Below are 56,545 nucleotides of genomic sequence, written 5' to 3' on the forward strand. Positions count from 1 at the left end.
CCAAAACGACCTCGACACCGTCGCGATCCAACTCAACGGCCGCCCCCGACAGACCCTCGGATGGGACACTCCCGCCGAAGCCCTTGATCGACTACTACTTGCACCGACCCCATGAAACCGCCGGCTCATTGGTGACGCAAAGCTCTTGATCACCCGGGACAGGGCAGGGCCGCGGCGGGGGCGACGGGTGAGCGGGAGCGGAGCGGGTCAGTCGTCGGTGGCGAGGCGGGCGTGGAGGTGTTCGTCGTGGCGGTGGCCGTCGCCGTAGCGGTGTGACTCGCGCAGCGTCCCCTCCCAGCGGTAGCCGGCGCGGGTGGCGACCCGGCAGGAGGCGGGGTTGTCGACCGCGTGGCACAGCTCGATCCGGTGCAGGTCGAGGTGGGTGAAGGCCCAGCCGGTGAGCGCCCGCAACGCGCGGGCGGCGACCCCCCGTCCGCGCGCCGGCGCGGCGGTCCAGTAGCCGACAGCGGCGTTGCCGTGCCGGATCTGGTGCACGGAGACCGCGCCGAGCAGTGTCCCGTCGGTGGCGTCGGTCACCGCGACGGAGACGTGGCTGCCGTCGCTGTGGTCGGCCCGTCGGGTGATCCACGCGGCGGCCTGCGCCAGGTCGGTCACCCCCTGCCCGTTCCACCTGACGATGTCGGGGTCGACCAGGGCGGCCAGCACGGCCGGCGCGTCCGCCGCCCGCCAGGGACGCAGCACCAGGCCGGGTGCGCTGATCTGTACGGGTTCCACCGGAGCAGTCTGCCAGCTCGCCACCCACCGGGTCCTTTCAAATCCTGAACTTCCTCCCATCAAGGAGGACTGTTTCGCTGCTCACACGGGCATCAGGGAGCTTGTTTAAATTTGAAAGAGTGCTACTGTTCGGGGCATGACGGAGAGCCTGGACAGCGAGCGGATGGCCTGCTGGCGTGCCTACATCGAGGCCAGCCAGCGGCTGTTCACCCAGCTGGAGGACGATCTGCGCGCCGACGGTGAGCTGAGCTTCGCCGACTACCACGTGCTGGTCCTGCTCTCCGAGGCACCGGGCCAGCGGCTACGGATGGGCGAGCTGGCCGCCCGGCTGGTCTTCTCGCCCAGCCGGCTCACCTACCAGATCTCCACCATGCAGCGGCGGGGTCTGGTCGCCCGGCAGTCCTGCCCCGGGGACCGTCGGGGCAGCGAGGCGGTGCTCACCGCCGCCGGGCTGCTGGCCCTGCGTGAGGCCGCGCCGGGGCACCTCGCCTCGGTCCGGCGGCACCTGATGGACGACCTCGACGACGCCGAGGTCGCCACCCTGACCCGGGTCTTCGACCGGCTCGGCCGGCGGCTGCGCGCCGACCGGGACGCGTCGTCCACCCACCGCGACACCTGAGGAGCCCGTGATGCCCGCGATCACCGTCGACGACGTCCTCGTCCTGCCCCGTCTGCCCCGGCTCGACGAGACCACCAGCTACCGGCCGGTCCGCCGGCTGACCACCGCCCCCAGCGGCTACGAGGGTGAGGGCTTCCCGGTCCGCCGCGCCTTCGCCGGGGTGCCGATGTCGGATCTCGACCCGTTCATCCACCTCGACCAGATGGGCGAGGTGGACTACGCGCCGGGCGAGCCGAAGGGCACCCCGTGGCACCCGCACCGGGGCTTCGAGACGGTCACGTACATGATCGACGGAATCATGGACCACCAGGACTCGCAGGGCGGCGGCGGCACCATCACCGACGGCGACACCCAGTGGATGACGGCCGGCAGTGGCCTGTTGCACATCGAGGCCCCGCCGGAGCACCTGGTCGCCAGCGGCGGCCTCTTCCACGGCCTCCAGCTCTGGGTCAACCTGCCCCGGGTGGCCAAGATGATGCCGCCGCGCTACCAGGACATCCGTGGTCGGGAGTCGGCGCTGCTGACCACGCCGGACGGTGGCGCGCTGATCCGGATCATCGCCGGTGAGATCGCCGGGCACCGGGGGCCGGGGTCGACCCACACCCCGATCACCATCGCGCACGTCACGCTGGAGCCCGGCGCGGAGCTGGACCTGCCCTGGCGGGCCGACTTCAACGCGCTGGTCTACGCGCTCTCCGGTCGCGGCACGGTCGGCACCGACCGGCGGCCGTTCCAGGGCGGCCAGTTGGCCGTGCACGGTCCGGGCGACGCGCTGCGGGTGACCGCCGCCGGCAGACAGGACGGCAACACCCCGGCCCTGGACCTCTACATCATGGGCGGAAAGCCCATCCGGGAGCCGGTGGCGCACTACGGGCCGTTCGTGATGAACACCCGCGCCGAGCTGATGCAGGCCTTCGAGGACTTCCAGGCCGGCAAGCTGGGTGTGGTTCCCGCCCGGCGGCTGCCGCACACCGGCGGCCAGGGCGACCGCCCCTGAGACCGACCTGCGACGGGCGTCCCGGTGTCACCCCGGGACGCCCGGGGGCGGCACCGCGTCGGTCAGGAGACCGCGAAGATCCCGGCCACCCCGAGGATCACCATCAGCAGCACCGCCAGGATCGCGCCGCGTTCGCTCTCGACCGCATCCGTACGGTCCTCGGTCGCGGGGTTCGTCGTCTCGGCGGGCATGGCCTGGCCTCCTCGGCGTTCACGGCTTCGCGGGGTGCGGTAGGCCACACCGTCCGGGCGGGGTCCGGGAGACCCGGCGTGCGTACCGACGGTGGGGGTCCTACCGTGAGGACGTCGTCGACCTCGGGAGGCTGGAACGTGGCGATCGAGGACTGGTTCCTGACCGCTGAGGAACGCGCCAACCCGGTCTCCGGGATACCCGTCTGGACGTCCGGAAACCTCGCCGAGCCGTTGATTCACGGGTCGGCGTACTTCGACCGGCTGGTCACCGAGGTCGAGGCGCTCGGCGCGGGCGACCAGCTCTTCTTCACCGACTGGCGGGGCGACCCGGACGAGCGGATGCGCCCGGACGGCCCGACGGTGGTCCAGCTCTTCGCCCGGGCCGCCCAGCGGGGCGTGCTGGTCAAGGGGCTGCTCTGGCGCTCCCACCTCGACACGTTGTCCTACAGCGAGGCGGAGAACCGCGACCTGAGCGAGACGGTCAACGCCGCCGGTGGTGAGGTGCTGCTCGACCAGCGCGTCCGGCGGGGCGGATCGCACCACCAGAAGCTGGTGGTGCTGCGCCACCGCGACGCCCCGGAGCGGGACGTCGCCTTCGCCGGCGGGATCGACCTGTGCCACAGCCGCCGCGACGACGCCGACCACCACGGCGACCCGCAGGCTCTCGCGATGTCACCACGGTACGGCCCGCACCCGCCGTGGCACGACGTGCAACTGGCCGTCCGGGGTCCGGTGGTCGCCGCGCTGGACACCACGTTCCGCGAGCGGTGGACCGATCCGATGCCGTTGGACTCGGAGAACCCGCTGGCCTACCTGCGGGACCGGCTGCGCGGCTCCGACCTGAGCCCCGATCCGCTGCCCGACCCGTCGGCCGATCCGCCGCCCTGTGGCCCGCACCACATCCAGGTGCTGCGCACCTACCCGGCGGTGCGCCCCCGCTACGCGTTCGCCCCGGACGGCGAGCGGACGGTGGCCCGGGGCTACACCAAGGCGGTGCGCCGGGCCCGCCGGCTGATCTACCTGGAGGACCAGTACCTGTGGTCGACCGAGGTGGCCGAGCTGTTCGCCGAGGCGCTGCGGGACAACCCCGACCTGCACCTGGTCGCGGTGGTCCCCCGCTATCCGGACGTGGACGGCGCGTTGGCGCTGCCGCCCAACACGGTGGGCCGGGAGCAGGCGCTGTCGCTGTGTGAACGGGCCGCGCCGGACCGGGTGCACGTCTTCGACGTGGAGAACCGGGCGGGCGACCCGGTCTACGTGCACGCGAAGATCTGCGTGGTCGACGACGTGTGGGCGAGCGTGGGCAGCGACAACTTCAACAGGCGTTCCTGGACGCACGACAGCGAGCTGTCCTGCGCGGTGCTCGACGAGACCCGCGACGAGCGGTCCCCCGTCGACCCGGCGGGTCGGGGCGACGGGGCCCGGGTGTTCGCCCGGGACCTGCGGCTGCGGTTGTGGCGCGAGCACCTGGACCGCGACCCGGGCGGTGCCGACGACGCCGACCTGCTGGACCCGGCCAGCGCCGTCGCGGCGATCACCGCCACGGCGGACGCTCTGCAGCGGTGGCACGACTCGGGCCGATCGGGCCCCCGGCCGCCGGGCCGGCTGCGCCCGCACCGGCCTGAGCGGCTGCCCTGGTACACCCGGCTGTGGGCGCTACCGGCGTACCGGCTGGTCTACGACCCCGACGGCAGGCCGCTGCGCGCCCGTCGCCAGGGCACCTGGTAGGTCCCGCCGGTCGGCGGCCGGGGTGGGGTGGCGGGTCAGCCCGCCCGGGTGGGCGAACGAGGTACGCGGGGCGTAGCAGCCGCTGGCGATGAGCAGGGGGTTCTCCGGGCGCAGCGCGTAGCTCGGGTGCCGGGGGTCGAGGAACTCCACCGACTCGATCTCGAACGGGCTGACCGGTTCGGAGACGTAGGGGTAGACCCCGCTGAACAGCTCGCCGTCGCACCGGGTGAAGTACCGGTGGTGGCCGGCGCGCAGCTGGTGGCCGGCGTGGCCGACCCGGGCCCGGGTCCGGATCAGCGGGACGCCGCCGACCTCGGTCTCGGCGACCAGCACGTCGCCCCGTACCCGCAGGGTGGTGTGTCCCAGCACGGCCGGGGCTCCCCGGGCGGCGGCGTAGTCCCGGACCCGGGGGCTGGAGGTGACGTAGTGGGTCCACCAGCCCCCGGGGGTCGCCCCGTCGGGCGCGTCGACCCCGGCGAGGGCCACCCCGATGTAGGTCAGCGAGTACGCGCCGAGGCCGGAGGTCTGACCGGCGTCCTCGACGACGTACTGGTTCATGAAGACCTGCCGGTCGGGGCGGGGGCACAGGCCGGGCGGGACCAGGGCGACGACCGCGTCCGGGTCGGCCGGCAACCAGCTGAAGTGCAGCGTACGGCTGTCGACGACGAGCTGCGGGTCCGCGGGGTCGAGCACGTGGTCCTCCGTACGGCGGTGGTCTCCCGCGACGCTACGGGCGGTCCTTACGGCGGACAAGGACGGATAGCCGACACCGCTGCCGTGGTGTCGGGTTCCGGGTGGCCGGCCGGTCCGAGCGGTGCTCGTGATCACAGTCGACGCGAACCATGTCCAATAGTGCGGCTTTGTGACTAGAAATCACTTAAGTACATCAGCCTTTCGGCTAGATTTCTGTTCACCGATCAGGCTATGGTGACTTCCGAACGGCCCATCTGAAGCTAAACCGAAGCGTCACGTCTTTTTGACCGCGGACGAGGTGCAGGGAGGACCACCAATGACCGCGCCCACCATGAGCAAGCCGGCGGCGACACCGTCCACCACCGAGAAGCTGGACCCGCGCGCGCTCACCGACAGCGCCGCCGACCTGCTGAACGCGATGGCCGCGCTGCCCGCCGGCCACCCGTCCCGGGCCGCGCTGCGGGACCGGGCGATCGAGGCCTGGCTCCCGCTGGCCAACCACCTGGCCCACCGCTACAGCGGCCGGGGCGAGCCCACCGACGACCTGGCCCAGACCGCCGCCGTCGGCCTGATCAAGGCGATCGACAAGTTCGACCCGTCGCGCGGCGTCGACTTCGCCGGCTACGCCATCCCGACCATCATCGGCGAGCTGAAGCGGCACTTCCGCGACCGCACCTGGGACATCCGGGTCCCCCGGCGGCTCCAGGAGCTGCGGCTGGCCATCTCCGACGCCAACAGCTCGCTGTTGCAGACCCTCGGCCGCTCGCCGACGGTCGCCGACATCGCCGCCCACCTCAAGCTCACCGAGGAAGAGGTCCTGGAGGGCCTGGAGGGCGCCCGCGCGTACAACGCGGTGTCGCTGTCCACCCCGACCGGCGACGGCGACCGCGCCACCGAGCTGGGCGACATGCTCGGCGGCGAGGACAACGAGTTCGAGCTGGCCGAGCTGCGGGTCGCCCTCGGCCCGGCGCTGGCCACCCTCGACGAGCGCGAGCAGAAGATCCTCACCCTGCGCTTCTACGGCAACCTGACCCAGTCGCAGATCGCCGATCAGATCGGCGTCTCGCAGATGCACGTGTCCCGGCTGCTCGCCCGGGCCCTGACCAAGCTGCGCGGTCAGCTCGACGGCACCTACTGAGGGGGTGGAGGCGGTCACCGGTCCCCGGTGACGGTCACGACCACGGGGCCCGGCCGGCGGTTCGCCGGCCGGGCCTTCCCGACGTCGAACGACGCACCGGCCCCGACGCACCCGCGTCGGGGCCGGTGCCGCGTCGGTCGGCGTTCACAGAAGTACGCGACGCCGACGTTGCCCGGGACGCCGGTCAGCCGCCCGCCGGCTCCCGCCACATCGGATAGAACGGCGTGCCGTCGGGCAGCCGGAAGACCTCGCGCAGCCGGTAGCCGTGCCGGGCGTAGAGGTCCCGTCCGGCCTCACTGCTGGCCTCCAGGTAACCGGGCACCCCGTGGGCGTCCAGCCAGGCGTGGTGGTGCCGCAGCAGCGCGGTGCCCAACCCCTGCCCCTGCCGCCCCGGCCGGACGGCGAGCAGCGCCAGGTGATGGTGGTCGGGGTGCGGATGGTTGGCGGCGAACAGCTCGTCGAGGTGCTGGAACCGGGGCGTCCACTCCCCGCAGGCGGCGGCCAGCCGGTCGTCGTAGTCCACCGGGGCCGGCGATTCGTCACCGACCTGCGGGAACCAGACCGCCACCGCGTCCCGGTCGGCGGTGCCGAAGACCAGCCCGTGCCGCATCGCGTGGTCGACCAGGATCTCGAAGTTGTCGGCGAAGACGGCCTCCCGCTTGGCCTCGTCGGGCACCAGCCACCGGGTCGCCGGGAGCACCAGGAACGCCTCGGCGATCCGCTCGGCGACCCACCGGGTGTCGGCGGCGGCGAGCCGTCCGATGGTCGGCGCGGTCACCGCCGGGACTCCACCGGCACCGGCTGCTCCACCGGAGGGCCGAACAGCGAGGTGGCCGTGCTCTCCGCGCCCCGCCCGATCCGGGCGTAGACGTCGGGACGGTTGGCGCGCAGCACCAGGCCCCACAGCAGGCCGATCAGCGCGGCCACCGGGTAGACCCCGGGGATGATCCAGCGCAGCGGCGAATCCGGCGCGACACCGAGCAGGGTCGCGAAGTTCGCCACCGCCACCGCCACCACGGCGGCCAGCGCGACGGTGGCCAGTGCCGGGGCGATCGCCCGCTTCCACAGCGACTCCGCGGTGTCGGAACGGGCGAAGTAGACGATCACGGCGACGCTGGTGGTGGCGATCAGCAGCAGCACGCCGAAGCCGCCGCCGGTGCCGGCGTAGTAGAACAACTGCACCACCGGGTCCCAGCCGTTGACCGCGTACAGCACGATCACCAGCAGGCCGAGCAGGCTCTGCGCCAGCGAGGCCATCCGGGGTGCGCCGGTGCGCGGCGAGGTCTGCCCGAAGGCGGCCGGCAGCACCCGCTCCCGGCCCAGCGCGAAGGCGTACCGGGCGGTGGTGTTGTGGAACGAGATCATCGCGGCCAGCACCGAGGTCATGAAGAGCGCCTGGCCGATGGTGACCGCCGTGTCGCCGAGGTGCGCGGCGGCAAGGTTGAAGATCAGTTCGATGCTCTGCTCACCGGCGGCGGCGGAGATGTTCTCCGGGCCGACCGCCACGGTCATCGACCAGGAGGAGAGCGCGTAGAGCCCGGCGATGATCGCCACCGAGAGGTAGGTGGCCAGCGGGACCGTCCGCCGCGGGTCCTTGCTCTCCTCGCTGAACACCACCGAGGACTCGAACCCGACGAACCCGGTCATGGCGAGCACCAGCAGCGCGCCCGCCCCCGGCACCAGGAGGTTGGCCGGGGCGAGGGCGGCGAAGCTGGTCGAGCCGCCCGCCGGGTGGCTGAGCTGGCCCAGGTCGAACACGACGATCACCACGATCTCGGCGATCAGCAGCACCGCCAGGACCAGGCCGTTGACGTCCACCCGCAGCAGGCCGAGGAACGCGACGAGCGCCCAGGCGACCAGGGCCACCACGGACCAGTGCGGCTCGACGCCGAACAGGGTGCCGAGCACCGGGGCGGCGGCGGCGCCGATCGCGCCGTACAGGCCGACCTGGAGTGCGTTGTAGGCGATGAGCGCGACCCAGGCCGCGCCGACGCCGGCCGGGCGGCCGATGCCCCGGGCGACGTAGGCGTAGAACGCGCCCGCGTTCTCGACCCGGCGGGCCATCGCCACGTAGCCGACGGAGAAGAGCGCCAGGACGGCGCCCACGGCGAGGAACGCCAGCGGCATGCCGGTGATGCCGGTGACCGCGTAGCCCGTGGTGACCACGCCGGCCACCACGGTCAGCGGCGCGGCGGCGGAGAGGACGAAGAAGATGACCGACGGCACGCCGAGGCGGCCACGGGCCAGGGCGTCGCTGACGTTGCTGGGGCGGTCGACTGTCGGATGCGGGGGCATGGGGCTGCTCCGAAAGAGGGGAGATGAGGGGGAAGGGGGTGGCGCGGTGAGATCAGGGGATGCCGCGCAGCACCGCCGCGCCGACCGCGGCCTCGGTGTGCACGACGAGTTCCTTCAGGGGGGGCGGCAGCGAACCGACGAGGGTGGACAGTCGGTGGTGGGCGCGGGGGCCGGCGCTCCACAGCACCTCGCGGGTCAGCCCGGCCGCGGCCACCAGGCCGAGCAGCGTCGTGTCCGACACCAGCGGCTGTTCGGGCCGCTCCACCAGGGCCCGCAGCCGGGTCGCCGGCCAGGCGGCGGCGTTGAGGTCGATCGGCAGGTAGCTGACGGTGGTGCGCAGCAGGCGGCGGTTCTCCTGCCGGCGCAGCACCCCGGCCCGGGCCAACCGCTCCCCCACCGAGGTGGTGGACGACTGGGCCAGGAAGGCGAGCCAGGTGCGCACCGCCTGGTGCTGCGACTCACCGATCAGTTGGTCGAGCACGGTGTGGGCCAGCGCGTCGGCCGGGGGACGCCGGTCGATCACGGTGACCAGTCCACCGGAGACGGTGATCTGTCCGAACAGGATCAGTTCGGCCAGCAACCCGGCGGCCAGGCCGAGCCCGGTGGCGCTCGGGTGCAGTTTGGCCTTTCCGCGGCTGTCGTTGTGCGCAATCAGAAAGAACTCGTCGGCGACCAGCAAACGAGCCTCCCACGCATTGTCCACAGGTGATCCACGCCGGGTGACAGGATGCCCCCAGAGCTCCAGCTTTGCAACTCCCGGATTCGATGGTTGCACTCCGTGCTCATGCGACCTGCGGATCTTGTCGTGACAGACTCGGAGGGTGACCGTCAGCCCCACTGTTCGCCGCCGCCGCATCGCCCGTGAACTCCGCCAACTGCGGGAACGCGCGGGCATGACACTGGACGTCGCCGCCCGCCAACTCGACATGTCCAAGAGCAACCTGTCCCGGATCGAGAACGCCCAGATCGGCATCAAACCCCGGGACGTGCGCGCCGCCCTGGCCCTCTACGAGGTGACCGGGGTCGATGCCGAGGCGCTCATCGAGATCGCCCGGGGTGCCCAGCAGCGCGGCTGGTGGCAGAACTACAGCGACGTGCTGCCCGAGTGGTTCGAGTTCTACGTCGGGCTGGAGGCCGAGGCGGAGAGCCTGCGCACGTACGAGGCGGAGTCCGTCCCAGGGCTGTTGCAGACCGAGGCGTACGCCCGGGAGATGTTCCGTCGTACGGCCGGCGAGGAGGGGCTGGAACGCAAGGTGGCCGCCCGGCTGCGCCGGCAGGAGGTGCTGCACCGGGACTCTCCCCCGGTCGAGCTGTCGGTGGTGCTCAACGAGGCGGTGCTGCTGCGTCCGGTGGGCGGGCCGGCCGTGATGGCGGAGCAGTTGACCCACATGGCCACGGTCGCCCGATCACCGAACGTGACATGTCACGTACTTCCTTTCGCATCCGGTGGGCACCCCGCGATGAGCACTCCGTACGTGATCATCACGTTTGCCGACGCGGCCGACAATTCCGTGGTTTACCTGGACAATCTCACGCTGGGTCTGGCGCTGGAGGAAGCGGGACACGTGCGCGGGTATACCCTTGTGCACGAGGAGCTGTGCCGGATGGCACTGGATCCGGCGGCGTCTCTGGCCCGCCTGGAGGAGGCTGCTCGTCACTTTGCGTGATCGCATTGCGGCACGCCCGGGGGGAACGGAAGGTACGGGAATGCAGGCGCTGCCTCTGTCCATGATGGACTGGCGGACCAGCAGCCGCAGCAGCGGCAACGGCAACTGTGTGGAGATCGCCACCACCGACGACCGGATCGCGGTACGCGACAGCAAGGACCGGTGCGGGCCCGCGCTGATCTTCTCCGCCCACGCCTGGACAGCCTTCGTCACCGGCATGGAGGCGGTACGCCGGGGCTGACCCCGGGCGTGCCACAGTGGCAGCCGTGCTCTCCGACGTACCCCTCGACCTGCCGGTCCGGCCGGCGCTGGCACCCCTGCTGCGAGCGCTGACCGACGCCGGCGGCGCGGTCCTGGTCGCCCCGCCCGGCACCGGCAAGACCACCCTGGCCCCGCTCGCCGTGGCCGACGGGGTGGCCGGGCGGGTGCTGGTCGCCCAGCCCCGCCGGGTGGCCGCCCGGGCAGCGGCCCGGCGGATGGCCGACCTGCTCGGCGAGCGGGTCGGCCACCGGGTCGGCTACGCCGTACGCGGCGACCGCCGGGTCGGCCCGGACACCCGGGTCGAGGTGGTCACCACCGGCCTGCTGGTCCGCCGGCTGCTGCGCGACCCGGACCTGCCCGGCATCGACGCGGTGCTGCTCGACGAGGTGCACGAGCGGCAGCTCGACGCCGATCTCGCGCTGGCCTTCACCGTGGAGGCCCGGGCGGCGCTGCGGCCCGAGCTGTGGCTGGTGGCGATGTCGGCGACCCCGGAGGCGGACCGGTTCGCCGCGTTGCTCGGCGGTGACGCGCCGGCCCCGGTGGTCCGCGCCGAGGCGGCCCTGCACCCGGTCACCCGGGTCTTCACGCCGCCGCCGCGCCCGGTCGCGCCGCCGGGCGCGGGACGGGTCGATCCGCTGCTGCTCGACCACGTCGCCGCGACCGTCCGGCGGGCCCTGCACGAGCAGGACGGCGACGTGCTGGTCTTCCTGCCCGGAGCGGGCGAGATCGGGGCGGTGACCCGCCGGCTGGCCGACCTGGCCGACCGGGTGGCCGTCCTGCCGCTGCACGGGCGGCTGCCCGCCGCCGCGCAGGACGCCGCGCTGCGCCCCGCCGACCGGCGTCGGGTGGTGCTCGCCACCTCGGTGGCGGAGAGCAGCCTGACCGTGCCCGGGGTCCGGGTGGTGGTCGACGCCGGCCTGGCCCGGGTGGCCCGCACCGACCTGGCCCGGGGGCTGGGCGCGCTGGTCACCGTGCCGGTGTCCCGGGCCGCCGCCACGCAACGGGCCGGCCGGGCCGGCCGGCAGGCCCCCGGGGTGGTCTATCGCTGCTGGTCGGAGGGGACCCACGGCCGGCTCGCCGCGCAGCCCGAGCCGGAGATCACCACCGCCGACCTGACCGGTTTCGCGCTGGACCTGGCCGCCTGGGGCAGCCCCGACGGAGCCGGACTGGCACTGCCCGACCCGCCGCCGCCCGCCGCGCTGGCCGTGGCCCGGGAGACGTTGACCGCACTCGGCGCGGTCGACGCCGACGGTCGGGTGACCGCCCGCGGGCGGGCCATCGCCGCCACCGGCACCCACCCCCGGCTGGGCCGGGCCCTGCTCGACGGTGCCGACCGGATCGGCCGGGACCGGGCCGCCGAGCTGGTCGCCCTGCTCGCCGAGGACGGTCTGGCCGGGCGGCACGACGATCTCACCGCCGCGTGGCGGCGGCTGCGCGACGACACCGACCCCGGCGCCACCGCCCGGTGGCGGGCCGAGGTCCGGCGGCTGCGGGCCGCGCTGCCCACCGGCGACCCCGACCGGGCCGGCACCCCGGACAGCCCGCCGGCCGGTCCCGCCCGCGCCGCCGACCGGGACCGGCCCGGTGACCGGCCGGCCGCCCAGGGACGGAGCGGCCGGGGACGGGCCGCCGGACCGTGGCTACCCGACGATCTGGCGGCGGGGCTGCTGGTGGGGCTGGCCCATCCGGAGCGGCTGGCCCGGCTGCGCCGGGCCGGTGGGACGTCGTACCTGATGGCGGGTGGGACGGGGGCGGAGCTGGCCGCCGGGTCGGCGTTGACCGGGACGGGCTGGCTGGCCGTCGCGGTGGCCGACCGCTCGCCGGGCGCGCCGACCGCCCGGGTCCGGCTGGCCGCCCCGCTCGACGAGGCGACCGCCAGGGAGGTCGGCGGCGCGTTGCTGACCGAGGTCAGCGAGGTCGGTTGGGTCGACGGCGACGTGCTGGCCCGCCAGGTGACCCGGCTCGGCGCGATCGAGCTGGTCAGCCGGCCGCTGGCCCGACCGACGCCGGAGCTGCTGGCTGCCGCCCTGGCCGACGGGCTCCGCCAGGCGGGCCTGGACCTGTTGACCTGGGCCCCGGCGGCCCGGTCGCTGCGCCAGCGGCTGGCGTTCTGCCGGCAGGCGCTGGGCGGGCCGTGGCCCGAGGTCTCCGACGACGCGCTGCTCGCCGCCGCCGACCGGTGGCTCGGGCCGGAGCTGGCCGCCGCCCGCCGCCGGGCCGACCTGACCCGGATCGACGTGGTCGGGGCGCTGCGCCGGCTGCTGCCCTGGCCGCAGGCGGGCCGGCTGGACGAGCTGGCCCCGGAACGCGTCGAGGTGCCCAGCGGCTCCCGGGTTCGGGTCGACTACACCGATCCGGCCGCGCCGGTGCTGGCGGTGAAGCTCCAGGAGACGTTCGGCTGGCAGCAGACGCCCCGGCTGGCCGACGGCCGGGTGCCGCTGCTGCTGCACCTGCTCTCCCCCGCCGGCCGGCCCGTCGCGGTCACCGCCGACCTGGCGTCGTTCTGGCGTACCGGCTACCCGCAGGTGCGCGGGGAGCTGCGCGGGCGCTACCCGCGCCACCCCTGGCCGGAGGACCCGGTCACGGCCGCGCCGACCCGGCACACCACGCACCGCCGTCGCTGAGCCCACGCACCGCCGGTGGCGGTCACTCGTCGACGACGTCGGCGATCAGCACGGTGATGTTGTCCGGGCCACCGGCCCGCAGGGCGAGGTCGATCAGTCGGCGGGCGCAGTCCTGGCGGTCCGGGGTCTCCCGCAGCACCTCGGTGAGGGTGTCCGGGCGGACGACGTTGGACAGGCCGTCGCTGCACAGCAGCCAGCGGTCGCCGGCCCGGGGCACCATCGTGGCGTACGACGGGGAGACCTGCTCGCCCTGCAACGCCTGGGTGACCACGGCCCGCCGGGGGTGGCTGGACGCCTCCTCGGGGCTGATCACCCCCTGGTCGACGAGCATCTGGACGAAGGTGTCGTCCCGGGTGACCTGTTTGAGGGTGCCCTCGCGGAACAGGTAGGCCCGGGAGTCGCCGACGTGGGCCAGCGCCAGACAGCTACCGGTACGGGAGAACAGCAGGGCGGTCAGTGTGGTGCCCATGCCCTGCCGCTCGGGGTCCTCCCGGACGGCCTGCTGGATCCGCGTGGTGGCCAGCTCGATGCCGGTCTGCAACGCCGCCACCAGGGCGTCCTCGGGGGTCTCCACGTCCAGTGGGGCGACCGCGTCGATGGCGATCCGGCTGGCCAGGTCGCCGGCCGCCATCCCGCCCATGCCGTCGGCGACGGCGACGAGCCAGGCACCGGAGTGCAGGGCGTCCTGGTTTCCGCTGCGGATCAGCCCACGGTCGCTCGTCCCGACGGAACGAAGCTTCAGGGTCATGGGTGGCAGCCTGCCAGGCGGAGGGCGTTGTTGTCTCTAGGAGATCAGGACGACTGCGCGTGGCGCGGCGAATCTCACTGCCGCAGGCGTCGGTCCGGGCGGCTGCGACCAGCCCGAAGGTCATCCAGTCGAATCGATTGACAGGGAGGAGACGCGCTGGAAACATCTGGCTGATAGCTGGGAGCGCTCCCAGCGACAGGCATCGACGGCACACCCCACCACCACCCCTTCCGCCCGGAAAGGAATCCCGTGATCCTGACCCGACGACGTCGGCGGCATCTCGCGGTACTGGCAGCGACGACCCTGATCCTCACCGGCGCCGGCACCGGCGTGGCCCACGCCGAGGTCCCGCCGGACGCGCCCGAGCAGATCAGCAACGGCGACTTCAGCGAGGGCGTCGCGCCCTGGTTCTCCTATGGCACCGGCCCGCTCGACGTCGTCGACGGCCGGCTCTGCGTCACCGTCCCCGCCGGGCTGGCCAACCCGTGGGACGCCGGCATCGGCCACGACGGGGTCCGGCTCAACGCCGGTGCGGAGTACAAGCTCAGCTTCGACATCTCGGCCACCCCCGGGCTGAGCGTCAACGCCGTGCTCCAGCTCGGCAGCGCCCCCTACACCTCGTACGCGAGCGTGCCGGCGGTGGCCGCCCCGACGAGCAAGCGGGTCGAGCAGACGTTCACCGTCCCGGACGACAACCCCAACGCCCAGCTCATCTTCCAGGTCGGTGGGGCCGCCGCCGAGCAGCGGATCTGCCTGGACAACGTCTCGTTGCGCGGTGGCGAGGCCGCCCCGCCGTACGTGCCGGACACCGGCCCCCGGGTCCGGGTCAACCAGGTCGGCTACCTGCCCGGCGGGCCGAAGAACGCCACCGTGGTGACCGAGTCGACCGAGGCGCTGCCCTGGCAGCTCAAGTCGGCCGCCGGCACGGTCGTCGCCAGCGGCCAGAGCACCCCGCGCGGGGTCGACGCCGCCTCCGGGCAGAACGTGCAGACCGTCGACTTCTCGTCCTTCCGCACGCCCGGCACCGGCTACACGCTGGTCGCCGACGGTGAGACCAGCCACCCGTTCGACATCTCCGGCGACCTCTACGACCGGCTGCGGGCCGACGCGATGCAGTTCTTCTACGCCCAGCGCAGCGGCATCGAGATCGACGGTGACCTGATCGGCGAGGAGTACGCCCGCCCGGCCGGCCACCTCGGCGTGGCCCCCAACCAGGGCGACACGCAGGTGCCCTGCCAGCCCGGCGTCTGCGACTACTCGCTGGACGTGCGCGGTGGCTGGTACGACGCGGGCGACCACGGCAAGTACGTGGTCAACGGCGGTATCGCCGCCTACCAGCTGCTGAGCGCCTTCGAGCGGACCAAGACCGCGGAGACCGCCGCCGGTGGCGCCGCGCTGGGTGACTCGACGCTGCGGGTGCCCGAGCGGGGCAACGCGGTGCCGGACATCCTCGACGAGGCCCGCTGGGAGATCGAGTTCCTGCTCCGGATGCAGGTGCCGGCCGGCAAGCCGCTGGCCGGGATGGTCCACCACAAGATCCACGACAAGGCGTGGACCGGCCTGCCGCTCGCCCCGCAGGACGACGCGCAGCCGCGTGAGCTGCACCCGCCGTCGACCGCCGCCACCCTCAACCTGGCCGCCGTCGCCGCGCAGTGCCAGCGCCTGTTCGCCCCGTACGACGCGGCGTTCGCCGCCCGCTGCGGCACCGCCGCGACCACCGCGTACGCCGCCGCCAAGGCCCACCCGGCGGTCTACGCCGACCCGGCCGACGGCATCGGCGGTGGGGCGTACGACGACACCAACGTCACCGACGAGTTCTACTGGGCCGCCGTCGAGCTGTACCTGACCACCGGCAAGAAGGCGTACCTGGACGACCTGACCGCCTCGCCCCAGCACACCGGCGACGTGTTCGCCACGGGCGGCGCGTTCAGCTGGCAGAGCGTGGGCGCGGTCGGCCGGCTCGAACTGGCCACCGTGCCGAACGGCCTGCCGGCCGCCGACCGGGCCCGGGTCCGCGCCTCGGTGACCGCCGCCGCCGACAACTACCTGACCACCCTGCACGCCCAGGCGTACGGCCTGCCGGTGCCGGGCGAGGCGGCAAGCTACGTCTGGGGCAGCAACAGCAACATCATCAACAACATGGTCGTGCTGGCCACCGCGTTCGACCTGACCCGGGACGCGAAGTACCGGGACGGCGCCGTGCAGGCGACCGACTACCTGCTCGGCCGCAACGCGCTGAACATGTCGTACGTGACCGGCTGGGGCGAGCAGAACGCGCGCAACCAGCACAGCCGGATCTTCGGCAACCAGCTCAACCCGGCCATGCCGAACCCGCCGGTCGGCTCGCTCGCCGGTGGCCCGAACGCCGCCCTGCAGGACCCGTTCGTCGCCCAGCTGCTCAAGGACTGCGCGCCGATGTTCTGCTACGTCGACGACATCAACTCGTACTCGACCAACGAGGTGGCGATCAACTGGAACTCGGCGCTGGCCTGGCTCGCGTCGTTCCTCGCCGACCAGGGGGAGGCCAAGGCGGTGGCCCCGCGCACCTGCGCGGTCAGCTACCAGGTGCACGGCACCTGGCCGGACGGCTCCAACACCCAGGTCGTCCTGCGCAACACCGGTGACACCGCGATCGACGGCTGGACCCTGCGGTACGCCTACAACGGCGACCAGAAGGTCACCCAGGCGTGGTCGGCGAAGGTGACCCAGTCCGGGGCCACCGTGACGGCGAAGAACGAGTCGTACAACGCGAAGATCGCGCCGGGCGCGAGCATCACCTTCGGTCTGCTCGCCAAGACCGGCACGCTGGCCAACCCGGAACCGGATCTGATCACCGTCAACGGCGGTGCCTGCACGGTGTCCTGACCGGCACTCCCACCCTCGGACCCCGGGCTGCCACCCGGGGTCCGAGCGCGCCGGGCGGTCGTCCCCCGACCGCCCGGCGCCCCCGCCCGACCGCCCGGCGTCCCGGCCCAGAGTGGAGACGAGTCCGATGCCCGAGCAGACCACGATCTCCGACGCCGAGCGTCGGCGCATCGTCCACGAGTTCGTCGACGGGACCGTCGGCGACGCCCACCCCGAGGTGGTGGCGATGGTCCGTGACCTCACCCACCGGGTCCGCGACACCGTCGAACTGGCCCGGGCCGCCGGCATCGCGCCCGAGTCGCCCCGCGCCGGCCACGTGGTGGCCGCGCTGGTCTGCGCGTACGGCGAGGTCTTCGACCGGGTCGACGACGCCGGTTACCGCAGCGCGCTGCTGGCCCGGCTGGAGGTCGCCAACGACCCGCGGACCGAGCGGTACTTCCAGCTCCTCGCGACGGTCAACGGCTGGACCGCGCCGCCCACCCTGACCCCGGTGCTGGACTGGTTCATCGCCGCGCTGCGCCACCACTCGGCGCCCTGACCCGCCACCGGCCGGCCCGGTGACGACGGCCGGCGGGCCGGTCAGCCGGCCTGTCGCGTCGACCGGGTCAGGCGCAGGAAGCCGCGCCAGGCACCCGGGCTGAAGGCCAGGGTGCCACCCGCGCGGTCCTTCGTGTCGCGGACGAGGACGACGCCGGGCAGGTTGTCCGCCACCTCGACGCAGTTGCCACCGTTGTTGCCGCTCCTGGTGCTCGTGTGCCACCGGGCGCCGCTCAGCTCCATGATGCCGCCGCTTTCCTGACGAGTTCCAGGGATCGTGCCCGGGGTAGGGCCTCCCCCACTATGCGCGCCCACCGGCGTTCCAGGACAGCGATGTCCGTGCGCTGGTCGATGATCTGCGCGCGTACCTGCCCGTCGACGTGCGCCACCCGCGTGCCGTCGTCCAGCTCGGCGACGACGAAGGGCCCGCCGAGGCCGGCGTACATGCCCGTCTCGGCCGGAACCACGTGCACCTGCACGGTCGGCAGTTCGGCACAGACGGCGAGGTGGGCGCACTGCTCGCGCATCAGTTCGGGCCGGCCGGGCACCGGGCGGTGCAGCACCGACTCGTCGATGACGGCGACCAGCAGCGGCGGGCGGTCGCGGTGCAGGATCGCCTGGCGGGTGAGGCGGGCCGTGATGAGCTGGTCGACCTCCTCCTCGGTCAGGGTCTCCCCGGCCAGGGTCGCCCGCGCGTACGCCTCGGTCTGGAGCAGGCCGGGCACCCAGGCCAGCTCGAAGCCGCGCAGCACGACGGCCTCGCGTTCGATGTCGGCCCACGGCCGGAACCACGCGGGCTCGTGTCGCTTGTGCAGGTCCGGCCAGAGGTCGAGGACGTCCCGCTTGAGCAGCGCGGCGACCTCGGCACGATGGCGGGTCTGGGGGATTCGCCCCTGGCTGGCCCAGCGCGCGGCGGTCTTCGGGTCGACCCCGATGCGGGCGGCGAGGCTCTCGGCCGTCTCACCCGCCTCGGCCATCGCCTCTTTGACTGCCAGATTCATCCTGACCCTCCCCGGACATCCTGGATATCCGGAGTCATCTTGCTACGCCGCGTGATCATGTCGCAACCCTTCGGCACGACGTGACCCCGGCGGCGGCACCGACGGACCGGACTCCCGTCGGCGGCACCACGGGGGCACCCCCGCCCGGGGCGGGGGCAACCTCTCCACGGTGGACCGGCGGGGCTCAGGAACCGGCGGGGGCACCGGCGGCAACCGGCGCGGGGGCACCGTCGCCACGCCAGACGTAGCTGACCCCGGCCGGCGCGGTGAGCGAGCCGGCGAACAGCGCGTTGACCCGGGACGCCTCGGCGCTGCTCGGCCTGGCGTTGCGGCACGACACCGGTGCGCTGCTGCCCGACATCAGGTCGGTGCACAGGCCGGTCCGGTTGTCCGGCAGGCCGAGGATGTGACCGATCTCGTGGGTGGCGATCCGGGTCCGGTCGTACCCCTGGTCGACGGCCTGGGTGCCCATCCAGACCCGGCCGTTGCCCAGGCTGGTGGTCTGCGCCCGGGGCCAGCCGGTGTCGACGTAGATGGTGATGTTGCCGGGCGTGCGGGCGACCAGCCGGACGTTGGTCACCGAGCTGTTCCAGATCGTCGCGGCCTGGTCGAAGTTGGTGCGGAACTCCCCGGCCCGGCTCGCGTCGTAGTAGACCGTCCGCGCAGCGGCGGACGCCGCGCCGCCACCCGCGGCGACCACGCCGGTCGCCGTGAGCACCAGCGCCAGCAGGGCACCGGCGGTACGCGAGAACTGTCGTCGGCGCATCGTCCGACCTCCCATCGATAGAAGTTCACCGATGTTAAGCGGTCGGTCGGAACCCGGTCGAATAGCGGTTACGTCATACCGCCACCACCGGACGGCTCAGCCGATCTCCTCGTCGACGAAGCACCAGCGCCAGGACTCCCCCGGCTGGATGGACCGCATCACCGGGTGCCCGCTCGACTCGAAGTGTTTCGTCGCGTGCTGGTACGGCGACGAGTCGCAGCACCCCACCTGCCCACACTCCACACACGACCGCAGGTGCACCCAGTCGTCGTTGCCGACCGCCACGCACTCCGGGCAGGCGTCGGTGACGCTCGGCTCGGCGGTTCCCGCCCCGGTCAGGTGCGCACAGCTCATCAGTCACTCTCCCGTCGCAACAACGACTCCTCCAGGTCCAGGTCGCGGTACGCCCGCACCAGCACCTCCTCGGGAATCCGTCCCTCGTCACGGGCGGCCCGGAAGACCTCCCGCTCGGCGTCGATCATCTCCTGCCGCAGCCGACCGTACGCCTGCGACGGGGTCTCCCGGTCGCTGCCGCCGAGCCGTTCCCACGCCAGGTTGGTGCGGCTCTGCACCAGCCCGCGCAACCGCTCCACCACGGCCGGCGGCGCACCGTCGGCCAACGCGTCCAGCTTCTCCCGGGCCGCGCGCCCGGCCTGCTGCTGCACCGTGGCGGCGGAGAGTGCGTCGGCCACCGGGTCGTCCGGGGGCAGCTTCAACCGGCGGGCCACCCACGGCAGGGTCGCCCCCTGGCCGAGCAGCGTCGCCATGATCACCGCGAAGGCCAGCCAGATGAACAACGCCCGCTGGTAGGGCTGCTCCCCGGCCAGGGTCAGCGGCAGACCCAGCGCGGCGGCCAGCGTCACCACCCCGCGCATCCCGGCCCAGCCGATGACGATCGGAAACTGCACCGGCGGGCCCGGGTCGCGCTGCCGCACCCGGGGTACCAGCCGGGCCAGGTAGGTGGCCGGGAAGACCCAGACGAACCGGGTCAGGAAGACCGCCGCCAGCACCGCCGCGGTGATCCCCACCAGCCGGCCGGTCGGCTCGTCGAGGTCCCGCAGGACCTCGGGCAGTTGCAGGCCGACCAGCAGGAAGACCAGCCCCTCCAGCAGGAACTGGACCAGCCGCCAGAACGCGCCGGTCTGCAACCGGGAGGCGGCCGACAGCAGCAGCGGCATCTTGTGGCCGATCCCCAGCCCGGTGACCACGACCGCAACCACCCCGGAGGCGTGGATCTCCTCGGCGGCGAAGACCACCGCGAACGGCACGATCAGCGACAGCGCGTTGTCCAGCAGCGGGTCGGTGGTCCGCTTGTGCAGGTAGCCGAAGACCACCACGCCCAGCAGCCCGACCAGCACCCCGCCGCCGGTGGCGACCACCACCTCCTGCGCCACGTACCCGAAGCTCACCGAGCCGGCGCTGGCGGTGGCCGCGACGATCGCCACCCGCAGCAGCACCAGCGCGGTGGCGTCGTTGACCAGGCTCTCCCCCTCCAGGATGGTCACCACCCGCCGGGGCAGGCCCACCCGCCGGGCCACCGCGGTGGCCGCGATCGCGTCCGGCGGCGCGACCACCGCGCCCAGCGCCACACAGATCGCGTACGGCAGGTCGGGCAGGAACAGGTGCACCACCGTGCCCACCACGAACGCGGTGAAGATCACCAGACCCACCGCGAGCAGCAGGATCGGCCGCAGGTTGAGCCGGAACGCCGGCACCGACGTGCCCAACGCCGCCACGTAGAGCAGCGGCGGCAGGATGCCCACCAGCACCAGGTCGGGATCGAGCCGCACGTGCGGGAAGCCCGGCAGGAAGGACAGCCCGAGACCGAGCACCACCAGCAGGATCGGCGCGAGCAGACCCAGCTTGCGGGCCAGCGCGGCGCCGAAGGTCGCGATCGCCAGGAAGACCACGACCTCGAACAGAGCTTCCATGGAGTAGCAGCCTAGGCGTACGGACGGCCCGGGGTGATCAGCCGGTGGCGCGCAGCTTCGGCAGCACCTCCGCGCCGAACGTGTCGATGAAGGCGCGCTGCTCCTGCCCGACGTGGTGCAGGGCGATCTGGTCGACGCCCAGCGACAGGTACTCCTCCAGCCAGCCGACGTGCCGGCCCAGATCGGCCGAGACGTTCACCACCTCGGTGACCTGCTCCAGCGGCACCCGTTCGCTGACCATGTCGAAGTGCTCGGCGGTGTCCAGGTCCCAGCAGACCGGCGGGGCGAAGACGTTGCTGCGCCACTGCTCGTACGCGATCGACTCCGCCTCGGCCTGCTCCGGCGCCCAGCTCACGTGCACCTGGAGGTGCACCGGGCCGCGCCCGCCGGCGTCCCGGTAGGCGTCGATCATCTCGCGCAGGTGCGCGGTCGGCGCGTTCACGGTGATCAGACCGTCCGCCCACCCGGCGCACCAGCGGGCGGTGGCCACGCTGACCGCCGCCCCGATCAGCGCCGGCGGTTCCTCGGGCCGGGTCCACAGCTTCGCCCGGTCCACCCGGACCAGCCCGTCGTGGCTGACCTCCTCGCCGGCCAGCAGCGCCCGGATCACCTCGACGCACTCCCGCAGCCGGGCGGTACGCACGTCCTTGCGCGGCCAGCCGTCCCCGGTGATGTGCTCGTTGCTCGCCTCGCCGGTGCCCAGCGCCGCCCAGAACCGGCCCGGGTACATCGCGCCGAGGGTGCCGATGGCCTGCGCGATGATCGCCGGGTGGTAGCGCTGGCCGGGGGCGTTGACCACCCCGAACGGCAGCCCGGTGGCCTGCAGCGCCGCGCCCAGCCAGGACCAGGCGAAGCCGGACTGGCCCTGCCGGGTGCTCCACGGCGAGAAGTGGTCCGACGACATCGCGGCGTCGAAGCCCGCGCGTTCGGCGTGCACCACCGCCTCCAGCAGGCGACTCGGATGGATCTGCTCGTGGGAGGCGTGGAAGCCGAACACCGTCATGGCGTCCTTCCGTACCCATGACGGTGTCCGGTTAAAGCTCGCCCGCGCCGGTCGCCCGGCGCGGGGTCACTCGGCGTGCGCGCCGGCGCCGGCGGTGGCCGCGCCCTCCCCCACCCAGACGGTCTTGGTGTTGCAGAACTCCCGCATCCCCAGCGCCGACAGCTCCCGGCCGTAGCCGGAGTTCTTCACCCCACCGAAGGGCAGCTCCGGGTACGAGGTGGTCATGCCGTTGACGAACACGTTGCCGGCGTCCAGGTCGGTGGCGAACCGCTCCTGCTCGGCCGGGTCGGTGGTCCAGGCGTTCGCGCCCAACCCGAACGGCGTGCCGTTGGCCACCGCGACCGCCTCGTCGTACGACGACACCCGGTAGAGCCCGGCGACCGGTCCGAAGACCTCCTCGGCCCACATCCGCATCTGCGGGTTCAGGTCGGTGACCACGGTCGGCGGGTAGAACCAGCCGTCGCCGGTCGGCTTCTCGCCCCCGCAGAGCACCGTCGCGCCGTGCGCCACCGCGTCGCGCACCTGGGCGTGGATCTCGTCCCGGCCGCTCTCGCTGGCCAGCGGGCCGACGTCGGTGTCGGCGTCCATCGGGTCGCCGACCCGCAGCGCGGCCATGTTCGCGGCGAACTTCCCGGCGAACGCGTCGAAGACGTCGGTGTGCACGATGAACCGCTTGGCGGCGATGCAGGACTGCCCGTTGTTCTGGCAGCGGGCGGTGGTGGCCACCTCGGCGGCCCGGTCCAGGTCGGCCGAGGGCATCACCACGAACGGGTCGCTGCCGCCCAGCTCCAGCACCGTCTTCTTCAGTTCCCGTCCGGCGATCTGGGCGATCGAGCGGCCCGCGCCCTCGCTGCCGGTCAGCGTCGCCGCCCGCACCCGGGGGTCGCTGAGCACCCGGTCGACCGCGTCCGAGCCGACCAGCAGGGTGGTGAACGCCCCCTCGGGGAAACCGGCCCGGCGGAAAACATCCTCCAGGTAGAGGGCGGTCTGCGGCACGTTGGACGCGTGCTTGAGCAGGCCGGTGTTCCCGGCCATCAGGGCTGGCGCGGCGAACCGCATCACCTGCCAGAGCGGGAAGTTCCACGGCATCACCGCGAGCACCGCCCCGATCGGCTGGTAGCGGACGAAGGCCCGCTTCGCCTTCACCGCGGTGGCGTCGGCGGGCTCGTCGGCGAGCATCCGCTCCGCGTTCACGGCGTAGAACCGGCAGGCGGTGGCGCACTTGGTGACCTCGGCCTGCGCCGCGGCGTAGGTCTTGCCCATCTCGGTGGTCATCAGCCGGGCGGTGTCGTCGCGTTCGGCGTCGAGCAGGTCCGCGGCGGCGTTCATCCACTGCGCCCGCTGGGCGACGGTGGTCCGGTGCAGGTCCCGGAACGCCAGGTCGGCCCGGTCGATGGCGGCGTCGATCTGCTCGCTCGACATCGGCTCGTAGGACTTGAGCACCTGACCGGTGGCGGGGTTGGTGGTGGCGATGGGCATCTCGTACTCCTGTCACTCGAAGAGTGAGTGCCGCGCGCCCGGCTGCTCACGGCGGCGGGCGGCGCGGCGGCGCTGGATGACGACCAGGTCGACCACCGCCACGACGGCGAACAGCGCGCACAGCACACCCAGCCAGGCCAGCCCGGCCCCGAACGCTCCGACCGCGAGGACGGTCATGGTGACCAGGCCGAACAGGGCCAACGCCAGGCGCAGGTTCAACGCGCTGTACGCGTGGCCGACCGTGCCACGGGCGCGCCGGGGCTGCGATCTCGTCATCGTCTCGGCCTACCCCGGTACGGACGCCGCTAACCGGTCCCGACGCCCGGACCACCCCACGTCGGCGCTGCCCACCGGGCCGGTGCCGGGCGGGCGGCCTGCCCGGAGAGCCCCGCTCCGACCTGTTCTTACCAGATTCATGTTTCGAGCTGTTGAATCTGCCCGGAAGTCGACACGAGCGGGCCGCCGCACCCGGTGCGGCCCGTAGAGTGACCGGGCTGTCGCTCTGCGCCGTCTGACCGGGGGAAGACGCATGCCTCGACGCTGGGTCGCCGCCGTGGCCTGCCTGTTGGCGCTGACCGCGCTCGCCTGCGAGGAGGGTGGCGGGGCCTCCCCGCGCCCGACGAAGAGCGGATCGACTCCGACCGGGCTGCCCGGCACGATGGCCGCCCTCGGCGACTCGATCACCACCGGGTTCGGTTCCTGCCTGGTGCTCACCTCGTGCCAGCGCAACTCCTGGTCCACCGGGGACGGCATCCGGGTGGAGAGCCACTACCGGCGGCTGCTCGACGCCGACGCGCCGATCCGCAACCGGGCCCGCAACCACGCCGTACCGGGGGCCCGCGCCGAGGCCCTCGCCGGGCAGGCCGGTGCCGCCGTCAAGGACAAGGCCGACTACGTCACCGTGCTGATCGGCGCGAACGACGCCTGCCGCGACGACATCGACGCGATGACCGCGACCGCCACCTTCCGCAGCCAGGTCGACCGGGCGCTGCGGGTGCTGCGCGAGGGCCGCCCGAAGGCCCGGGTGCTGGTGGCCAGCATCCCCGACCTCAACCGGCTCTGGGAGGTCGGGCACACCGAGTCCCGGGCGGTGCGGATCTGGAAGACCGGGATCTGCCCGGCGCTGCTGGCCAACCCCACCTCGGACGCCAAGGCCGACCGGGACCGCCGGGCCCGCTTCGCCGAGCGGATCGACGCATACAACAGCCAGCTCAAGGCGGCCTGCCGGGCGTACGGGTCGCGGTGCCGCTACGACGGCGGCGCGGTGCACCGGGTGCGGTTCAGCCTGGACGAGGTCAACGGGTTGGACTGGTTCCACCCCAACGTCGCCGGGCAGAACCGGCTCGCCGACGCGACGTTCTCGGCGGCCGGCTGGCGACTCTGAGTCACCCTGGCACCGGCCCGCTCGTGGCCGGGCGTCGCGTCGTGCGCGGGCCGCGCCCGGCGGTGGACCGGGCACGGCGTGGCACCACGCCCGGTCAGGGGCGGCGCGGGTGGGGCAGCCCGCCCCGGTGCTCCCGGTAGAGCGCCTGGGCGCGCTCGGCGAGATCCTTCGTGGCCGACGAGTTGGCCCAGGTGCCGAGGATGATCGCGGCACCGGGGACGACCTTGGCGAAGACCCGCTTGGCCGCCCGCACCCCGGCCATCCGGGCCAGCCGGACGCCGAGTTGCAGCATCACCCGCCCGAGCGGGTTCTGGGCGGCGTGACCGAACAACGCGCCGGCCCGTTCCCGACCGGCCGCGACACCGAGCGCCAACCGGGCCGCCTCGGCCGCCTTGTGCACCTTCTGCAGGACGAGCAGGTCGGTGGCCCGGTCAGGGTGCACCGGGTCCGCGCCGTACGCGGCGGCGACGTGCAGCACCAGCCGGGCCTGGGTCCAGGCCAGCACGCCGACGTCGATGACCGCACCGGGCAGCCCCGCCGCACCCGAGACCGCTCCGGAGAGGCGGGCCCGGTTGACGAAACGCCGGATGGCCTGCTCGGCCAACTGGTCGGCGGTGGCGTCGGGGCGCTCGGCCCGGGCCCGGGCGACCCACTGCGCCGCCTCCGGGCCGAGCCGGCGGACCGCCTCCAGGGCCAGGTGTTCGGGGGCGTACTGCGGGTCGTCCCGCATCCGGTCCCAGAGCCGGGCCGGCGGCGCTTCCGGGGCGTCGCCCGGATCACCGGCCGGCACCGCCGGGACCGGAGCCGACGCCCCCACCGTCGCCGGGACCGTGGCGGTCGGCGATACGCCGGCCGGTGTCGCGGGGACGGCCGGGCCGGCGGTGTCCGCCGGTACCGGCGGCGTGGGGACGGTCGGTTCGTCGTCGGCGGGGACGGCGTCGGTCACGGATACTCCCGGGGTGGAATCGGTTCGCGGACGGTCAGCGGCGACGGCCCGACAGCTTGCCGGCCGCCTGCTTGAGCCGTGCCTGGTTCTCCGGCTTGGCCAGCTCGCGCCGACCCCGGTCGACCAACTGCTGACCCTTGGGGGAGCGCAGGAAGGCGCTGATCCGCTGCATCAGTGCTGACATATCGTCCTCCGATCGGGTGTCCTGCGTCATGTGTACCCGATCCGAGCAACCGCCAACCGTCCACTGTGTCCGGTCGAGGGTAGCCATCCGCCGACGCCGACGCGAACCGGCCCGCCCGGTACCGGGCGGGCCGGGCCGGCGGCTCAGACCAGGATGGCGGCGACCACCTCGGTGGCCCGCCACTCGTGCTGGGCGTAGAGGTCCGGGTAGGCGGAGATCTGCACGGCCTGCGCGGCGACGGTGAGCGGGAGGTCCGCCCAGCCGGGGATCTCCAGCAGCGCGGTGAGGAACGCCCGGGTGGCGAACGCCGGGTCCATCAGCTGGCCGACCTCGCCCCAGCCGCTGCTCGGGCGCTGCTGGAACAGCCCGACCGAGTCGTGGTCCCAGCCGATCGCCTGGTGCGGGTAGTTCTGCGACTCGGGCAGCACCCCGCTTGCGTAGTTGTAGAGGTTGCTCTCCTGCATCGCGGTGGCCACCGCGATGACCAGGGCCCGGCGCGGGACGCCCATCGCCCGGCCGGCCTTGACGATCTCCTTGGCGTTGTCCATCTGGGCCTGGTCGAGGCCGGCCACCGGGACGATCCGCTTCGGCCGGGGCTTCGGCTTCGGCCGGGGCTTGGGCCTGGTGGTCCTGGTCGCGCTCGGGGTCGGGCTCGGGGTGGCGGCGGTCGGGCTGGTGGCGGCCGGACTGCTGGGCACGACCGTGACCGGGGTACGGACCTCGGCGCGGGAGGCGGCCTGCTGCTGGGCGCGCTCGGCGAGGGCGGCCTCGGTGCCGAGCCGGTCGTCGGCCCGTTCGTCCGGCAGTGCCTGGACGCCCGCGACGGCGGTGAGGCCGAGGCAGCAGAGCACCCCGGCGGCGAGGAGCGCCGGCCGGCGGCGGCGGAGGTTAACGAGCCCGCCGAGGCGGGTACGGAGGGAGCGGGGTTCACGGAGAACGCCGACCTGAACGGACGAGGGGGTGTCGTCCGAACGGCCAGTCATGCCCTGAGGGGCGCCCTGGTCGTCGATGGTGTCGTCGTCACGCATCCGCCGAGGCTAGACATGCCCTTTCCCGGCCACCCACCAGCAGGAAGTGGCCCTCGCCACACTTTCCGGCGGGCCGCCGGGACGCCCACCCCGGACGCGGGACCGGGGCGACAGACCACCCGCAACGGGCATTACGGTCAGCTACCGTGCCCGCCGTCGTCGGAGTGGGTCGACCACCCAGACCACCGCGGCCGGCCGCATGATCCACCATGTCCCCCTTTCGGATGACACGCCGGAACCATCCGACCGGGTCGCTCCGGCCCGTCCGGCGAATTGGTGGCTTCCTCCGGGTTTGATAGCCGGATCGGTCACGACGCGCCCAGTGATGGAATGGATGACGCCGACGGGTACGTTCCCCGAACCGGGTGCCGTCCGTGCGCGGCCACCCGTAGGCGCATTTCCTCAGGAGGTCCGACCGGTGCTCGACCCACACGAGCTGTACCAGCTCACCGACGATCTGCCCGACCTCGGCCAGCCGGTGCTGATCCAGGCGCTCACCGGCTTCGTCGACGCCGGCAACGCCACCCGGCTGGCCCGCGAGCAGCTCCTCACCTCACTGGACGCCCGGACGATCGCCACCTTCGACGTCGACCAGCTCTTCGACTACCGGTCCCGCCGGCCGGTGATGACCTTCGTCGAGGACCACTGGGAGGACTACGACGCCCCCGAGCTCGCCCTGCACCTGCTGCGCGACGACGACGAGACGCCCTTCCTGCTGCTCACCGGCCCGGAGCCGGACCTGCAGTGGGAACGGTTCGTGGCGGCGGTCGGCGCGGTGGCCGCCCGGCTCGACGTCCGGCTCACCGTCGGACTCAACTCCATCCCGATGGCCGTCCCGCACACCCGACCCACCGGAGTCACCGCGCACGCCACCCGCCGCGAGCTGATCGCCGGTTACGAACCGTGGTTGCAGCGGGTGCAGGTCCCGGGCAGCGTCGGCCACCTGCTGGAATACCGGCTCGGCGAGGCCGGCCGGGACGCCCTCGGGTTCTCCGCGCACGTGCCGCACTACGTCGCCCAGACGGAGTACCCGGCCGCCGCCGAGGTGCTGCTCGCCTCGGTGTCCCGCAGCACCGGGCTGCTGCTGCCCAACGAGAGCCTCCGCTCCGCCGCCGAGGTGGTCCGGGTGGAGATCGACCGGCAGGTCGCCCAGACCGACGAGGCCGCCGCGCTGGTCACGGCCCTGGAGGAGCAGTACGACGCGTTCGCCCGGGGTCGGGGGGAGAAGAACCTGCTCGCCGCCGAGACCGGCCCGCTGCCCACCGCCGACGAGCTGGGTGCCGAGCTGGAGCGTTTCCTCGCCGAGCAGACCCGACCCGGCGAGACCCCGGGCGCCTGACCCCGCCGGCCGGGTGGCGGCGACCCGACCGGGAGGCCGCCGCCCGCAGCCACCGGTGCGCCGGGGCCGGTCCGACGGCGGGCCGGCCCGGCGGGGTGGGCCGCGATGCGGCAGGCTGGGCACATGCGCCTGGCGACCTGGAACGTGAACTCGGTGAAGGCCCGCCTGCCCCGCCTGCTCGACTGGCTGGCCGGCACCGCCCCCGACGTGGTCTGCCTCCAGGAGACCAAGTGCCCCGACGGGGCCTTCCCCGCCGCCGAGGTCGGCGAGCTGGGCTACGAGGTGGCCAGCCACAGCGACGGCCGGTGGAACGGGGTGGCCATCCTGTCCCGCGTCGGCCTGACCGACGTCGCCGTCGGGTTCCCCGACGAGCCGGGCTTCCCCCTACCCGAGGCCCGCGCCATCGCCGCCACCTGCGCCGGGGTCCGGATCTGGTCGGTGTACGTGCCGAACGGCCGCGCCACCGACGACCCGCACTACACGTACAAGCTGGCCTGGCTGGCGGCGCTGCGGGACGCGGTGACGCCGGCGGTGGCCGCCGGTGGACCCGTCGCCGTCTGCGGGGACTTCAACGTCGCCCCGACCGACGCCGACGTCTGGGACCCGGCGCTCTTCGTCACCTCGACCCACGTCACCCCCGCCGAGCGGGCCGCCCTGGCCGCCCTGCGCGACCTCGGCCTCAGCGACGTGGTGCCCACCCCGATGAAGGGCCCGCACCCGTACACCTACTGGGACTACCGGGCCGGCATGTTCCACCAGAACAAGGGCATGCGGATCGACCTGGTGTACGCCTCCGCGCCGCTGGCCCGCGCGGTCCGCTCCGCGTACGTCGACCGGGAGGCCCGCAAGGGCAAGGGCCCCTCCGACCACGCCCCGGTCGTGGTCGACGCCGACCTGCCCGGCGCGGAGCCGACCGGCCCGACCGGGCAGCGGTAGCGCGCCACACCCCGGCTCACCGCCCGACCGGACCGGCCGCGCGGGGCTAGGGTGGGCAGATGGCAGTCGTGAAGATCAACGCGATCGACGTCCCGCCCGGTGCCGGCGAGGAGCTGGAGAAGCGGTTCGCCGCCCGGGCCGGCGCGGTGGAGAACTCCCCCGGTTTCCTCGGCTTCGAGCTGCTGCGGCCGGTGGCCGGCGAGAGCCGCTACTTCGTGTACACCCGGTGGGAGACCGAGGAGGCGTACCAGGCGTGGGCGGCCGGGCCGTCGCGGGCCGCGCACGCCGGTGGTGGGGGCGGCGAGCAGCAGCGGCCGGTGGCCTCCGGCGCGACGCTGCTGGAGTTCGAGGTGGTCCAGCAGGTGACCGGCAAGGGCTGACCGCTACCCCGGGCGGTCAGAGCCAGGGCAGGACGGGCGTGGTGGTGGGGGCGGCGAGCCGGGCGAGCCAGCCGGCGATCCCGGCGGCGCCCTGCATGAAACCGGGCTCCGGCGGCAGCTCCGCCGGGGTCCGGGTGTGCTCGGTGTTGGACCAGGCGACACCCGTCGGGGTGGTCACGGTCCGGGCGAGCACGTCCTCGGCGAGCCGGTGCGCCCAGGCGAGCAGGGCGGGGTCGGCGGTGGCCCGGTAGCGGTCGAGCAGCAACTGCCCGACGCCGGCGGTGCCGCAGCACCGGGCGAGGTTGTCCCAGAAACCCGGGTACCGCCGCTGCGGCAGGCCGCTGTCACGCAGCGCCCCGAGGCACCCGTCGACGGCCCGCTGCCAGCGGGGCTGCGGGTCGACGGTGTCGAGCAGGGTGAACAGCCGCACCGTGCCGGTCGGGCCGTGGCACCAGCCGAAGTTGACCGCCGGGCGGTCCGGGCGGGGCGGGACCAGCAGCGGCAGCGCCCAGCCGTCCGGGTGGTCACCCATCGCCAGCAGTCCGTCGGCGGCGCGGACGGCGGTGTCGAGCAGGTCGTCGCGGCGCAGGGTGACACCGGCGACGGCGAGTGCGTAGGCGACCCCGGCGGTGCCGTGGGAGAAGCCCGGCATCAGCCGCTCGTCGCCGGCCCGCATCCGCCAGTGCGGACCGTCCGGGTGTTCCTCGGCGAGCCCCACCAGTCCGTCGGCGAGGACGTGCGCCGCCTGCGCCACCACCGGACCCGTGTCGTCGGCGTCGAGGAGGGCCAGCAGGATGCCCGCGTCGCCGGAGATGACGTCGGAGCACCGGTCCGGGTCCACCGGGCGGTCCCGCAGCCGTTCGGCGACGCGTGCCGTCACCGACGCGGCGGCGTCGAGGGCGACCGGGTCGGCGGCGGCCCGACCCCAGGCGCGCAGTGCGACGGCGGCCCCGGCCCAACCGCCGAACACCCCGTCGTCGGGCAGCGTCGCGGCGTCCGGCTCGTGCCGGGCGAGGTGTACCAACCGGTCCCGGGCACCGGCCGCGACCCGGTCGAGAGCCGACCCGGCTCCGCTGCCCGCCCCGGTGCCGGGGCGGGCGTCCCCGGTGGGCACCCCACCCGCCGGGGAGGCTACGGCGGCGGTGGCCTCGGCGCAGCCGAGCAGCACCCCGGCGGTGCCGGCGTACAGGTCGTCGAAGGGTTCGCCCGCCTCCCGCCAGCACGGGCCGCCGTCGGCGGGCACCGCCACCGACTCGATCCAGGTGAAAGCCTGCCGCACCACGTCCGCCGTCACCGCGCGATCCTGCCATCCGCCGCCGTGCGGTGTCGCCGCAGTATCGTCCCGGCGGTCAGGGTGACCGGGTCGCCGCCAGCGAGGCGAACGCGATGACGTTGTCGGCGTATCCGGTGCGTCCGCCGATCCACTGGCCGCCGCAGGTGATCAGCCGCAGGGCGGGTGCGCCGTCGCGGCCGTAGACCCGGTCGGCGGGCAGGGCCGACTTGTCGAAGAACTCCACCGAGTCGACCCGGAACACCACCACCCGCCGGTCGTCCCGGGTCACCTCGATCGTGTCGCCCGGGTTGAGTTTGCGCAGGTCGTAGAAGACCGAGGGGCCGTCCTTCGAGTCGACGTGGCCGACGATGATCGCCCGGCCGGGCTCGCCGGGGGTCGGGCCCCGGTCGTACCAGCCGGCCTCGTCGTGCCGGTCGAGCGGCGGTACGTCGATCGACCCGTCCCGGGCCTGACCGACCGGGGCGACCTGGGCGTTCACCTTGATCGCGGGCACGGCGAGCCGTACCGGGCGGCTGGCCGGCAGGCTGCCCGGCGCGGGGCTCTGCCGGGCACCGGCGGCCGGGTGTTGCGACGGGGTGCCCGTCCAGTCCAGGGGCCCGACCGAACGCCCCAGCCCGGCGCCGGTAGCGAAGATCCCGAGCAGCACCAGCGCCACGGCCAGCGGCACCGACCAGGGCCCGCGCGTCGAGGACCGCCCACCGACCGGGGCGGCCGGGGCCGGGCCGGCAGCCGTCGGGCCGCCGGTGGACGGGACCGGAGCACGGAACGGGGGCGACATCGGATCGTCGGGCGGCCGGGTCGGAGCGCCGCGCTGCGCAGCCGCGGCGGGCGGCGGCGGACCGGGCACCGGGCCGGCCGGCGGGGGAATCAGACCGACCCACCGGGGGCGGGGACCGGGGCCGCCGGAGGGGGAACGGTGCGCCCGCGTGCCACCGGGTGGCGGGCTGCCGGGGGGCGGGAGCGGGCCGTTACGCGGACCCGGGGAGGCGGGCGGCGGCACGGTCACTGCCCGGCGACGCCACGCGGCCGGCGGGCCGCCACGATACCGACGACGGCCCCGGCGATGGTCAACGCCAGCCCGCCGGGCACGAGCAGCCCGCCGGGTATCCCGTCGCCGCCGGCCGCGCCGCCGAAGCCGGTGTGCGGCCCGGGGCTGGGCTTGACCTTTTTGACCACCTGGAGCGCCGTCGAGGCGGTCGCCCCGTCGGGGCATTCCAGCTTGACCCGGTAGTTGCCCGGACGGACCCGCTCCCTGACCATCGGCGCGGCGGTGAGCAGGCCGTGCTGCGGCTGCACCTGGACCCGGCCGAAGGCGTCGGACACGACCGTCGCCGGGATCGAGTTGTCGTGGCAGCTCGCCCGGATGCCGACCAGGTAACCCGGCTCGACGGTCCCCGGGGTCACCTCGACGAAGAGCACTCCGGGCGGCGGCTGCGGGTCACCGCCCCCGTCGGGCGGGGGCTGACCCGGCCCGGGGGCCGCAGCGACGACCGGCGGGGCGGCCGGGACCGGGGCGGCGGAGGCCGGAGCGGTGTGCCACAGGGCGGGGACGAGGGCACCGACGGCGACCGCCAGCGCGGTGCGGTGCAGCGCGATCGACACCTCTCCCCCTTCCGGCCCCCCGGGCGGCACCGGACCCGACCCGGACGCCGACCTGCCGTACGGGATGAATCGTCTCACCCTCCGACCGACGGCACATCCGATACGGCGGAACCGTCGCGTACGCTCGGGTCGCTGTGACCTCCATCGACCAGAACCCCGCCGTCCCGGTGGCCCGGCCGGGCACCGGGACGATCCGCACCTTCCACCCCCGCCGGGGCCGGATGTCCAGCCGGCAGACCGACGCACTGGCCCGGCTGCGGCCGGCGTACGGGATCGAGATCGCCGACCTCGACGGGCCGGTCGATCCCGCCGGGTTCTTCGGTCGGGGCGCGCCGGTGGTGCTGGAGATCGGCTCGGGGATGGGTGACGCCACCGCGGCGATGGCCGCCGCCGACCCGGACCGTGACTACCTGGCGGTCGAGGTGCACACCCCGGGCATCGCCAACCTGCTCGACCTGGTGCAGCGCCACGGCCTGGGCAACGTCCGGGTCGCCGAGGGTGACGCCCTGGACCTGGTCCGGGCCATGCCGGAGCGCTGCCTGGACGCGGTGCACGTGTTCTTCCCCGACCCGTGGCCCAAGTCGCGGCACCACAAGCGGCGGATCATCCAGCCGGAGCACGTGGCGTTGCTGCGGTCCCGGCTGGCCGGCGGCGGGACGCTGCACTGCGCCACCGACTGGGCCGAGTACGCCGAGTCGATGCGCTCGACGCTGACCGCCGACCCGGAGCTGGTCGACGTGCACGGCGGGTACGCACCCCGGCCCGCCCACCGTCCGGTGACCAAGTTCGAGCGGCGGGCCCTGACCGCCGGCCGCGACGTCTTCGACCTGGTCCACCGTCGCCGCGCCTGAGCCCGCCGGATCGCCCCGGCGGTGGTGTCCGGCCACCGGCGACACCGCCACCTCGGCCCACCGGCGGTTCCGCGCTACGGGCGGGACGGGGGTCGGGCGGGCGGCCCGGTTGGCGGGCGGGGTGGTGGTGCGGGCACGATGGGGGGCGTTATGACGCTCACTGCCGCGCTGCCTCGAAGCGCCGACCCCGACACCCTCTTCGACGCGTTCGCCGGCTGGGCGAAAGAGCGTGGGCTGGACCTCTACCCGCACCAGGAGGAGGCGATCATCGAGATCGTCTCCGGCGCGAACGTGATCATGAATACGCCGACCGGTTCGGGCAAGAGCCTGGTCGCGATCGCGGCGCACTTCACCGCCCTGGCCGACGACCGGACGAGCTTCTACACCGCGCCGATCAAGGCCCTGGTGTCGGAGAAGTTCTTCGCGCTCTGCGAGGTGTTCGGCGCGGAGAACGTCGGCATGCTGACCGGCGACGCCAGCGTCAACGCCGACGCCCCGATCATCTGCTGCACCGCCGAGATCCTGGCCAACCTGGCGCTGCGCGAGGGGTCTCGGGCCGACGTCGGCCAGGTGGTGATGGACGAGTTCCACTTCTATGCCGAGCCGGACCGGGGCTGGGCCTGGCAGGTGCCGATCATCGAGCTGCCACAGGCGCAGTTCGTGCTGATGTCGGCCACCCTGGGGGACACCACCCGGTTCGTCGACGACCTGACCCGGCGCACCGGCCGGTCGACCGCCGTCGTCCGGTCGGCCGAGCGGCCGGTCCCGCTGATCTTCTCGTACGCGATGACACCGCTGCACGAGACGCTGGAAGAGCTGCTGGAGACCAAGCAGGCCCCGGTGTACGTGGTGCACTTCACCCAGGCCGCCGCGCTGGAACGCGCCCAGGCGCTGATGAGCGTGAACGTCTGCACCCGGGCCGAGAAGGACATGATCGCCGCCGCGATCGGCAACTTCCGGTTCACCTCCGGCTTCGGCAAGACGCTGTCGCGGCTGGTGCGGCACGGCATCGGCGTGCACCACGCCGGCATGCTGCCCAAGTACCGCCGGCTCGTCGAGACCCTGGCCCAGGCCGGGCTGCTGAAGGTCATCTGCGGCACCGACACGTTGGGCGTGGGCATCAACGTGCCGATCCGCACGGTGCTGTTCACCGGCCTGAGCAAGTACGACGGGGTACGCACCCGGCTGCTCAAGGCCCGCGAGTTCCACCAGATCGCCGGCCGGGCCGGACGGGCCGGCTTCGACACCATCGGGCGGGTCGTGGTGCAGGCCCCCGAACACGTGATCGACAACGAGAAGGCCCTGGCCAAGGCCGGTGACGACCCGAAAAAGCGACGCAAGGTGGTGAAGAAGAAGCCGCCGGAGGGCTCGGTCGGCTGGGGCGAGCCGACGTTCCAGCGCCTGGTCGAGGCCGAGCCGGAGCCGCTGACCTCCAGCTTCCAGGTCAGCCACTCGATGCTGCTCAACGTGATCGGCCGCCCGGGTGACGCGTTCGCCTCGATGCGGCACCTGCTCACCGACAACCACGAGGACGCCGCCGCCCAGCGCCGGCACATCCGCCGGGCGATCGCCATCTACCGGGCGCTGCGGGCCGGCGGGGTGGTCGAGCAGCTCGACGAGCCCGACGAGACGGGTCGCCGGGTACGGCTCACCGTCGACCTCCAGCTCGACTTCGCGCTCAACCAGCCGCTGTCGCCGCTGGCGCTGGCCGCCATCGAACTGCTCGACGTCGAGTCCCCGTCGTACGCCCTGGACGTGCTGAGCGTGATCGAGTCGATCCTCGACGACCCGCGCCAGGTGCTCTCCGCGCAGCAGTTCAAGGCGCGCGGCGAGGCGGTCGCCGCGATGAAGGCCGACGGCATCGAGTACGAGGCCCGCATGGAGCTGCTCGACGAGGTGACCTGGCCCAAGCCGCTGGCGGAGCTGCTGCACGCCGCGTACGAGATGTACCGGCAGGGGCACCCCTGGGTCGCCGACCACCAGCTCTCCCCCAAGTCCGTCGTGCGGGACATGTACGAACGCGCGATGACCTTCGGCGAGTACGTGCAGTTCTACGGGCTGACCCGGTCCGAGGGGCTGGTGCTGCGCTACCTCGCCGACGCGTACAAGACGCTGCGGCAGACCGTGCCCGAGGACGCCAAGACCGAGGAGCTGGTCGACCTCATCGAGTGGCTGGGCGAGCTGGTCCGGCAGGTCGACTCCAGCCTGATCGACGAGTGGGAGCGGCTGCGCAACCCCTCCGACGTCGCGGACGCCGCCCAGGCGCACGCGTCGCTGGAGGAGCGGGTGCCGGCGGTGACCCGCAACGCCCGCGCCTTCCGGGTGCTGGTGCGCAACGCGTTGTTCCGTCGGGTCGAGCTGGCCGCCCTGCGCCGCTGGTGGGACCTGGGCGAGCTGGACGGGGCATCCGGGTGGGACGCCGACGCCTGGGCGGAAGCGCTGGAGCCGTACTTCGAGGCGTACGACGGGATCGGGGTGGGACCGGACGCGCGCGGCCCGGCGCTGCTCATGATCGAACAGGGGCGGGAGAAGTGGGCCGTCCGGCAGATCCTGGACGACCCGGAGGGCGACCACGACTGGGGGATCAGCGCCGAGGTCGACCTGGCCGCCTCGGACGAGGTGGGTGCCGCCGTGGTCCGGGTGACGGACGTCGGGCAGCTCTGAGTCTTTCTTCGCAGGGGCCGTCCGGTGTGTCCGTGTCCGGTCCGGCATCGGTGGCCGCCGGTCGCGTGGATGGCCACCAGCGGGACAGCTTCCTGCGGACGATCCGCCGTGATCTCGTCCGGAATCAGTTGGCCATTTCTTGGCCGCCTGGGACGTTACGGCGGGGCGGGAGTTCAAAGAGCGCGCTTCGCGCGAGCGACTGTCCGGCGGGCGTCGAGCCAGGCGACCACGGCTGTCCGTATCCGAGGCGAGGAGACGGCTTCGCCTCGCCGTCTCGCGCTGAGTTGGTCGATCAGCCAGGTTGGGGCGTGCGCCTGTTCGATGGCCTGCGTCTTGGTGAGGAGTTCGCCCTTGTCGAGTGCGTGGCGACCCCTGGCCATGGAGGTAAGGCCGAGTTCAGCGATGGTGGGGTCCACCCATATCCACGGACGTCGAGCGGCCCAGGCCCAGTAGCCGGTGAGCTCGGCGCGGGCCGCCGCTCGTATGTCCTCGGCTGAGACTGCGGGGAAGACCTCGCGCGGCGAGCGTCCGAAGACCTCGTATCCGTGTCTCGCCAGTTCTGCTCTTGTGACCCGGGAAAGAATGCGGTGAACGAGTTGGCCGTGGGTCCAGGTCGGATGCTGCTCCTCGATTTCGGAGACGGTCGCAGTGTCGACGTATACGCAGCCCAGGCTGAAGCCCGCGCCGCTCCCGCTGTCGAGTCGACGGTGGATCACTGAAAGTGCTGCCTGCCGACCGGTGTCAACAGGGCCGTCAACAAGCGCAACCAGGTCAAGATCGCTGATGCGTGGGACGTAGTCACCGGTGGCCAACGACCCTGCCACCAGGAGATCGCTGACCCAACCGAGTTCCTTCAGTTCGTGGCCGAGGTCCCGAACGGCAGCAGGTGGTGTCGCCATGGTGGCGAGTGTAGGAAACGCCTGCGGCAGGAGGGGCAGTCGGAGGGAGCCGCGGGAGAACCTCGGGGGTGGCTGGCCGTCTTCGGGCGGACGAGACCACGCTGTCGGCCATGTTCCGGCGGACTGGCCGACTACAGCCGGACCGGACCGGGATCGGCGGCCTCCACCCCTGGGCGATGTCACACCCGTCGATTAGAATGTATGTACTAATCGAGTTCCTGACCTGGGAGGACGCTCGTGACCGCGCCCGTCAACGCCCCCCTCACGCCGTACGCCACCCTCCTCGGCTTCACCCGGTACGTCGACCGCACCGGGCCCACCAAGGCAAGCTTCGTCGGCGGGCTGCGCAAGCAGCGGGCCAGCCGGCACGGCTTCAACCCGCACGGCCAGTTCGTCAAGGCGCTCAAGGCCGACATCGCCTTCCACACCGGCGGCACCCACCTGGCCGGGGTGGCCGATCTGGTCAAGCCGCGCTGGCGTCCGCTCTACCAGGCGCTGACGCCCGGCGCGACGGCGTGGCTGGAGTCGCTCGGCGAGCCGACCGGCGTCGACCTGGCGCAGACCCGCGACGCCCTCGCGATGCTCGGCGACCTGCCCGTCAAGATCAACCCCCACTTCGGCATCCGGTACGCCGACGGCCACGCCGAGGCGGTGCGGCTGCACTTCGACGAGACCCCGCCGAGCGAGGAGGCGGCCCTGGCCACCCTGCACCTGATGGCCCGGCACATGGATGCGGTGCTGCCGCACGCCGAGCCGGTCCTGGTCGACGTGCGGCGCGGGGTGGCCCACCGGACGCCCGAGCACGTCAAGCCGGCACAGGTCGAGCAGTGGCTGGCCGGCGAGGCGGCCGCCTTCCGGGCCATCTGGTCCACCGCCGCCTGACCACGATTCCGGCACATCCACCTACGCATTGACCTGCTTAATTGTTTAAGACAGATCGGACGGCAGCGTCGCCGTCCGATCTGTCTGTCGTTGCAGACTTCCCCAAAGACCGTTCCGATCATCGCGGAAGCCGACACCGACCGTAGAGTGTTGCGGAAATAACTTCATCTACCTCGATGTGTAACGGCGCAGGGACGCACCAGTTCGATCGGAGGTGGAATTCCCGATGAGTCATGTCCGGTTCCGCTACTTCGCCGGCGCAGAATCGATCCCCCCTGATTTCGTCCACCGAATACGCACCGACCTGGCCCGGTCGATGCCCCGGCACCGGGTGGCCGACTACCTGACCACCAAACAGCACATCCTGCGGGAGAGCCACCACCTCGTCGCCGCCGAGACGGCCCAGGGGTGCGTCGGGCTCGTCGCCGCCACCGAACGCGACCCCGACGACCGGCCCTTCACCTACGTCGAAACCCTGCTGGTCGCCGAGGAACACCACGGGGGAACCGTCGCCTTCGGCCTCGTCTCCCGACTGTTCCGCGAAATCACCCGCCGACGCGGCGAATTCCCGGAACTGGTGGCGATGAAGACCTACACGCCGAAGGCGTACACGGTCATGCGCCGGTTCACCGTGCACGACGACATCCGCTGCTATCCGTCCCTCGACGGCTCCGACCCCGACGAGGTGCGCCGGCTGGCCGGCCGGCTGGCCGGCCAACTGTCACCGGAGTGCCGGTTCGATCCCCGTACCGGGGTGATCGTGCACGGCGGCGGCACGGTCGGCAGCGATTTCTGGCAGTACCGGCCACGCTCCGGAAACCGGCGCGTCGACGCCTTCTTCTCCGCCGAGGTCGGGGAATTCGACCGGGTGCTGTGCCTGGTGCACGCCCCGACACCGGCCGCCCGCGCGGCACTGACCGCGGCGTTGCGTATCACCCCGAATCCGGCACCCCGACAGGAGATCGCGTGAACGACGTAACCATGTCCGGCGGCGCGGCACGGGACTGGCTGGCCGGGAAGGGCTACCCGTTCACCGACAACGTCGCATTCCGCCGCTCGGCCGGCGAGTTCGACGGGGGCGGCCAGTTCGGCGTCGAGATCCCGGCGGTGAACTCGATGCGCGACCTCGAAATCATGGTCAAACTGCTCAACGAGCACGGCGTCCGGGTCACCCGGTTCAACGAGACGTTGGGGTCCTTCCTGCTCTCGGACGCCGAACTGACCGACATGTTCGCGCTGTGCCGGGAGAACGACCACGGCATCGTGGTCAGCCTGGGCCCCCGCCCCGAGTACGACACGAAGAGCGCCTTCTACCGCACCGGTTTCGGCCTGGAGATGGGCCGGCAGATCAACAACAGCGACGGCATCCGCGCCTGCGTGGCCGAGGCGCTGCGGCTCGCGGCGCTCGGCTGCCGGGGCATCACCGTCTACGACATCGGCGTGCTGCGGGTGCTCGCGGAGCTGCGGTCGGACGGGCTGCTCCCGGCCGACCTGGTCTTCAAGACCTCCAGCCACTGCATGCCGACTAACCCCTTCCTGGCGCGGATCTTCGCCGAGAACGGCGCCGACAGCATCACCCTGGCGCACGACCTGGGCCTGCCGATGATCCAGGAGATCCGGCGGCTCAACCCCGAACTGCCGATGGACGTGCCCACCGACGTCTACCGCACCAAGGGCGGCTTCATCCGGTTCTACGAGCTGGCCGAGATCGTCCAGATCGCCGCGCCGGTGATGCTCAAGATGGGCGCGAGCGTGCAGGAACACCCGTACGACCCGCCGAGTGAGGCACGGACCGTCGAGCGGGTCCGGCGCGTCGCCCGCGGCCTGGAAATGCTCGACCGCCACCTTCCCGACAAGACCGCCATCTCCCGCCGCAGCCGGCAGTACGCGATTCCGGCCGCGGCGTCCGACCGACGACAGGGGCCGGCAAGCGCATGACCACGAACGAGCACGCCGCATTCAAGCAGGAGGTTGACGAACTGCTGCGGCAGATGGTGCAGCAGTTCTACCGCGAGGTCGAGGGCGCGGACCACCTCTTCCGGGCCAGGGACATCAACATGGCCTACTACCAGCGGCACGTCATCGAGATCATTCTGCGGCTGCGAATGAAGCGGTGGATCGACGCGCTGACGATCCACTACTTCACCAAGCACAACCCCGTGCTGGCCAAGAAGTGGTGTGCGTACACCGAGGACGAGATGCTGCACGACTCGATGTTCGCCAAGGACCTGGAACGGGTCGGGGTGAGCCGGGAGGAGATCTACTCGACCGAGCCGATGTTCTCCACCAAACTGCTCCAGGGCTACTTCTACTACGGCCTCGAACACGAGGGCCGGCCGCTGGCCTCGCTGTCCAGTTCGTACTTCATCGAGAACGTCTCGCTGATGACCCAACCGGACTGGATCGAGAACGTCGAACAGGTGCTCGGCGCGGGCATAGCCAAGGGGCAGCAGGCGCACCTCAACCACGACCTGGAGGACGACCACACCGATTTCGTGTGGGACGTGCTCATGACGTTCGTGCACACCGACGACGACCGGCGGCGGGTGGTGGAACACATCACCAACGTGTACCGGCTGTTCTGCGCCTTCTACACCGAGCTGTACCACCGAACCGTGCTCAAACAGGACGGCGCATTCGCGGTGGTGAAAGCGCTGACCACCCCCTGAGGAGGCGAATCGCGGGCGGACGCGGGTCACCTCGGGGCACCGGTCGCGGTGTTAGGGTCGGGCCCACCTTCCGTCGGACGGCGGTCACGTCACCACCGGTGGCGTGACCGCCCGTCGACCTCCGCCGCCGAGGAGAATGATCGCGATGGCCGTCACCGGCAACCGTCGTGCCGTCGTTTCCGTGCAGAGCCGCGAATGCAGCCCCGAACTGTTGGAACGGTTGAGCGGGTCGACCCTGTTTCCCGAACGGCCGGTCGGGGCGGCGATCGTCGCCGTGGTCTGCCGGGGCGGCGGTTCGCTGCTCTACCTCACCGCGCCCCGGATGATCGACGCCGACCGCCAGGTGGACTACTTCCTCGGGCTGCTGCCGCAGGAGCCCGTCGACGGGCGGGATCCCCGCCGGGACCGGGTGGTCATCGGCAGCCTCGACGACTCCTCGCCCCGTTGGCTGAGCGACAAGCTGCTCGACCCGACGAACCCGGCGGCCACCCGGCTGCGCGAGCGCGTGGCCGACTTCGTCGCCGCCGCCCGGCAGGCGGGCGACGAGGTCGCCCTGAGCTACTTCGAACCGTCGGGCAACCTCCAGGACTACGCCGCCACCCTCGGCGTCCCGGGGGACCAGGCCGACGCCGGGTACATCCCGCTCGGCACCAAGAGCGCCGGCCGGGACATGTTCCGGGCGCTGGGTATCGAGGTGCCGGCGGGCACCCCCGAGTGCCACGACGTCGACACGCTCGCCGGGGCGGTCGCCGACCTCGTGCTGGCCGGGCGACGCCGGCTGGTGCTCAAGCTGAGCAGCACCGCGTACGGCGCCGGGATGGGCAACGCCACCGTCGACCTCACCGACGTCACCGGCACCGACCGCGCCGAGGTGGTCGCCGAGGTGGCCAAGCGGCTGCCCGACAGCCGGCTCGTCGACGGCAGGCTGGGCTGGGCGGAGTTCGCCGGCCTGATCCCCCACGCCGGCATCGTCGCCGAGGAGTTCGTCGGGGCCGACGAGCTGCGCAGCCCCAGCTTCCAGGGCCGGGTGACCCCCGCCGGCGCCGTCGAGTGCGTCTCCACCCACGACCAGGTGCTCGGCGGGGCGGGGCTGACCTACGTCGGCAGCTCGTTCCCGGCCGACGCCGCCTACCGCGCCACCGTGGTCGAGTACGGCCTGCGCGTCGGCAGGTACCTCGTGGCGCAGGGCGTCACCACCGGCGACTACGGCGTCGACTTCATCGCCGCCCGCCGGGGTGACACGTTCCGGGTGCTCGGCTGCGAGCTGAACCTGCGCGCGACGGGGACCAAGCACGGTTTCGTGATGGCCAGCCACCTGCTCGACACCGTGCCGGACGCCGACGGCCGGCTGTTCACCGACACCCCCGACGGCCGCGCGGAGCGCGTCTACCAGGCGTCCGACTCGATCACCGACCCGTCGTTGGTGGGGCTGGCCCCGGCCCGGCTGATCGACGCCGTCGAGCGGTCACCGCTGCGCTACGACCACACCCGGCGGACCGGCACGGTGCTGCACATGCTCAGCGCGCTGCCCGCCTACGGCAAGTTCGGCGCGGTCTGCATCGGCCGGGACGCGGCCGAGGCGGCGGAGCTGATGCGGCGTACCCGCGCCCTCGCCCTGGACGTGGCGGCCCACGACGCCTGAGCGCGCCCGCCCGGCGGGGCGACGGCCCCGGGCTCAGTCCTCCGAGGCGGGGCGGCTCGCCGGGACGGTCGGCATCGGCCACTGCCCCGTCCGGACGATGGCGGAGGCGTCGAGCCGCTGCTCGGCCCAGATGTAGGTGTCCGGCAGCAGATCGGCCACCGGCACCTTGCGCAGCGCGTCCAGCGGCCCGACGATGACCTGGATGCCCGGGTGGTAGTCGAGCAGCACCTGCCGGCACCGCCCGCACGGCGGGATCACCCCGCGCCCCCGGTCACCCACCGCGACGATGGTCTCCAACTCCCCCACGCCCTGGGTGGCGGCGGCGCCGATGGCCACCAGCTCCGCGCAGGGGCCACCGGTGAAGTGGAACAGGTTCACCCCGGTGAAGACCCGGCCGTCGGTGGTCCGGGCCGCCGCCGCGACGGTGTGGTTCTCGCTGCGGCAGCGCAGCTTGGCGACCGCCGTGGCGGCCTGGACCAGCGCGCGGTCGGTGTCCAGCATCGTCGTCGTCATCCGGCAGCCCCCGTGGTCGCGTCGTCGGCGCTCAGCGTAGCCCGGCGGCGGCCCGTTTCCCGGGCAGCGCACCGGGGGACGTGACCGGTCGCGCACCGCACCGCGCGCCTGCCCCCACCCGGCCCTTGACCTGCGCCGGGACGGCCGGGGGACACCCGACCCACCAGCGGCCGTGGGGCGCCGGGGCGTAACCCGGGGGCGGTCCGGCGGCCGGCTGCCTATCCTTGGCGACGACATGCAGAATCCAGCCGCCTCCGGTCCCGCCGCGCCCGCCGACGCCCCGACCGCCCGTGAGCTGCACCGCCGGCTCACCCCGTTGATGTTCCGTGACCAGCGTCGCCTACAGCGGCGGCTGGACGGGGTGCGCCGGCTGCGCGACCCGCAGCGGCGCGACGAGGCGCTGGCCGAGATCGCCGTGGAGGTGTCCCGGGCGGAGGGCCGGCTGGCGACCCGGCGGGCCGCCGTGCCGACGATCACGTACCCCGCGCAGTTGCCGGTCAGCGAACGCCGCGACGACATCGCCGCCGCCATCCGCGACCACCAGGTGGTGATCGTGGCCGGCGAGACCGGCTCCGGCAAGACCACCCAGCTACCCAAGATCTGCCTGGAGCTGGGTCGCGGGATCACCGGCCTGATCGGGCACACCCAGCCCCGCCGGCTGGCCGCCCGGACGGTCGCCGACCGGATCGCCGAGGAGCTCGGCACCGAGCTGGGCGACGTGGTCGGCTACAAGGTGCGCTTCACCGACCAGGTGAGCGACCGCAGCCTGGTCAAGCTGATGACCGACGGCATCCTGCTCGCCGAGTTGCAGACCGACCGGATGCTGCGCCAGTACGACACGTTGATCATCGACGAGGCGCACGAGCGCAGCCTCAACATCGACTTCATCCTCGGCTACCTGCGCCAGCTGCTCCCCCGGCGACCCGACCTCAAGGTGGTCATCACCTCGGCGACGATCGAGACCGACCGGTTCGCCAAGCACTTCGCCGACGCCGACGGCCGGCCCGCACCGGTGGTCGAGGTCTCCGGGCGGACGTACCCGGTGGAGGTCCGCTACCGACCGCTGGTGGAGGTCACCGAGGGCGACGACGACGAGGGCGACGACGAGGAGAACGTCCGCGACCAGATCCAGGCGATCGGCGACGCGGTGCAGGAGCTGGCCGCCGAGGGGCCGGGCGACATCCTGGTCTTCCTCAGCGGCGAACGGGAGATCCGGGACACCGCCGAGGCGCTGGGCAAGCTGACCCAGTCGAAACGCGCGCTGCTCGGCACCGAGATCCTGCCGCTGTACGCCCGGCTGTCGGCGGCCGAACAGCACCGGGTCTTCGCCCCGCACGCCGGACGCCGGGTGGTGCTCGCCACGAACGTCGCGGAGACCTCGCTGACCGTGCCCGGCATCAAGTACGTGGTGGACCCGGGTTCGGCCCGGATCTCCCGCTACTCCAGCCGGCTCAAGGTGCAGCGGCTGCCCATCGAGCCGGTCTCCCAGGCGTCGGCCAACCAACGCAAGGGCCGCTGCGGCCGCACCTCGGACGGCATCTGCATCCGGCTCTACGACGAGCAGGACTTCGCCTCCCGGCCGGAGTTCACCGACCCGGAGATCCTGCGTACCAACCTCGCCTCGGTCATCCTCCAGATGACCGCGATCGGCCTCGGTGACCTCGCCGCGTTCCCGTTCATCGACCCGCCGGACCGGCGCAACGTCACCGACGGGGTCAACCTGCTGCACGAGCTGGGCGCGCTGGACCCGACCGAGACCGACCCGGCCAAGCGGCTCACCCCGCTGGGCCGGAGGCTGGCCCAGCTCCCGGTCGACCCCCGGCTGGCCCGGATGGTCATCGAGGGCGAACGCAACGGCTGCGCCACCGAGGTGCTGGTGATCGCCGCCGCGCTGTCGATCCAGGACCCGCGGGAACGGCCGGCGGAGAAGCAGGCCCAGGCCGACCAGGCGCACGCCCGCTTCACCGACCGGGAATCCGACTTCGTGTCGCTGCTCAACCTGTGGCGGTACCTGCGCGAGCAGCAGCGGGAGCTGTCCTCCAGCGCGTTCCGTCGGATGTGCCGGGCGGAGTACCTCAACTACCTGCGGGTGCGCGAGTGGCAGGACATCGTCGCCCAGTTGCGCCAGGTGCTGCGTACCCCGGAACAGGGTGACGGGCGGCGGGGCCGACGGGGCGCGACGCAGGCCCCGCCCGACGGGGGCCGGCGCGGTCCGGCCGCCGACCTGCCGGAGGAGATCGACACCCCGAAGGTGCACCAGTCGCTGCTGCCCGGCCTGCTGTCGCACATCGGGCTCAAGGACGCCCAGAAGCACGAGTACCTGGGCGCCCGGGGGGCGAAGTTCGCGGTCTTCCCCGGCTCGGCGCTGTTCAAGAAGCCGCCGCGCTGGGTGATGGCCGCCGAGCTGGTGGAGACCTCCCGGCTGTGGGGGCGGGTCGCCGGGCGGGTCGAGCCGGAGTGGGTCGAGCCGCTGGCCCAGCACCTGGTCAAACGCAGCTACAGCGAGCCGCACTGGGAGAAGAAGCAGGCCGCCGTGATGGCCTACGAGAAGGTCACCCTGTACGGCGTCCCGCTGGTCACCTCCCGCAAGGTCAACTTCGGTCGGATCGACCCGGCGCTGAGCCGGGAGCTGTTCATCCGGCACGCCCTGGTGGAGGGCGACTGGCAGACCCACCACCAGTTCTGGCGGGACAACGAGAAGCTCCGCACCGAGATCGAGGAACTGGAGAACCGGGCCCGCCGCCGGGACATCCTGGTCGACGACGAGAGCATCTTCGCCTTCTACGACCAGCGCATCCCCGCCGACGTGGTCTCCGGCCGGCACTTCGACGCCTGGTGGAAGACCGCCCGCCGGGAACAGCCCGACCTGCTCACCTTCACCCGGGAACTGCTGGTCAACGCCGGCCGGGGCGGGGTCGACGAGGCCGACTTCCCCGACGAGTGGCGGGCCGACGGGGTGACCCTGCCGCTGACGTACACCTTCGACCCGACCGCGCCCACCGACGGCGTCACCGTCGACATCCCGCTGCCGCTGCTCAACCAGGTGCCGGCGGAGAGCTTCGACTGGCAGGTGCCGGGGCTGCGGGAGGAGCTGGTGATCGCGCTGATCCGGACGCTGCCCAAGGCGGTCCGGCGCAACTTCGTCCCGGTGCCCGACCACGCCCGCGCGGCGCTCGCCGCGATCACCCCCGGCGAGGAGCCGCTGCTGGACGCGTTGACCCGGCAACTGCGCCGGATGACCGGGGTGACCGTGCCCCGGGAAGCGTGGGAGCCGGCCAAGCTGCCGCCGCACCTGCGGGTGACGTTCCGGGTGATCGGCGACGCGGACCAGCCGGTCGCCGAGGGCAAGGACCTGCCGGCCCTGCAACGCCAGCTCCGCCAGGAGGTACGCCAGGTGGTGGCCGCCGCCGCGCCGGAGCTGGCCCGCAGCGGGCTGACCGGGTGGACCATCGGCACCCTGCCGCGCACCATCGAGCAGGTCCGGGCCGGATACGCGGTGACCGCCTACCCGGCGCTGGTGGACGAGGGCACGACGGTCGGGGTGAAGGTCTTCGACTCCGAGGCCGAGCAGGCCGCCGCGCACTGGGCGGGCACCCGGCGGCTGCTGCGGCTGACCGTGCCGTCACCGGCGCAGTTCCTGCAGGGGCGGCTGAGCAACGAGGCGAAGCTGGCGTTGAGCCGCAACCCGCACGGCGGGGTGCAGCAGCTCATCGCCGACGCCGCCGGGGCCGCCATCGACAAGCTGATCGCCGACGCGGGTGGGCCGGCCTGGGACGCCGACGGCTTCGCCGCCCTGCGCGACCGGGTCCGCGCCGACCTGGTCGACACGGTCGTGGAGGTGATGGGCCGGGTCCGTCAGGTGCTCGCCGCCGCGTACGCGGTGGAACAGCGGCTCGGCGCGACCCGCAACCTGGCGGTGGTGGCCGCCCTGGCCGACCTGCGCCAGCAGCTCACCGGCCTGGTGCACGACGGTTTCATCACCGAGACCGGGTACGCCCGGCTGCCCGACCTGCTGCGCTACCTGACCGCGATGGAACGACGGCTGGACCGGCTGACCGCCAACCCGCAGCGGGACAAACAGCAGCAGGACCGGATCGCCACGGTGCAGCAGGAGTACCGGGACCTGGTGGCCGCGCTGCCCCCGGCCCGCCGCGCATCGGCCCCGGTACGGCAGATCCGCTGGATGATCGAGGAGCTGCGGGTGAACGTCTTCGCGCAGGCCCTCGGCACCCCCTATCCGGTCTCCGAGCAGCGCATCTACCGCGCGATGGACGACGCCGAGGGGCGCTGATCAGGGCAGCGGCTCCACCCCCGGCGGCAGGTCGCTGGTGCTGGTGGCCGCGTGCACGTAGTCGAGCAGGATGCGCCGCAGTTCCCGCCCGGCGTGGGTGGGCACGACGTCGCGGCGGCGGGCCACCGCGATGGTCCGACGCACCCCGGGCGGGGCGAGCCGGGTGACCCGGATGCCGGGGCGGCGGCTGACCACGATGCCCGGCACCAGGGCGATGCCCAGTCCCGCCTCGACGAAGCTGAGCACGGCGTCCATCTCGCCGCCGTCGACCGAGAAGGTGGGCTCGAAGCCGGCCTCCCGGCACGCCTGGATGGTGGCGTCGCGCAGGTCGTAGCCCTCGCGGAACATCACCAGCGGTTGGTCGCGCAGGTCGGTGATCCGCAGCTCACCGCTGACCAGCGCGGCGGGCAGCGGCTCCACCGAGGCGATCACCAGGCTCTCCCGCAGGATCGGGTCGACCCGCAGCCCGGGGTCGGCCCCCTGCGCGGGCATGATGATCAGGGCGAGGTCGAGGTCGCCGCGCAGCAGGTCGCGGACGAGATCCTGCGAGCCGCCCTCCTCGACCCGCAGGTCGACGGCGGGGTGGGCGTCGCGGAACCGGCGCAGCACCGGCGGGGCGAGCGAGGTGGCCAGGCTGGGGGTGGCCCCGAGCCGGACCCGGCCCCGGCGCAGGCCCACCAGCTCCTGCACCTCCCGGGTGGCGGTGTCGACGTCGGCGAGGATGCGCTTGGCCAACGGCAGCAGCACCTCACCGGCGGCGGTGAGGGCGATGTTGCCGCGTACCCGCTCGAACAGGGGGGCGCCGAGGGTGGTCTCCAGAGCGTGAACTTGCTTACTCAACGACGGCTGGGTTATGCCGACGATGTCGGCGGCTTGGGTGAAATGTCGTACTTCAGCCACCGCGACGAAGTACCTCAGCTGATGGAGCTGCATCTTCATAGCTTACGGCTATCGAGACTGCGACTTCGATGCATTGGACGACTGATTGCCGGGCTCCTAGCGTCGGTCAGGTGGTAATCACGAAAACTCGGTCGCCCATCCGCTCCAACGTCGGCCTCAAGGCCGTCATGGCGGTGACGGGCATCATGCTCGTGCTGTTCCTCGTCGCCCACATGCTCGGCAACCTCAAGGTGTTCACCGGCGAGACCTCGTTCGACCACTACGCGCACTGGCTGCGCGACATCGGCAAGCCGCTGCTGCCCGGGGTCTGGTTCCTGTGGATCCTGCGCACCGCGCTGGTGGTGGCCGTGATCGGGCACATCTGGGCGGCGACCGTACTGGCCGTCCGGGCCCGCGCCGCCCGCCCGGTGCGCTACGCCCACCGCAAGAAGGTCCAGGGCAGCTACGCCGCGCGCACCATGCGCTGGGGCGGAGTGATCATCCTGCTGTTCGTGATCTACCACATCCTGGACCTGACCACCGGCACGCTCAACCCGGTCGGCGACGCCAGCAACCCGTACGGCAACGTGGTCGCCGACTTCGCCCCGGACCGCTGGTACGTGACGCTGTTCTACACGCTGGCGATCGTCACCGTCGGCTTCCACCTGCGGCACGGGGTGTTCTCCGCGTTGCGCAGCCTCGGCCAGCAGACCCCCCGGGGCGAGCGCCGGGCCCGCACCGCCGCACTGGTCTTCGCCGTCGTGCTCTGCGCCGGCTACCTGGTGGTCCCGTTCGCCGTACTCACCGGATTGGTGTCCTGACATGGAACTCTTCACCGAGGGCGAGCCGATCGCCGACACGAAGGCTCCCGACGGCCCGGTCGAGAAGCGCTGGGAGACCCGCCGCTTCGAGGCCAAGCTGGTCAACCCGGCGAACCGGCGCAAGCTGACAGTGATCGTGGTGGGCACCGGCCTGGCCGGCGGCTCCGCCGCCGCCACCCTCGCCGAGCAGGGCTACCGGGTGCGCAGCTACTGCTACCAGGACAGCCCGCGCCGCGCCCACTCGATCGCCGCACAGGGCGGCATCAACGCCGCCAAGAACTACCGCAACGACGGCGACTCGGTGCACCGGCTCTTCTACGACACCGTCAAGGGCGGCGACTTCCGCTCCCGCGAGTCGAACGTGCACCGGCTCGCCGAGGTGTCGGTCAACATCATCGACCAGTGCGTCGCCCAGGGCGTCCCGTTCGCCCGCGAGTACGGCGGACTGCTGGACACCCGCTCCTTCGGCGGCGCCCAGGTGCAGCGCACCTTCTACGCCCGGGGCCAGACGGGCCAGCAGCTGCTGCTCGGCGCGTACCAGGCGCTGGAACGGCAGATCGGCCTGGGCAACGTGGAGATGCACACCCGGCACGAGATGCTGGAACTGGTCGTCGTGGACGGCCGGGCCCGGGGCATCGTGGTCCGCGACATGGTCACCGGTGAGATCAGCACCGAGATGGCCGACGCGGTGGTGCTCGCCTCCGGCGGCTACGGCAACGTCTTCTACCTCTCCACCAACGCCAAGGGCTGCAACGTCACCGCGAGCTGGCGGGCGCACCGCAAGGGCGCGTACTTCGCCAACCCCTGCTACACCCAGATCCACCCGACCTGCATCCCGGTCTCCGGCGACCACCAGTCGAAGCTGACCCTGATGAGCGAGTCGCTGCGCAACGACGGCCGGGTCTGGGTACCGAAGGCCAAGGGCGACGACCGCGACCCCCGGCAGATCCCGGAGGACGAGCGGGACTACTACCTGGAGCGGATCTACCCGTCGTTCGGCAACCTGGTCCCCCGGGACATCGCCTCCCGGGCCGCCAAGAACGTCTGCGACGAGGGCCGGGGCGTCGGGCCGACCAAGCTCGGGGTCTACCTCGACTTCGCCGACGCGATCGAACGGCTCGGCCGCAGGGCCATCGAGGCCAAGTACGGCAACCTGTTCGAGATGTACGAGCGGATCACCGGCGAGGACCCGTACCAGGTGCCGATGCGGATCTACCCGGCCGTGCACTACACGATGGGCGGGCTGTGGGTCGACTACGACCTCCAGTCGACCATCCCCGGCCTGTTCGTCATCGGTGAGGCCAACTTCTCCGACCACGGCGCGAACCGGCTCGGCGCGTCGGCCCTGATGCAGGGCCTCGCCGACGGGTACTTCGTGCTGCCCACCACCATCGCCCACTACCTGGCCTCCGGTCCGCTGGACAAGGTCGACGCCAGCCACCCGGCGGCGGTGCAGGCCCGGCGCGAGGTGGAGGACCGGATCGCCCGGCTGCTGGCCGTGAACGGCGACCGGACGGTCGACTCGTTCCACCGGGAGCTGGGCCAGATCATGTGGGAGCACTGCGGAATGGAGCGCTCCGAGGCCGGGCTGCGCAAGGCCATCGACGAGATCCGGGCGCTGCGGGAGCAGTTCTGGCAGCGGGTCCGGGTGCCGGGCGACGGCGAGGGGCTCAACCAGTCGCTGGAGAAGGCCGGCCGGGTGGCCGACTTCTTCGAGCTGGCCGAGCTGATGTGCATCGACGCCCTGCACCGCGAGGAGTCCTGCGGCGGCCACTTCCGGGCCGAGCACCAGACCCCCGACGGTGAGGCGCAGCGCGACGACGACCGGTTCGCCTACGTGGCGGCCTGGGAGTTCACCGCGACCGGTGAGCCGGCCGTGCTGCACAAGGAAGACCTGAAGTTCGAGTACGTCCACCCCACGCAGCGGAGCTACAAGTGAACCTGACCCTGCGCATCTGGCGTCAGTCCGGCCCCCAGGACAAGGGGCGGATGGTGACCTACCCGGTCGACGACGTCTCCCCGGACATGTCGTTCCTCGAGATGCTCGACGTGCTCAACGAACGGCTGATCCTCGCCGGGGAGGAGCCGGTCGCGTTCGACCACGACTGCCGCGAGGGCATCTGCGGCATGTGCGGTCTCATGATCAACGGGGACGCGCACGGCCCGCAGCGCGGCACCACCGCCTGCCAGCTGCACATGCGGCAGTTCAAAGACGGCGAGACGATCGACATCGAGCCGTGGCGGGCCCGCGCCTTCCCGGTGATCAAGGACCTGGTGGTCAACCGGAGCGCCTTCGACAAGATCATCGCAGCCGGTGGCTACATCACCGCACCGACCGGCAGCGCCCCCGAGGCGCACGCCGCGCCGGTGGCCAAGGCCAACGCCGACGCCGCCTTCGAATCCGCCGCCTGCATCGGCTGCGGGGCCTGCGTGGCGGCCTGCCCCAACGGCTCCGGCATGCTCTTCACCGCCGCCAAGGTCACCCAGCTCTCGCTGCTGCCGCAGGGCCAGCCGGAGCGCTACACCCGGGTGATCGGCATGGTCGACGCGCACGACGAGGCCGGCTTCGGCGGCTGCACCAACGCCGGCGAGTGCACCGCGGTCTGCCCCAAGGGCATCCCGCTGAACACCATCGGCCGGCTCAACCGGGACTACCTCACCGCCACCGCCAAGCGCGGCGACACCCCCGGCTCCTGAACACCTGCTCCACCACGACCGCCGCACCCCCGGCTCCGGGGAGGCGGCGGTCGTCGTCTCTCCTGCGTTGGGCCGGCGTCCCCCGGGATGCGCGGCGGCGGGTCGCCGGGCGGTCCGGCGCGGGCAGCAGGCACGCCGCCGGTTCAAGCGCCCCTGCCGGGGTAGCAGACCCCTCGACGGCACCGAGAGGGGACAGCAGCGATGAAGGCACTGACCTGGCACGGCACGCGCGACGTCCGGGTGGACGAGGTCCCGGACCCCCGGATCGAGGCGCCGACGGACGCGATCGTCCGGATCACCTCGACCGCGATCTGCGGCTCCGACCTGCACCTGTACGAGGTGCTCGGGCCGTACCTGAAGCCCGGTGACATCCTCGGGCACGAACCGATGGGCATCGTCGAGGAGGTCGGCTCCGGGGTGACCCGGCTCAAGCCCGGCGACCGGGTGGTGGTCCCGTTCAACATCGCCTGCGGGCACTGCTGGATGTGCGAGCGGCAGCTCTTCGCCCAGTGCGAGACGACCCAGGTGACCGCCGAGGGCAAGGGCGCGTCGCTGTTCGGCTACACCTCCCTCTACGGCTCCGTGCCCGGCGGGCAGGCCGAGTACCTGCGGGTCCCGCAGGCCCAGTTCGGCCCGATCACCATTCCGCAGACCGGGGCCGACGAGCGCTACCTGTACCTCAGCGACATCCTGCCGACCGCCTGGCAGGCGGTGAAGTACGCCGACACCCCGCCCGGCGGCACCCTGGCCGTGTTCGGGCTCGGCCCGGTCGGGCAGTTCTGCGCCCGGATCGGCCGGCACCTCGGCGCGGGCCGGGTGATCGGGCTGGACCTGGTGCCGGAGCGGCTGGAGATGGCCCGCCGGCACGGCATCGAGACGCTCGACGTCAGCCAGCTCGACGACGTGCCCGGCGCGCTGATCGACCTGGTCGACGGGCGCGGCCCGGACGCGGTGATCGACGCGGTCGGCATGGAGTCGCACGGCTCGACCAGCGGCAAGCTGGCCCAGCACGCCGCCGGGCTGCTGCCGGACAAGCTGGCCGACAAAATGATCGACAAGGTCGGGGTGGACCGGTTGACCGTGCTCAAGGCCGCCCTCAAGGCGGTGCGGCGCGGCGGCACCGTCTCGATCTCCGGGGTGTACGGCGGTGAGGTGGACCCGATGCCGCTGATGGAGATGTTCGACCGGGGCATCCAGCTGCGGATGGGCCAGTGCCACGTACGCCGGTGGACCGACGAGATCCTGCCGCTGCTGTCCGGCGACGACGACCCGTTGGGCGTGGAGGACCTGCGGACCCACCGGATGCCGCTGGTGGACGCGCCGAAGGCGTACGAGATGTTCCAGAAGAAGGAGGACGGCTGCGTCAAGGTCGTGCTCGCTCCGTGAGCCGGGTGGTGGTGGTCACCGGGGCCACCAGCGGCATCGGCCGCGCGGCGGCCCTGGAGTTCGCCGGGCGCGGGGACCTGCTGGTCCTCGCCGCCCGCTCCCCCGAAAGCCTGACCGAGGTACGCCGGGAGTGCCACGACGCCGGCGCCGGGCGGGTACGCACGGTGCCCACCGACGTCACCGACCCCGACGCGCTCGACGCCCTGGCCGACACGGCGGTACGCGAGTTCGGCCGGATCGACGTGTGGGTGCACACCGCGGCGGTGATGGCCTACGGCCGGTTCGAGGAACTGCCGGCGGAGGTCTTCGACCGGGTGGTCCGCACCGACCTGCTCGGCGCGGCCGGCGTCCTCCGGGTGGCGCTGCGCCGGTTCCGGGCGGCCGGCGGGGGCACCCTGATCCTCACCGGCTCGGTCCTCGGGCACGTCACCGCCCCCTACATGAGCGGCTACGTGACCAGCAAGTGGGGCCTTCAGGGGCTGGTCCGCACCGTGCAGCAGGAGGCCCGGGAGCTGCCCGGGGTGCACGTCTGCCTGGTCACCCCGGGCAGTGTGGACACCCCGGTCTACCAGCGGGCGGCGAACTACCTGGGGCGGGCCGGCCGGCCCCCGCTGCCGATCACCACCCCGCAGCGGGTGGCGCGGGCCATCGCGCGTTGCGCCGACCGGCCCCGCCGGGAGGTGTCGGTGGGCCGGGTCAACCTGCTCATGCGGGGTGGCTTCACCCTCCTGCCGGGCGTCTACGACGCGCTCGTCGGGCCGCTGATGCGGCGCGGCGGGCTGACCGGGCAGGCCGTCGCCCCGCACGACGGTGTCGTGTTCGCGCCGGACCCGGCCGGCGCGGCGGTGCGCGGCGGCTGGCTGCCGGAGCTGTCCGCCCTGCTGCGCCGGTCCGCCGTACCGGCCGGCAGGACGGCCGCCTCGATCGGGACGGGGATGGCGGTCGCGGCCGGGACGGCGCTGGCGGTCGGGACCGCACTCGCGGCGGGTGGCGCGGCCCGGCGTCGGCGGCGGTGAGCAGGCCCCCACGGTCCGGTCCGCTCACCTAGAGTGGTGGCCCGGAGACAAATCCGGGCCACCACTCGACGGGAGAGACGTGACCCCCAGGGTGAACCGCAGGACGGCGCTGGGTCTCGGCACGGCCGCCACGGCCGGAGCGGTGCTCGTCGGCGCTCCGGCGTCGGCCGCCGCCCGCCCCGGCAAGTCCGCCACCGCCCAGGCGAGCCCGGAACTCGTCGCCCCCCCGGATCGCCGCGGCCTTCCAGCGGGAGAAGTCGCTGACCGGCGGCAACTGGCAGGTCCACCTCAGCCTGGAGAACGGCGTCACCCCGCTGGTCGCGGTCTCCGAGTCCGCCGACCGGCGGGTCGAGGCGTACAGCGTCAACAAGATCGCGGTGGCCGTCGCGGTGCTCGACCGGATCGACCGGGGGCTGCTCACCCTCGACCAGCGGGTCGAGGTGGCCGCCTCGACCGTGGTGCCCGGCGGGGACGGCATCTTCGTCCTGGACACCGCCTACCCCAGTTCCGTCACCGTCGGGCACGTGCTGGCCAACCTGCTCACCGTCTCCGACGACACCGCGTCGCGGCTGTGCGGCCTGGTCTGCCCGGCCGCCGAGATCAACCGCACCCTCGCCGCGAAGGGCTTCCCCAACACCCAGGTGCAGCCACTGTCCGACCCCCACCGGTTCTATCTCGGCACCAGCACCGCCCGGGAGACGCACGCGCTGCTGCGCGCCCTGGTCGCCGGCACGTTGCTGTCGCCGTCGTCGACCGCCCTCGTGCTCAAGCTGTTGCGCTCCCCGGTCGCCTTCACCGACGGCATCCGGCGCACCATGTCCTCGGCGGAGCGGGCCCGGGTGGCCACCAAGGCGGGCTGGTTCGTCGACGCCCGGCACGAGGCCGGTGTGGTCTTCGACACCACCGGGGCGGCCGTGCTGACCTACGTGCTCTTCGCCGACGGCCAGGCCGACCGGGACAACTTCGGCGCCACCCACCCGGTGGTGCAGGCCCGGGCCCGGCTCGGCCGGTTCTTCCTGGACGCCACCGCGCAGCTGAGGGGCACCGCCGACGCGCCCCGGCACCGGGTGGCCCGGCAGCGACCCAGCAACGGCGGCTGACCACCCGGGCCCGCACCACCCGGGCCCGGGTCGTCCGCCGGCCCGCCAGCCGGCCACCCGAAGCGGGGCGGACCGTGGCTCGACGTGGGCGGGAGCGGTCGACGGTGACTACCGTGTACTGCGGGACACCGGCGAGGGGGACGACACATGGGGAAAGCGGCGGAGCGCACGGCCGGGCGGACGATCGGCGGGCAGCTGTGGCGGGCGGCAGGGCTGGCCGCGCTCGCGGGGCTGGCGTGGACGGCCCGGGACGTGCCGGCGGCGCTGGGCGGCCGGCTGACCGGCGCACGGGCTGAACGGGCCGCCCGCTCCGCGCAGTTCCGCGACGGCACCTTCCACAACCGGGTCGCCACCCGCACCATGCCCGGCGGTGATCCCGACCGTAACCTGCTGCGGGAACTGCTCTTCGGTCCGCAGCGTCGCCGCCCGACCGCACCGGTCCCGTTGCTGCGGCCCGCCCCCGCCCCGACCACCGACGTCGAGCGGGAGCTGAACGTCGTCTGGTACGGCCACGCCTCGACCCTGATCGAGATCGAGGGGCACCGGGTGCTGATCGACCCGGTGTGGAGCGACAGGTGCTCGCCGTCGGCCGTGGTGGGGCCGAAGCGGCTGCACGAGCCCCCGGTACGCCTCGACGAACTGCCCACGGTCGACGCGATCCTCATCTCCCACGACCACTACGACCACCTCGACATGGCCACCGTCCGGGAGCTGGTCCGCCGGCAGTCGGCGCCGTTCCTGGTGCCGCTGGGCGTCGGCGCGCACCTCGACCGGTGGGGGGTGCCCGACGACCGGATCATCGAGCTGGACTGGTCGCAGGGGCACCGGGTCGGTGGCCTGGAGATCACTGCGACCGCCGCCCAGCACTTCTCCGGCCGGGGGCTGCGCCGCGACGGCACGCTGTGGAGTTCCTGGGTGGTCGCCGGGGCGCACCGGAAGGTCTTCTACACCGGCGACTCCGGCTACTTCGACGGGTACGCCGAGATCGGCGCGGAGCACGGGCCGTTCGACGTGACGCTGATGCAGATCGGCGCGTACGACCGGGCCTGGCCGGGCATCCACATGTTCCCCGAGGAGGCGGTCGCCGCCCACCTCGACCTGCGCGGCGACCTGCTCCTGCCGGTGCACTGGGCCACCTTCAACCTGGCCCTGCACGACTGGTCCGAGCCGGTGGACCGGCTCTGGGCCGAGGCCAAGGCGCGCGGCGTACGGCTGGCCGTGCCCCGTCCCGGCGAGCGGGTGGTGGTCGACGACCCGTCGGCGGTCGACGGCTGGTGGCAGACGATCGCCTGACCACAGGCCCCACGCCCGCCGCTCAGAGCACGAAGGCGTCGGTCCACAGCGCGCCGGAGCGGCCCGACAACACGTCCAGCATCGCCGCCGCCTGCCCGTCGGTGAGCTGGGCGACGAAGTCGACGATGGCCCGGCCCCGGGCCCGGGAGATCCGGTCCGGGGTACGCGGGTGCAGCTCCGCCTCGGCCAGCTCGACCAGGTCGGGCAGGCGGCGGGGCAGCCGGGACTCCTCCTCGGGGTCGAGCAGCCACTCCCACAGCGACTCGACCAGGGTGCCCAGCAGCCGGGCCTGGCCCCGCTGGTGCAGGGCCAGGTCGGGGCGGGCCAGCACGAAGCGGTGGTGGACGAACTTGAGCACCTGCACCTCGTGCCACTGAGCGCGGGCCAGCAGGACGTGCCCGGAGCGCACGTCCGGGGCGGCGGTCACCGTGATCGCGTCGACCAGCCGGGTGGTCCACCGGGCCGAGAACCGGGCCACGTACTGCTCCGCCTCGATCGAGCCGTCGAAGGGCAGCGCCAGCAGCCCGTCCACCAGTTCCTCGCGGACGTGCTCGACGGCGGCGGCGAACGC

The 56,545-nt window shown here is 73.0% G+C and carries 52 protein-coding genes and 2 pseudogenes (1 of these 54 cut by a window edge); 29 read left to right on the forward strand and 25 right to left on the reverse strand.

All coding sequences use genetic code 11. The features are described 5' to 3' along the window. Positions 1–115: pseudogene (locus JQX11_RS33730) on the forward strand (IS30 family transposase); the annotation flags it as partial. 92 nt (positions 116–207) lie between these two features. On the opposite strand, the gene JQX11_RS27785 reads toward JQX11_RS33730, so the two are convergent. Then, on the reverse strand, positions 208–735 hold the full coding sequence (locus JQX11_RS27785; protein ID WP_204927897.1) for a GNAT family N-acetyltransferase: 528 nt from the start codon (positions 733–735) through the stop codon (positions 208–210). A 136-nt stretch (positions 736–871) separates the two neighbouring features. Between JQX11_RS27785 and JQX11_RS27790 the strand changes: the two genes are divergently transcribed. Further along, complete coding sequence (locus tag JQX11_RS27790; protein WP_145918811.1) at positions 872–1,354, forward strand: MarR family winged helix-turn-helix transcriptional regulator; 483 nt, start codon at positions 872–874, stop codon at positions 1,352–1,354. Positions 1,355–1,364: 10 nt separating this feature from the next. Further along, the gene (locus JQX11_RS27795) at positions 1,365–2,351 is read left to right on the forward strand and encodes a pirin family protein (protein ID WP_204927898.1); all 987 of its coding nucleotides are present in this window, start codon (positions 1,365–1,367) and stop codon (positions 2,349–2,351) included. Positions 2,352–2,413: 62 nt separating this feature from the next. Here JQX11_RS27795 and JQX11_RS33200 read toward each other — a convergent pair whose 3' ends face one another. Further along, entirely contained in the window at positions 2,414–2,542 is a 129-nt protein-coding gene (locus tag JQX11_RS33200; RefSeq protein ID WP_269756975.1) for a hypothetical protein, read from the reverse strand. 138 nt (positions 2,543–2,680) lie between these two features. Here JQX11_RS33200 and JQX11_RS27800 point away from each other — a divergent pair, with 138 nt between their 5' ends. Further along, on the forward strand, positions 2,681–4,270 hold the full coding sequence (locus JQX11_RS27800; protein ID WP_204928017.1) for a phospholipase D family protein: 1,590 nt from the start codon (positions 2,681–2,683) through the stop codon (positions 4,268–4,270). Here the strand turns inward: JQX11_RS27800 and JQX11_RS27805 are convergent. Beyond that, the gene (locus tag JQX11_RS27805) at positions 4,199–4,963 is read right to left on the reverse strand and encodes a hypothetical protein (RefSeq protein ID WP_307826383.1); all 765 of its coding nucleotides are present in this window, start codon (positions 4,961–4,963) and stop codon (positions 4,199–4,201) included. The two genes, JQX11_RS27800 and JQX11_RS27805, sit on opposite strands and share 72 nt — an antisense overlap. 316 nt (positions 4,964–5,279) lie before the next feature. On the opposite strand from JQX11_RS27805, the gene JQX11_RS27810 reads away from it, so the two are divergent. Continuing rightward, positions 5,280–6,101 (forward strand): SigB/SigF/SigG family RNA polymerase sigma factor, encoded by an 822-nt coding sequence (locus JQX11_RS27810; protein ID WP_088644086.1) that lies wholly within the window; start codon positions 5,280–5,282, stop codon positions 6,099–6,101. Between the two features lie 184 nt (positions 6,102–6,285). Here JQX11_RS27810 and JQX11_RS27815 read toward each other — a convergent pair whose 3' ends face one another. Genes JQX11_RS27815 through JQX11_RS27825 form a run of 3 tightly spaced genes read right to left on the reverse strand, consistent with a single transcriptional unit; the run spans position 6,286 to position 9,075 of the window. Next, positions 6,286–6,879: a GNAT family N-acetyltransferase gene (locus JQX11_RS27815; protein ID WP_204927899.1), complete on the reverse strand. Its 594-nt coding sequence runs from the start codon at positions 6,877–6,879 to the stop codon at positions 6,286–6,288. Then, the gene (locus JQX11_RS27820; protein ID WP_204927900.1) at positions 6,876–8,396 is read right to left on the reverse strand and encodes an APC family permease; all 1,521 of its coding nucleotides are present in this window, start codon (positions 8,394–8,396) and stop codon (positions 6,876–6,878) included. The genes JQX11_RS27815 and JQX11_RS27820 overlap by 4 nt, the downstream gene beginning before the upstream one ends. Before the next feature lie 52 nt (positions 8,397–8,448). After that, positions 8,449–9,075, reverse strand: a complete 627-nt coding sequence (locus JQX11_RS27825) for a GOLPH3/VPS74 family protein (RefSeq protein WP_204927901.1) — start codon at positions 9,073–9,075, stop codon at positions 8,449–8,451. A gap of 142 nt (positions 9,076–9,217) precedes the next feature. Here JQX11_RS27825 and JQX11_RS27830 point away from each other — a divergent pair, with 142 nt between their 5' ends. Genes JQX11_RS27830 through JQX11_RS27840 form a run of 3 tightly spaced genes read left to right on the forward strand, consistent with a single transcriptional unit; the run spans position 9,218 to position 12,948 of the window. Beyond that, positions 9,218–10,063 carry a helix-turn-helix domain-containing protein gene (locus JQX11_RS27830; RefSeq protein WP_204927902.1) on the forward strand — a complete coding sequence of 282 codons (846 nt, stop codon included), beginning with the start codon at positions 9,218–9,220 and terminating at the stop codon, positions 10,061–10,063. 40 nt (positions 10,064–10,103) lie between these two features. Next, on the forward strand, positions 10,104–10,304 hold the full coding sequence (locus JQX11_RS27835; RefSeq protein ID WP_204927903.1) for a DUF397 domain-containing protein: 201 nt from the start codon (positions 10,104–10,106) through the stop codon (positions 10,302–10,304). Between the two features lie 25 nt (positions 10,305–10,329). Then, a complete protein-coding gene (locus JQX11_RS27840; RefSeq protein WP_204927904.1) occupies positions 10,330–12,948 on the forward strand; it encodes an ATP-dependent RNA helicase in 2,619 nt (872 codons plus the stop codon). Positions 12,949–12,970: 22 nt separating this feature from the next. Here the strand turns inward: JQX11_RS27840 and JQX11_RS27845 are convergent, their stop codons facing one another. Then, entirely contained in the window at positions 12,971–13,696 is a 726-nt protein-coding gene (locus JQX11_RS27845) for a PP2C family protein-serine/threonine phosphatase (RefSeq protein WP_204927905.1), read from the reverse strand. Between the two features lie 255 nt (positions 13,697–13,951). Here JQX11_RS27845 and JQX11_RS27850 point away from each other — a divergent pair, with 255 nt between their 5' ends. Both JQX11_RS27850 and JQX11_RS27855 read left to right on the forward strand, forming a co-directional pair. Then, complete coding sequence (locus JQX11_RS27850) at positions 13,952–16,561, forward strand: glycoside hydrolase family 9 protein (protein WP_204928018.1); 2,610 nt, start codon at positions 13,952–13,954, stop codon at positions 16,559–16,561. A 127-nt stretch (positions 16,562–16,688) separates the two neighbouring features. Next, entirely contained in the window at positions 16,689–17,099 is a 411-nt protein-coding gene (locus JQX11_RS27855) for a hypothetical protein (RefSeq protein ID WP_204927906.1), read from the forward strand. A 41-nt stretch (positions 17,100–17,140) separates the two neighbouring features. On the opposite strand, the gene JQX11_RS27860 is transcribed toward JQX11_RS27855, so the two are convergent. The 8 genes and pseudogenes from JQX11_RS27860 to JQX11_RS27895 form a co-directional block, all read right to left on the reverse strand. Continuing rightward, the gene (locus tag JQX11_RS27860; RefSeq protein ID WP_204927907.1) at positions 17,141–17,341 is read right to left on the reverse strand and encodes a DUF397 domain-containing protein; all 201 of its coding nucleotides are present in this window, start codon (positions 17,339–17,341) and stop codon (positions 17,141–17,143) included. Next, positions 17,332–18,099 (reverse strand): Scr1 family TA system antitoxin-like transcriptional regulator, encoded by a 768-nt coding sequence (locus JQX11_RS27865; protein WP_204927908.1) that lies wholly within the window; start codon positions 18,097–18,099, stop codon positions 17,332–17,334. The genes JQX11_RS27860 and JQX11_RS27865 overlap by 10 nt, the downstream gene beginning before the upstream one ends. A 193-nt stretch (positions 18,100–18,292) precedes the next feature. After that, positions 18,293–18,865, reverse strand: a pseudogene (locus JQX11_RS27870) (snapalysin family zinc-dependent metalloprotease); the annotation flags it as partial. 96 nt (positions 18,866–18,961) lie between these two features. After that, entirely contained in the window at positions 18,962–19,219 is a 258-nt protein-coding gene (locus JQX11_RS27875; protein WP_088646235.1) for a UBP-type zinc finger domain-containing protein, read from the reverse strand. Next, positions 19,219–20,796, reverse strand: coding sequence for a Na+/H+ antiporter (locus JQX11_RS27880; protein ID WP_204927910.1), 1,578 nt, complete (start codon positions 20,794–20,796; stop codon positions 19,219–19,221). The genes JQX11_RS27875 and JQX11_RS27880 overlap by 1 nt, the downstream gene beginning before the upstream one ends. A gap of 37 nt (positions 20,797–20,833) precedes the next feature. Further along, on the reverse strand, positions 20,834–21,799 hold the full coding sequence (locus tag JQX11_RS27885) for a TIGR03885 family FMN-dependent LLM class oxidoreductase (RefSeq protein WP_204927911.1): 966 nt from the start codon (positions 21,797–21,799) through the stop codon (positions 20,834–20,836). A gap of 66 nt (positions 21,800–21,865) precedes the next feature. Continuing rightward, positions 21,866–23,278: an NADP-dependent succinic semialdehyde dehydrogenase gene (locus tag JQX11_RS27890; RefSeq protein ID WP_204927912.1), complete on the reverse strand. Its 1,413-nt coding sequence runs from the start codon at positions 23,276–23,278 to the stop codon at positions 21,866–21,868. Between the two features lie 12 nt (positions 23,279–23,290). Then, positions 23,291–23,554 (reverse strand): DUF6343 family protein, encoded by a 264-nt coding sequence (locus JQX11_RS27895; protein ID WP_204927913.1) that lies wholly within the window; start codon positions 23,552–23,554, stop codon positions 23,291–23,293. A gap of 253 nt (positions 23,555–23,807) precedes the next feature. Between JQX11_RS27895 and JQX11_RS27900 the strand changes: the two genes are divergently transcribed. After that, positions 23,808–24,662 carry a GDSL-type esterase/lipase family protein gene (locus JQX11_RS27900; RefSeq protein ID WP_204927914.1) on the forward strand — a complete coding sequence of 285 codons (855 nt, stop codon included), beginning with the start codon at positions 23,808–23,810 and terminating at the stop codon, positions 24,660–24,662. Between the two features lie 94 nt (positions 24,663–24,756). Here JQX11_RS27900 and JQX11_RS27905 read toward each other — a convergent pair whose 3' ends face one another. From JQX11_RS27905 to JQX11_RS27915, 3 genes are all read right to left on the reverse strand, one after another. Next, positions 24,757–25,479, reverse strand: a complete 723-nt coding sequence (locus JQX11_RS27905) for an EcsC family protein (RefSeq protein WP_372444647.1) — start codon at positions 25,477–25,479, stop codon at positions 24,757–24,759. Positions 25,480–25,642: 163 nt separating this feature from the next. Next, on the reverse strand, positions 25,643–25,792 hold the full coding sequence (locus tag JQX11_RS27910) for a hypothetical protein (protein ID WP_168222413.1): 150 nt from the start codon (positions 25,790–25,792) through the stop codon (positions 25,643–25,645). 143 nt (positions 25,793–25,935) lie between these two features. Next, the gene (locus JQX11_RS27915) at positions 25,936–26,820 is read right to left on the reverse strand and encodes a peptidase M23 (protein ID WP_204927915.1); all 885 of its coding nucleotides are present in this window, start codon (positions 26,818–26,820) and stop codon (positions 25,936–25,938) included. A gap of 418 nt (positions 26,821–27,238) precedes the next feature. Here JQX11_RS27915 and JQX11_RS27920 point away from each other — a divergent pair, with 418 nt between their 5' ends. The 3 genes from JQX11_RS27920 to JQX11_RS27930 all read left to right on the forward strand — a co-directional run bounded on the left by JQX11_RS27920 (position 27,239) and on the right by JQX11_RS27930 (position 29,475). Further along, on the forward strand, positions 27,239–28,159 hold the full coding sequence (locus JQX11_RS27920) for a proteasome assembly chaperone family protein (protein ID WP_088646244.1): 921 nt from the start codon (positions 27,239–27,241) through the stop codon (positions 28,157–28,159). Positions 28,160–28,282: 123 nt separating this feature from the next. Next, positions 28,283–29,095, forward strand: coding sequence for an exodeoxyribonuclease III (locus JQX11_RS27925; RefSeq protein ID WP_204927916.1), 813 nt, complete (start codon positions 28,283–28,285; stop codon positions 29,093–29,095). Positions 29,096–29,154: 59 nt separating this feature from the next. After that, complete coding sequence (locus JQX11_RS27930; protein ID WP_088646246.1) at positions 29,155–29,475, forward strand: antibiotic biosynthesis monooxygenase family protein; 321 nt, start codon at positions 29,155–29,157, stop codon at positions 29,473–29,475. A 16-nt stretch (positions 29,476–29,491) separates the two neighbouring features. Here JQX11_RS27930 and JQX11_RS27935 read toward each other — a convergent pair whose 3' ends face one another. The 3 genes from JQX11_RS27935 to JQX11_RS27945 all read right to left on the reverse strand — a co-directional run bounded on the left by JQX11_RS27935 (position 29,492) and on the right by JQX11_RS27945 (position 32,371). Beyond that, positions 29,492–30,769, reverse strand: coding sequence for a lanthionine synthetase LanC family protein (locus tag JQX11_RS27935; RefSeq protein ID WP_204927917.1), 1,278 nt, complete (start codon positions 30,767–30,769; stop codon positions 29,492–29,494). A 55-nt stretch (positions 30,770–30,824) separates the two neighbouring features. After that, positions 30,825–31,547 (reverse strand): class F sortase, encoded by a 723-nt coding sequence (locus JQX11_RS27940; RefSeq protein ID WP_204927918.1) that lies wholly within the window; start codon positions 31,545–31,547, stop codon positions 30,825–30,827. A gap of 224 nt (positions 31,548–31,771) precedes the next feature. Continuing rightward, positions 31,772–32,371, reverse strand: coding sequence for a hypothetical protein (locus tag JQX11_RS27945; RefSeq protein ID WP_307826384.1), 600 nt, complete (start codon positions 32,369–32,371; stop codon positions 31,772–31,774). 221 nt (positions 32,372–32,592) lie between these two features. On the opposite strand from JQX11_RS27945, the gene trmB reads away from it, so the two are divergent. Further along, entirely contained in the window at positions 32,593–33,222 is a 630-nt protein-coding gene (gene trmB / locus JQX11_RS27950; protein WP_232378753.1) for a tRNA (guanosine(46)-N7)-methyltransferase TrmB, read from the forward strand. A gap of 150 nt (positions 33,223–33,372) precedes the next feature. Continuing rightward, positions 33,373–35,886 (forward strand): DEAD/DEAH box helicase, encoded by a 2,514-nt coding sequence (locus JQX11_RS27955; protein ID WP_204927920.1) that lies wholly within the window; start codon positions 33,373–33,375, stop codon positions 35,884–35,886. Between the two features lie 173 nt (positions 35,887–36,059). Here JQX11_RS27955 and JQX11_RS27960 read toward each other — a convergent pair whose 3' ends face one another. Then, positions 36,060–36,785 (reverse strand): nucleotidyltransferase domain-containing protein, encoded by a 726-nt coding sequence (locus tag JQX11_RS27960; RefSeq protein ID WP_204927921.1) that lies wholly within the window; start codon positions 36,783–36,785, stop codon positions 36,060–36,062. A gap of 237 nt (positions 36,786–37,022) precedes the next feature. On the opposite strand from JQX11_RS27960, the gene JQX11_RS27965 reads away from it, so the two are divergent. From JQX11_RS27965 to JQX11_RS27985, 5 genes are all read left to right on the forward strand, one after another. Further along, positions 37,023–37,667, forward strand: a complete 645-nt coding sequence (locus tag JQX11_RS27965) for a hypothetical protein (RefSeq protein ID WP_204927922.1) — start codon at positions 37,023–37,025, stop codon at positions 37,665–37,667. Between the two features lie 226 nt (positions 37,668–37,893). Next, positions 37,894–38,637, forward strand: coding sequence for a GNAT family N-acetyltransferase (locus tag JQX11_RS27970; RefSeq protein ID WP_204927923.1), 744 nt, complete (start codon positions 37,894–37,896; stop codon positions 38,635–38,637). Next, positions 38,634–39,605, forward strand: a complete 972-nt coding sequence (locus JQX11_RS27975) for a U32 family peptidase (protein ID WP_204927924.1) — start codon at positions 38,634–38,636, stop codon at positions 39,603–39,605. The genes JQX11_RS27970 and JQX11_RS27975 overlap by 4 nt, the downstream gene beginning before the upstream one ends. Further along, positions 39,602–40,336, forward strand: coding sequence for a heme oxygenase-like domain-containing protein (locus JQX11_RS27980; protein ID WP_204927925.1), 735 nt, complete (start codon positions 39,602–39,604; stop codon positions 40,334–40,336). Before JQX11_RS27975 ends, JQX11_RS27980 begins: the two co-directional genes overlap by 4 nt. 145 nt (positions 40,337–40,481) lie before the next feature. After that, positions 40,482–41,978: a peptide ligase PGM1-related protein gene (locus JQX11_RS27985; protein WP_204927926.1), complete on the forward strand. Its 1,497-nt coding sequence runs from the start codon at positions 40,482–40,484 to the stop codon at positions 41,976–41,978. Positions 41,979–42,011: 33 nt separating this feature from the next. Here JQX11_RS27985 and JQX11_RS27990 read toward each other — a convergent pair whose 3' ends face one another. After that, the gene (locus tag JQX11_RS27990; protein WP_204927927.1) at positions 42,012–42,491 is read right to left on the reverse strand and encodes a cytidine deaminase family protein; all 480 of its coding nucleotides are present in this window, start codon (positions 42,489–42,491) and stop codon (positions 42,012–42,014) included. Positions 42,492–42,726: 235 nt separating this feature from the next. Between JQX11_RS27990 and hrpA the strand changes: the two genes are divergently transcribed. Next, on the forward strand, positions 42,727–46,782 hold the full coding sequence (gene hrpA / locus JQX11_RS27995; RefSeq protein ID WP_204927928.1) for an ATP-dependent RNA helicase HrpA: 4,056 nt from the start codon (positions 42,727–42,729) through the stop codon (positions 46,780–46,782). Here hrpA and JQX11_RS28000 read toward each other — a convergent pair whose 3' ends face one another. After that, positions 46,783–47,721 (reverse strand): LysR family transcriptional regulator, encoded by a 939-nt coding sequence (locus JQX11_RS28000; protein ID WP_088646260.1) that lies wholly within the window; start codon positions 47,719–47,721, stop codon positions 46,783–46,785. A gap of 29 nt (positions 47,722–47,750) precedes the next feature. Between JQX11_RS28000 and JQX11_RS28005 the strand changes: the two genes are divergently transcribed. From JQX11_RS28005 to JQX11_RS28035, 7 genes are all read left to right on the forward strand, one after another. After that, positions 47,751–48,482 (forward strand): succinate dehydrogenase cytochrome b subunit, encoded by a 732-nt coding sequence (locus tag JQX11_RS28005; RefSeq protein ID WP_204927929.1) that lies wholly within the window; start codon positions 47,751–47,753, stop codon positions 48,480–48,482. 1 nt (position 48,483) lies between these two features. Beyond that, the gene (locus JQX11_RS28010) at positions 48,484–50,421 is read left to right on the forward strand and encodes a fumarate reductase/succinate dehydrogenase flavoprotein subunit (protein WP_204927930.1); all 1,938 of its coding nucleotides are present in this window, start codon (positions 48,484–48,486) and stop codon (positions 50,419–50,421) included. Continuing rightward, on the forward strand, positions 50,418–51,179 hold the full coding sequence (locus tag JQX11_RS28015) for a succinate dehydrogenase/fumarate reductase iron-sulfur subunit (protein ID WP_088646263.1): 762 nt from the start codon (positions 50,418–50,420) through the stop codon (positions 51,177–51,179). The genes JQX11_RS28010 and JQX11_RS28015 overlap by 4 nt, the downstream gene beginning before the upstream one ends. Before the next feature lie 201 nt (positions 51,180–51,380). Beyond that, the gene (locus JQX11_RS28020; protein ID WP_204927931.1) at positions 51,381–52,565 is read left to right on the forward strand and encodes a zinc-dependent alcohol dehydrogenase; all 1,185 of its coding nucleotides are present in this window, start codon (positions 51,381–51,383) and stop codon (positions 52,563–52,565) included. Then, positions 52,562–53,581 carry an SDR family NAD(P)-dependent oxidoreductase gene (locus JQX11_RS28025; RefSeq protein ID WP_204927932.1) on the forward strand — a complete coding sequence of 340 codons (1,020 nt, stop codon included), beginning with the start codon at positions 52,562–52,564 and terminating at the stop codon, positions 53,579–53,581. The genes JQX11_RS28020 and JQX11_RS28025 overlap by 4 nt, the downstream gene beginning before the upstream one ends. A 260-nt stretch (positions 53,582–53,841) precedes the next feature. Further along, on the forward strand, positions 53,842–54,681 hold the full coding sequence (locus JQX11_RS28030) for a serine hydrolase (protein WP_504739418.1): 840 nt from the start codon (positions 53,842–53,844) through the stop codon (positions 54,679–54,681). A 147-nt stretch (positions 54,682–54,828) separates the two neighbouring features. Then, positions 54,829–55,974 (forward strand): MBL fold metallo-hydrolase, encoded by a 1,146-nt coding sequence (locus tag JQX11_RS28035; protein WP_204927933.1) that lies wholly within the window; start codon positions 54,829–54,831, stop codon positions 55,972–55,974. A 22-nt stretch (positions 55,975–55,996) separates the two neighbouring features. Here JQX11_RS28035 and JQX11_RS28040 read toward each other — a convergent pair whose 3' ends face one another. Beyond that, a protein-coding gene (locus JQX11_RS28040) for a deoxyguanosinetriphosphate triphosphohydrolase family protein (protein ID WP_204927934.1) crosses the window boundary here: on the reverse strand, positions 55,997–56,545 show its 3' end. The gene runs 963 nt beyond the window's last position; the window shows 549 of its 1,512 coding nt (coding positions 964–1,512); its start codon lies off the right edge, out of view; its stop codon occupies positions 55,997–55,999.

The organism is Micromonospora humida, assembly GCF_016901255.1.
GTDB classification, from domain to species: Bacteria; Actinomycetota; Actinomycetes; order Mycobacteriales; family Micromonosporaceae; genus Micromonospora; species Micromonospora wenchangensis.

Bases quoted from the DNA above. Each gene is read 5' to 3' on its own strand.
- JQX11_RS27790 (WP_145918811.1), top strand. From the start codon at position 872: ATGACGGAGAGCCTGGACAGCGAGCGGATGGCCTGCTGGCGTGCCTAC.
- JQX11_RS27795 (WP_204927898.1), top strand. From the start codon at position 1,365: ATGCCCGCGATCACCGTCGACGACGTCCTCGTCCTGCCCCGTCTGCCC.
- JQX11_RS33200 (WP_269756975.1), bottom strand. From the start codon at position 2,542: ATGCCCGCCGAGACGACGAACCCCGCGACCGAGGACCGTACGGATGCG.
- JQX11_RS27810 (WP_088644086.1), top strand. From the start codon at position 5,280: ATGACCGCGCCCACCATGAGCAAGCCGGCGGCGACACCGTCCACCACC.
- JQX11_RS27820 (WP_204927900.1), bottom strand. From the start codon at position 8,396: ATGCCCCCGCATCCGACAGTCGACCGCCCCAGCAACGTCAGCGACGCC.
- JQX11_RS27835 (WP_204927903.1), top strand. From the start codon at position 10,104: ATGCAGGCGCTGCCTCTGTCCATGATGGACTGGCGGACCAGCAGCCGC.
- JQX11_RS27845 (WP_204927905.1), bottom strand. From the start codon at position 13,696: ATGACCCTGAAGCTTCGTTCCGTCGGGACGAGCGACCGTGGGCTGATC.
- JQX11_RS27855 (WP_204927906.1), top strand. From the start codon at position 16,689: ATGCCCGAGCAGACCACGATCTCCGACGCCGAGCGTCGGCGCATCGTC.
- JQX11_RS27860 (WP_204927907.1), bottom strand. From the start codon at position 17,341: ATGGAGCTGAGCGGCGCCCGGTGGCACACGAGCACCAGGAGCGGCAAC.
- JQX11_RS27865 (WP_204927908.1), bottom strand. From the start codon at position 18,099: ATGAATCTGGCAGTCAAAGAGGCGATGGCCGAGGCGGGTGAGACGGCC.
- JQX11_RS27875 (WP_088646235.1), bottom strand. From the start codon at position 19,219: ATGAGCTGTGCGCACCTGACCGGGGCGGGAACCGCCGAGCCGAGCGTC.
- JQX11_RS27880 (WP_204927910.1), bottom strand. From the start codon at position 20,796: ATGGAAGCTCTGTTCGAGGTCGTGGTCTTCCTGGCGATCGCGACCTTC.
- JQX11_RS27885 (WP_204927911.1), bottom strand. From the start codon at position 21,799: ATGACGGTGTTCGGCTTCCACGCCTCCCACGAGCAGATCCATCCGAGT.
- JQX11_RS27890 (WP_204927912.1), bottom strand. From the start codon at position 23,278: ATGCCCATCGCCACCACCAACCCCGCCACCGGTCAGGTGCTCAAGTCC.
- JQX11_RS27895 (WP_204927913.1), bottom strand. From the start codon at position 23,554: ATGACGAGATCGCAGCCCCGGCGCGCCCGTGGCACGGTCGGCCACGCG.
- JQX11_RS27900 (WP_204927914.1), top strand. From the start codon at position 23,808: ATGCCTCGACGCTGGGTCGCCGCCGTGGCCTGCCTGTTGGCGCTGACC.
- JQX11_RS27910 (WP_168222413.1), bottom strand. From the start codon at position 25,792: ATGTCAGCACTGATGCAGCGGATCAGCGCCTTCCTGCGCTCCCCCAAG.
- JQX11_RS27915 (WP_204927915.1), bottom strand. From the start codon at position 26,820: ATGCGTGACGACGACACCATCGACGACCAGGGCGCCCCTCAGGGCATG.
- JQX11_RS27925 (WP_204927916.1), top strand. From the start codon at position 28,283: ATGCGCCTGGCGACCTGGAACGTGAACTCGGTGAAGGCCCGCCTGCCC.
- JQX11_RS27930 (WP_088646246.1), top strand. From the start codon at position 29,155: ATGGCAGTCGTGAAGATCAACGCGATCGACGTCCCGCCCGGTGCCGGC.
- JQX11_RS27940 (WP_204927918.1), bottom strand. From the start codon at position 31,547: ATGTCGCCCCCGTTCCGTGCTCCGGTCCCGTCCACCGGCGGCCCGACG.
- trmB (WP_232378753.1), top strand. From the start codon at position 32,593: ATGTCCAGCCGGCAGACCGACGCACTGGCCCGGCTGCGGCCGGCGTAC.
- JQX11_RS27955 (WP_204927920.1), top strand. From the start codon at position 33,373: ATGACGCTCACTGCCGCGCTGCCTCGAAGCGCCGACCCCGACACCCTC.
- JQX11_RS27960 (WP_204927921.1), bottom strand. From the start codon at position 36,785: ATGGCGACACCACCTGCTGCCGTTCGGGACCTCGGCCACGAACTGAAG.
- JQX11_RS27970 (WP_204927923.1), top strand. From the start codon at position 37,894: ATGAGTCATGTCCGGTTCCGCTACTTCGCCGGCGCAGAATCGATCCCC.
- JQX11_RS27980 (WP_204927925.1), top strand. From the start codon at position 39,602: ATGACCACGAACGAGCACGCCGCATTCAAGCAGGAGGTTGACGAACTG.
- JQX11_RS27985 (WP_204927926.1), top strand. From the start codon at position 40,482: ATGGCCGTCACCGGCAACCGTCGTGCCGTCGTTTCCGTGCAGAGCCGC.
- JQX11_RS27990 (WP_204927927.1), bottom strand. From the start codon at position 42,491: ATGACGACGACGATGCTGGACACCGACCGCGCGCTGGTCCAGGCCGCC.
- hrpA (WP_204927928.1), top strand. From the start codon at position 42,727: ATGCAGAATCCAGCCGCCTCCGGTCCCGCCGCGCCCGCCGACGCCCCG.
- JQX11_RS28000 (WP_088646260.1), bottom strand. From the start codon at position 47,721: ATGAAGATGCAGCTCCATCAGCTGAGGTACTTCGTCGCGGTGGCTGAA.
- JQX11_RS28005 (WP_204927929.1), top strand. From the start codon at position 47,751: ATGCATTGGACGACTGATTGCCGGGCTCCTAGCGTCGGTCAGGTGGTA.
- JQX11_RS28010 (WP_204927930.1), top strand. From the start codon at position 48,484: ATGGAACTCTTCACCGAGGGCGAGCCGATCGCCGACACGAAGGCTCCC.
- JQX11_RS28020 (WP_204927931.1), top strand. From the start codon at position 51,381: ATGAAGGCACTGACCTGGCACGGCACGCGCGACGTCCGGGTGGACGAG.
- JQX11_RS28035 (WP_204927933.1), top strand. From the start codon at position 54,829: ATGGGGAAAGCGGCGGAGCGCACGGCCGGGCGGACGATCGGCGGGCAG.